We start from the raw sequence: 57,671 nt of genomic DNA on the forward strand, positions 1-57,671 counted from the left end.
AACAGCACCGGCTGGCACAACCAATTGGACACCATCCTTTGTTGTCAAGGTAATTGCCTTTGTATCCGCTGGAGCCACTGCAGGAACATCAGTCGGCAGTTGAGCATTCTGTACCTGTTCAGTCGTGGCTTTGGTTAAAGCTGCTAAAGCATCTTGGTTTTTTTTGAGATTAGATATTCCTTGACTAGTGTTGGGTTGTTGGAGTTGTTGGAGTTGTCGTTGTTCCTGTTGTTCCGGGCTGCGGCGCTGTGCCAAAGGTCAAGACCTTGCTTGCTACGTTAGTGCCGGAACCTGCTACTATGGTTAGAGGCCCGCTGGATTGAGGTACTTGAATATCCATAGTATAATTCCCGTTTGCGTTCGTTTTCACAGAGTCGAAAAAAACTATGCTTTGCTCTGAATCAAGAACTTTGATACTAATCCAAACGTTGGGATCATTGGTTCCTGAGGCGGTTATAGTATCTCCAGGGTTTGCTGTACTGCTGCTCAAGTGTAAACTTACATTGGTGGCCCAGGCCATGGAGGGTATCATTAAAGCAAGCAACAAAGTTACCATCATAGTCGCAATTTTCTTGACCATTATCAATTACCTCCCTAATCGTATATGCAATCAAAATTAATCAGCAGGAAATCTTAGATATTACCTGAGCAAAATATCTCTTACCAAATTATCCTGTTATTGTCGGCATCGCTATCAATATTATGGTCAGTCATGGTCTGTCCCCGAAACTATGGTTAGCCCAATTCAAGAGCCTAGGCTTTTGACGCTGAATTAGTAGAGTTGCAAGAACCCCTCCTATAGTCCTAAAAATAACATGTGATATGGCATTGAACCCCAGCTCGAGAGTTAGGAAGTCATTGGTAAAAAAATAAAGACTAATATTTAGTTTAAAGTAGATAATCATCTCTGTCAATATGTTTAGCCTGGTCTAAATTGATTTAGAATGGTTTATATCTATTTTAATTGGTTTGGATTAATACTGTTCTAAAGTTTAAGTTTATCAGGAAGATAATAGTATCTGGACCGGTGGCGAATTTGAATTTCATTTACAATTAATCACCACTAATCATTTAAGAATATTTACTTCAGGTCCAGGACATAAGACCTAAATATGTTATGTGCACGTATAAACATCTCTTTATAATGTCAATACTATCGTTGTAAGAAATTCTTAAATGGGGGTAGCATATATGCAACTATCGACAAGAAATCAGCTCAAGGGGAAGATTAAGGACATTAAGAAAGGCCCGGTATCAACTGAAGTAATCATAGAAGGAAGCGCTCAAACAGTTGTAGTAGCTTCGATTACTACCGGGTCGGCAGATTCAATGAATCTTAAAGTCGGAGACGATGTCAGTGCCCTTATTAAAGCAAGTTCCGTTATGATTATGAAGTAGTGAACTGGACAACTGGAATTAACAGAAATGACATTAGTTAGATCTCTAACGCTCCTACATAATTCCAAAGGAAAAGACGTCTGACCGGACGTCTTTTCCTTTGGCTATAAGCAGGATATAGAAGCATATTAGGTATTGGGAAATTGGAAAAGACAAGAGGCAAATTGCACAAAAAACAGAACCCTCCATCAACTAGACAAAACCATAAAAAATAAGACCGGAATCAATCCGGTCATTACAGAGTGCAAGTGATAAATCGTTTTGAATCGCATCGGGACTCGTCCACCTAATGCACCCCAATCTTCTCCGGTGGAAACATCCTCCGCACTTCCCGGAAAAGCAAATCATACTTTTCCGGGTCTTGCAGTGCTTTCTGGGCCATCTGGTAGGCTTTCTCAACCAGATGACCGTCCCGTGAGAGATCCGCAAGACGCAATTCAGCCAAACCGTGCTGCCGTGTCCCCAATAGTTCCCCGGTGCCGCGCAAACGCAGATCTTCTTCGGCAATCTTAAACCCATCCTCCGTTTGACAGAGAATGTCTAAACGTCGACTATTCATATTCCCTGACAATAAAAAACAGTAAGCCTGTTCTCCGCCCCGGCCAACCCTTCCTCTAAGTTGATGCAATTGAGCGAGACCGAACCGTTCAGCCGATTCGATCACCATTACCGAAGCATTCGGGACATTGACCCCGACTTCAACCACAGTCGTGGCAACCAAAATATCAATCTCACCCGCATGAAACGCTGTCATAATCGTTTCTTTTTCCGCTCCCTTCATTCTACCGTGCAGGAGGACGACGCGACGGTTCGGGAACCTGACTTGGAGGTCTGCAACCCGCTGCGTTGCCGAAATGAGGTCCAGTGTTTCCGATTCTTCCACCAAAGGGCAAACAACAAAAATCTGTCTTCCAAGCTTGATTTGCTCCTCCAGAAATTTTTCCATTTTAGGGCGGGCACGTTCAGCCAATTGACGGGTTATAATAGGCTTTCGTCCAACCGGCATCTCATCAAGCACCGAGAGTTGCAAATCTCCGTAGAGTGTCAAGGCTAAGGTCCGTGGAATCGGCGTCGCGCTGAGGACCAAGACGTGAGGACTTTCCCCTTTAAGTTGAAGAAGCGAGCGCTGTCGTACACCAAAGCGATGCTGTTCATCGGTAACCGCCAGGCCTAACGCTTTAAATACCACGCTTTCCTGAATAAGGGCATGTGTTCCTACAACAACTTGTGCCTCCCCATTAGCAATCCTCGCCAATGCTTCCTCCCGTACACTTTTGCTCTGACTACCCAGTAAACATACAACCGAAACTCCCAGGGGGGTGAACACTTTCTCAAGCGATTGAAAATGTTGTACTGCTAAAACTTCTGTCGGCGCCATCATTGCCCCCTGATACCCTGAGCCTACCACACGCAGGAGCGCCGCTATTGCAACCGCCGTTTTGCCGGAACCGACATCCCCTTGGACCAGGCGAGCCATTCCTTGCGGTCTAGTCAGATCTTGGAATATCTCCTGGATCACTCTGTGTTGAGCTGCGGTCAATTGAAAAGGCAACGAGTTGTAAAAAACCTGGATCAGTTCCTCTCCGCCCGTTAAAGGAGGACTTCCAAGCCGCTCCATGCCCCGGCGTAGTCCCGCGACCGCTAATTGCAAAAAGAGAATCTCTTCCCAAACCAGACGATCCCTTGCTTGGGCTAAGCTTGGATAATTCTCCGGAAAATGAATTTCCCGATAAGCGAGGGATCGCTCCATCCATTCCTGCCGATCTTCTCGGGGTAGTATCTCTCGAAAACCTGTATCAACTTGAGCCAGGACGCTTTGAATTAAACTCCGGATTACTTTGGAGGATAAGCGTGCCGTTTCTGAATAAACCGGCAAAATCGTTGGCGAACCCAGGTCAGGGGCATTCTCCGGAGCACTCGCCTCGACCTTTTCAATATCAGTCGCCAGTACTTCCGGCACCCGTTGTTTCCAGCGAACTTTTCCTGTTACAACAACTTGTGTTCCTGCAGGATATTGTTTGAGAATATGAATTTGGTTAAACCATGTGGCCTGGAACAAGCACCCTTCCTGGTCAATACTCAGCTTAACCACTTTCATCTTGCCGCTCGTTATAGTTCCTGCTACCACTTTCCCCGCAAGCGTTGCCATTTCATCTTCTTTCAACTCCGCAATCGTTTGCTTGCGACGATCTTCATAGCGGCGAGGAAAATATTGCAGTAAATCCAGTACATTATGGATCCCCAGTCTTTCAAGTTGCTTAGCTCTTTCTGGTCCGACCCCTTTTAAGTATTGAAGCGGCTTTGTATGCCCAGAAACCAAATTTGACCCCTTCAAAGCCCTTTTTTCCAGGAAAATTTCTTGACTGTTACTTGTACGAACAGGCTTATGTAATTCTTTGTTATCTTCTTGTGTTTTCTGTGTTCTATGTTCTTCCTGTACTTCCCCATTATCCGGCACTTGGTGTTTCCCAGCCACATATAATGTCTCATCTTCCGCCGGGTTCTCTTGAGCTTCCAGCGTAATTTCCTGCAGGAAGCGACGAAGTTTCGCAAAGGCTTCCCTGCGTCGCCGTGGGCTCCAGGTGGGATATTGCTGAGCCATATCCTTAAGCAAATCCATGTCATGGACCGGAAATAACTGTTCCAGTCGAGGGAGAATTCCTCTCAAAAAGGCATGAAATCCACCCAACACTCCAGTATTCGTAAACCCCTGTTTTTCTTCCGCCAAAAGTGCTCGTTGGAAATTATTCAAAACAAGTTGCGCTTGAGTACCTTTCATAGTAAATCAGCCTCAATAATCCAATCTTCGTAGGCCCGCATGATGTTTTCACTCCCATTCCAACGGTTCCATTAACCAGTTCATGCTATCGTAAAAAAGCCTCCGGAAAATTCTGGAGGGTAAGCTATTCCACACCAAAAATATAATAGTAGAGCGGTTGCCTACCAGGATGAACCTCCACTTCAACGTTTGGATTTTCTTCCTGAAGCCAATTTTCAAGACCTTTAACCTCTTCTGGTTTTGTTTCTTCGCCATAGAATATGGTAACCAAATCATGCGTTTTCCAATCCATTTTTTCCAACGTTGTCTGTGCTGCTTTAAATAACGTTTGGCCCGAAGTGACAATCGTATCTTCTACTAACCCGATAATATCTCCAGCCAAGATATTTATCGTCTCATACTGGGAATCACGAACTGCATAAGTCACTTCTCCGGAACGAACATTACCTAGCGCCGATTCCATATTTTGGGTATTAGTCCCTGCTTCTCCTTCAGGATCAAAATTCAGTAGAGCGGAAATCCCTTGGGGAATCGATTTGCTCGGAATTACATAAACTCTACGATCTGGGACAAGATCACTAACTTGACGAGCAGCCATAATGATATTCCCATTATTCGGTAGAATGTAGACGTGACGTGCCAAAATCTTACACACCGCCTCAACAAGGTCTTCCGTGCTCGGATTCATAGTTTGACCGCCATACACAACTTCATCGACACCCAAGCTTTTAAAGACATCCTCAATACCTTGCCCCATCACTACTGCAACCACCCCAAAATCTTTCCAAGATTGAGTTCCGCTGAGAGTGTTTGTTTCCGCAATTACTGTTTTGTTTGGTGCGTCCTTCATCGCATGGGCCATGCTTTCGTTTTGATCGAGCATGTTATGAATTTGAACTTGGTGGAGAGAACCCCACTGTATGGCATATTCTAAAATTCTTCCCGGATTTCTAACGTGTACATGAATCTTTACCACTTCGGGTGTTCCAACTACCAGTAAGCTATCCCCACGATCCTTCAAATCCTGTCGTATCCGTTCAACACGCAAATCAGTTCCCTTAACCAGAAATTCAGTGCAATAGGGATAATCGAGATTTTCAATCCGCATAAATTCCCGTTGTAAATCTTCCGCTTCTTGAACGCTCGAAGCTGTCTTTTTCACCGCTTCGGAAAGGTTATCTGAAGCGGTCGTTTCCCCCGCTAACACAGCAATCCAGCCGCTTAAAATAATGAGGAACCCCTGTCCTCCGGCATCAACCACCCCCGCATGTTTTAACACCGGCAATATATCCGGTGTTTTTGCTAAGCATTTCAAGCCCGTATCATGAGCTTCTTGAAGGGTATCGAGCAATGAGCCTCCCCCCTTTGCCATGATTAACGCGGCCTTCGCTGTTTCTTTCGAAACCGTCAAGATTGTACCCTCGACTGGTTTCATAACCGCTTTATATGCCGTTTCCACCCCTACTTGCAAAGCCTGAGCCACTTGCAGGGGATTTGCGGTTGGCAACCCTTCAAACCCTTTAGCAATCCCGCGTAGAAGCTGGGAGAGAATGACCCCGGAATTTCCGCGGGCACCCATTAAGGACCCCATCGAAGCAGCTTCCGCCACTTCACTGATCGCCTGGCCGGTTACTTTTTCGGAATCCCGCACTGCAGATTGAATCGTTAAAAACATGTTCGTGCCCGTATCACCATCCGGCACAGGAAAAACGTTCAAGGCATCAACCTCATGTTTCTTTAGTTCCAAGGCCTTCGCCCCTGCAACCATCATTTGTTTCCAAAGTTGTCCGCTTACCACACTTATTGTCTTAGCCGTTGGTCCCAAAACCGTATCCCCCTAATCTCATGCACTACTCTAAAACGCGAACTCCCTGAACGTTCACATTCACTTGGGACACGTTTAATCCCGTAAGCTTCTCGGTAGTATAACGGACGCGTTCCATAACACTGGCTGCAACTTCAGAAATCTTCACACCGTACCCGACAATGATAAAGAGATCGATAACCACTTCATTGTCTTTAATGGAAACAACCACGCCACGAGCTAAATTTTCTCGTCCTAGTAATTCAACAAATCCATCTGTAATTTTGCGTGAGGCCATGCCCACTAAACCGTAACACTCAACAGCGGTAGCACCGGCTATCGTGGATATGACTTCTTCAGAAATAACAATTTTACCTAAACTATTAATAATTTCTTTTCCCAAGTAGGATCCGCTCCTTCCATCATCGTCTGCATTGATACTATTCTACCAAGAAATTGAATAATGTTCAAAGAAACTCCCTCTTCAGCTAAATTTCCAATTGGTCTTTTCGGAGCTCTTTCGTAAATTTTTCTATATTATACACTTCGTATGGATATTGGCAGTCTGTTAAGATGTGTTTGCCCCGAAAAATCGCGTGGAACACCTTGCCAAACCATAAGACTTTTGATAATATAAGTAAGTGTCATTTCGGTTGCAAAGGAGGTTTTAGAGCATGGCTAATGTATGTGCAATATGCGCCAAAGGAGTAGTCTCTGGATTTCAAGTCAGCCACTCTCATATACGGACTAAACGAACTTGGAAACCAAACTTGCAAAGTGTTCGTGCAATTGTGAACGGTACTCCCACCCGAATCAAAGTTTGCACCAGATGCTTACGTTCCGGAAAAGTTCAGCGCGCTAGCTAATGAATCAAAAGCCCGATATTATGTCGGGCTTTTTTCATTTCCCGACATCCCATGCCGCCTCCGAGCTTCTTCAATCGTATCTGTCATCCTAACAGCAACCCAGTGGGGCTATCCTTCCAAGCATCATTCCACTCCCATTACAAGTAGCAAAGCCAATGCACAGTTGAAAACTATACTTATGCAAAAAACAGGGGCTGTAACAAAACTTGTTTTCCGTTTGTTACAACCCCATTTTATCCAATCGTAAGACTCCCACTTCTTACAAGTTCTGCTTCGGTGGGGGTAGACTCCCCACCGCGATGTTCAACTATAGTTGAACGAGTTCACTTGAGAATTTACAATAATTATTGAAATTACTCCCCACTTTAAGGTGCAATATTGTTCCTTTATTGAGTAGTTTTATTAAATAAAAACCTCTTAAATAGTATACCTTCTGTTATCCCGAAAATTACAGCGCCAAACAAATGAGTATAATAATCACTTATAGGTCTTATATCTATAAATATACCCTCAACAGTTTTAAGTATTATTTGTAAGAATATACATAATAATACACCGAACATAACGCTTTTAATAACTAAGTTATCTGAACCAAGTCTTTCAAATGCCAAATATAATAAAATAGCACTAGTCCCTCCAACTATCAAACAAACAATTAGGCCTAGAATCGTTGTAGGCCTATTAATAGTGAAAATTAAACTGTCAAGCTGATAAATAGTATACTTACCAATCCCAAAAATTAATAATATTCTTGTGACAATCTCAGCTGGTATAGTTGATAAAGCCCCTATTACTCCTGCAATTAAAAGTTTATCTTCTTTCAATAGTTCACTCCCTTATTCTGGATGCAGCAAGGTTCGTTAGTTTTTGGGTAAGGGACTAATAAACTTATTATGCCTGGTAATAACATAATTATACATGAGGGGAGCTTTGAATATTTGTGGGCGGTTCTTCTCATTAACCTCAATACATCAAAAAATGCCCGAAAAACCAGTAAAATTGAGGCCACTGAAAAAGTCAAAGAAGCCATTGCCTAAAAAGCAGTGGCTTCTTGTCACGAAAAATGGATAATTGGTAACCAAATTTTTAAATGAAACGCGATATTTGTCATAAAACCACAGGATATATACAATATAAAGGTAATGCTAGTAATTTATGGAAAATATATATTATAATAACCCATGGTAGAACAAATAGTTTTATATAATAAAATGAAAGTGGAGGTAGATTTAATGAAAAAAGACTATTGGCGTGTATTCTTGTTATTGCGATGGTATTAAGTGTCGGAACAACTGCAGTATTTGCAGAAGACGCTACACGTGTTTCCACCAGTTTGGTCGACGATATAAGCATTGATAAAAAAGACATCTTTGATTCACAGAATTCTTTCGAATTTTCGATGACTCCAAAATCAAAGGAATGGAAAAACTATTCATCTGTGCATCTGAAGGAAATGCTGAATATCCCGCTAAGTACAGCAGAAAAAATGGATACGGCGACGCTGTTAAAGATAGTACTTGACTATCCATTCATGATTGATATTTATGCTTATGACAATACAACACAAGGGTTTGAAAGCCTTTCTTTGGAGTTTAACGGCGCTGCGGTTCTTTTGCAGAGACCAGACTTGGCGGAAAAGCTTCAAACTATTTACAAGAATACCATAGAAAAAATGATGGCCGATGAAACAAAGAACAATATCAGTGATGCCGAAATCATTCAAAAGATGTTTATTGAGTCTCTGTTGACCTATCCGAAAGTATCCGATATGCTGAGTCTGGATGAAAAAGATGCCGTAGTGGCACTTTCACAACAAGTATCTGATAAGCTTCAGACGTCGTCCCTTGTAATGGAAAAAACAACGGTAATGGCGGCAGCTCCCGGAGATATCTTATACTATGGCTATGTGTATCCTCCACAGTCTATTCACCCGATTTTGGTCTGCAGGCGGCAAGATTTGACATCTTCTCAAAAAACGGCTATAAATAATTACTATGATGCGGCATATCCTACAGCAACAAGACTTGGCACTGCCACTTACAACTACAACTGTCATTCATATGCCTGGTATTTATCCTCGACTGGCAATACGTGGTGGATGGAGGATCCAGCTTATTATATGACTTATGGATATTATCACCAAGTAACAAACCCCGGGGCCGGTGACAAGGTATATTATACCGGAGCGCATTCCGGAAACGTTACATCTGTAAGCGGCTCCAATATTACAGTTACTTCTAAATGGGGCGCTGCTGGCTTATATCGTCACCCCATTAATGACTGTCCATACTATTTACGTACCAAAACCTTCTGGAGACATTGAAAAGGGGAGTGTAAGTGATTCAACCAGAAAGATACAGGGTTTTATGGGGTATTCTTTTATCAATTATACTTGTGATAATCTTATCAGCATGCGGGAGTCATAATTCATCAAACGAAGGGGGAAATATGCTTTCCAAGGATAAAGATAAAATTTCATTAAAGCTTGAAAATACAAAATGTATTGGTATTTGTGATCCAGTCAGCAGCGATAGCAACAGTACTATCAATATCAAAGACCCAGAAATCATAAAGCAAATTGAGAGCTTATTCACCAAAACCTCTTTTATCAAATGCACCTCACAAGCACCCACACAAGCACGTTGCCTTTTAGTTTCGTTTTACATTGACAGCAGCAGCTCAATCAGCCTTTTTGTTATTGTAAATGATATTGTGGACATTGACGGAATAAAATACAAATCGGAGGATATTACCTTCGATGCGATCAATACGTTATATCTCAAGTATAAGTAGTGGCCGCGCCCGAATCACGGACCACCCGTTTAACGGGTGGTCCGTGATTAACTATAATTTACTTCTAGTAGTATCCTTAGCGAGGGTTTTGTCGGAAATGTTGGCGACACCCCTAAAAGTTCCACCATCACAGCTAGGAAATGAAATATTACCTAACTATTGTTTTTCCTTTCACCGTTGTTTTTTCTGAGACCCTTGTAATAGCGGCAGTGCTGTGGGTTTGGCGTGCAAATAACACCACCATAACCCATCCTTCGTGCACTTCAATCACGGCCTCCTCGCCAAGAAACACATTACTGATGCCGCGCGGGGAATCCTGCCATAACTCTCCCTGTGTGAGAGGGTAATGCAGTCCTTCTGTTGTAACTACTGCTCTCTCGGACAAGGGGATCAAGGAAATTTTCTGTCCAAGTGACCGCCTGATACATTCGCGGCTTTGCAGGATCCAGATCTCATGTTCAGGATCGCCTAAGCGAATCCGGTATCCTTTCCGGGCGTAGGCGAGCATCAGGGCTATATTACCCATAAAATGATCGATTCGTTTTCCGGTCGCCCCATAGAGCCAAATATCCTGTTCACGAACAAGACGGGCTTGATCTTCAGCATATATAAGTGCCAATTCAAGATCCGTCTCATCCTTTGCGCGGGGAAATCGTTTCATGACGCAGCCTGCATTTTCACATTGCTTTAAATTCTCTGGGGTAATCGAATCCAAATCCCCGATTAGAAGATTAGGCAGACGTTTAGAAAGGACGGCATGGTTCGCGCCTCCATCCGCACATATCAAAAAATCGACCTCTTTGAGGACCTGACTCCCCCATTCTACATCCCAAGCTCCGTTTGCCAATACTGCAATTTTCATGACTCGTTTATCATGGAATGCGCCGCTTGACGAAGTTTTTCTACTGCTTGATGAGGATCAGGGTGGGAAAAAACAGCAGCCCCGGCCACCAGAATATCAGCTCCTGCGTTAACAGCCACAGGTACCGTTTCCAGATTAATTCCTCCGTCCACTTCAATTAGACAAGAGGACCCGGTTTGTTGAAGATGGCGATGGAGAACCTGAATCTTGGGGATAACGTTCGTTATAAATTTTTGTCCCCCAAATCCAGGGTTGACCGTCATCAAGAGCACCATATCCAAGTCTTGTAAAATGTACTTAAGACCATCCAACGGGGTGGCAGGATTGAGGGCAATTCCCGCCGTCATCCCCTGTTCTTTGATCAATTGAATCACACGGTGGGCATGGTCTGTGGCCTCTAAATGAAAGGTGACATGTTCTGCCCCAGCCGCAGCAAAATCTGCAATAAAAAGCTCCGGCGCTTCGATCATCAGGTGAACATCAAAGCGCATCCTGGAATGAGCCCTTAGGGATTTAACCAAAGCCGGTCCAAAGGTAAGATTCGGGACGAAGTGTCCGTCCATCACATCAATATGTAAAATTTCCGCGCCGGCATCCTCAACCAAACGCACCTGTTCTCCCAGTCGGGAGAAATCGGCGGATAGAATGGAAGGGGCAATTTGAATCATTTTAATATCTCCTCTCCGCTTCAATTACCTCTTGCAAGAATGTTAAGTAGTGTTCATATCGAAAAGGAGAAATTTCTCCGTTTTCCAGGGCTTCTTTAATCGCACAATTCGGTTCTTTATCATGGATGCAACTGTTAAAGCGACACTGGCGGCGACGCTCGGCAAATTCCGGAAAAAGCTCTGCTAACTCGACGCGTTTCAGATTCGGTAAAAAGAGGGAGGAAAATCCCGGGGTATCTGCGACAAGCCCCCCGGCACAGACCATCAGTTCAACATGCCGCGTGGTATGGCGGCCACGCTTGGATTTAAGGCTTAATTCCCTTGTCTTTAGTTTCTTTCCGTGAGATAAGGCATTGAAGAGACTGGATTTCCCAGCACCGGAAGGTCCGGCAAGTACACTGATTTTCTCCTTTAACCGGGCGCCTACCTTCTCAATTCCCTGACCCGTTTCATTGGAAACTTCAAACACGGTGTATCCTATTTTGCGGTAATCATCCGTGATTGAAGTTTCCTCAGAATCTTCGGTTAAAGCAGCTTCACTGAATTTATCTAATTTGGTAAAAACCAAGATGGGTTTAATATCCGCGTTTGTAACCTGTATCAACAAGCGATCCAAGAGGTTAAGATCCGGCTTTGGGGAAGTTAAGGCAAAGACCAAAAGGGCCTGGTCCACATTGGCAATCGTCGGACGGGTCAAAACGTTTCGCCGTGGCTCAACAGCCTCAATCGTCGCCTTACCATCCTCATCCGGTAAAATTTTTACCCGATCTCCCGGCAAAAAGTCTTGATCTTGAACACGAAAGCGACCGCGCAGGGAACATTCCCATACTCGATCCTCCGCATAGACATAATAAAATCCGCCGTAACCTTTGAGCAAGACTCCTTCGATCATATACTTCTCCACTTCCAAAACCAACTCTGGCTTCCGACCTCTGACCTCTGGCTTCTGACCTCTGTTATCGGCAGCCATCCATACCACTAATGATGGTGCCAAGCGCTGGTCATAACTCGAACAGGACGTTCGAGGTTAGTAGCACCGCCAAAGCCCCAATTAGTGCGTTCGACTACGACCTCTGACTTCTGTTTGACTTCAGGCCTCTGGCCTCTGATCTCTGGCCTCTGTCATGGCCAGTGGCCCAGGTCCAAACGAAACAAACATCGTAACTTCAGCCCCCTGCTGAACGGAGTCTCCGGGTTTGGGTGTCGTTCTCATAACCACATCTCTAGGAAAAGTAGTAGAATCCTCGTTTTCTATGTGCACAACCAGTTTATTATCTTCAAGCGCTTTTTTCGCCTCTGTGGATGTCTTGCCAATCACATTCGGCATATTAATCGTGACAAACTGAGGTCCCTCACTTATGGTCAATAGTATTTTTCCGCTTTTCGGCCAACTAGCAGTTGGCATAACACTCTGTGCAATTATATGACCTTTGGCGACAGTCGCACTGGGTTGGGGGACGTAGGTTATGTTTTTAATATCGAATCCCGCATTCTGAATTTGGATTTCGGCATTTTCTTTAGACATCTGTCCTGTCGTTACATCTGGAAACTTTGCCATCTCCGGGCCTTTGCTGACCGTGACTTTAATGGCCCTGTTAATTTTTACGGATGTTCCAGCTTTCGGTTCCTGATCGGTGATGAGATCTTTCTCGATTGTATCATTGAACTCTTTAATGACAATCGGGTCAAGAGTTAGTTTAGCCTGTTCCACTAATTGTCCTGCATCAGGCACCGTTTTCCCGATAACATCAGGCACCTTTGTTTCTCCTACAGTTAGAAAGTTCTTTAATGCCAGCCCTCCAACTAAGGAGAGTAAGAGTAAGAGAAGTACAAGTCCTCCCACTATCCGGCGTCTGCGTTTATTATTCTCCGCCTTCTCCGGGGAGGATTCCCCCTCAATCGAAGAACTTTTTATCTGGATTGGTGCTAAAATCCTGCCCATTCCCTGGTGAGTCTGGGTTGCTTCCGAGTCGACAGGAAGAGAGATTACCGCCCTATTAATCGGCTCACCGGCCTGAATGTGGTTCAGATCTGCTAAAAGATCTTTTGCCGATATGTAGCGTTGTTCAGGCGACTTAGCGATCGCCCGCATGATCACAGCTTCGAATTCCTGATTGATCAGAGGATTTATTTTACTCGGCAATACGGGTTGTTCCTGGAGATGCTTTAGCACAACGGTAATGGGGGTTTCTCCTTCATAAGGAACTTTACCGGTCACCAATTCGTAGAGAACGATCCCTAATGAATAAATGTCTGATTGCTCGTTGCTTTGCAGCCCTTTAGCCTGTTCGGGCGACAAGTAGTGAACCGAACCCACGATATCTCCAGTATGGGTTACTGTTGCCGAAGATACGGCCCGGGCAATCCCAAAGTCCGTGACCTTAGCATGTCCGTCCGCCGTTACCAGGATATTGTGCGGTTTAATATCCCTATGAATAATATGATGCTCGTGGGCATTTTGGATAGCCTCTGTAATTTGCCGCCCAAGGTTAATCGATTGATCTGTAGACAGTGGCGCATACTCGCGGATGATTTCTTTGAGATTACGACCTTCCACGTACTCCATGACAATATACTCAGTATCCCCTTCTTTACCCACATCATAAATTGACACAATGTTGGGATGGGACAAACTCGCTGCAGATTGGGCTTCCCTCCGAAAACGGCGAATAAAGTCTTCGTCTGTAGTAAACTGCTCCCTGAGCACCTTGATCGTCACTACACGGTTAAGCAGAAGATCCTTGGCCTTATAAACAATTGCCATTCCACCGTCACCGATTCGCTCCAAGACCTCATATCGTCCCCCAAAGATTTTACTCACTATTTGTCACCTACTTTCTGGCTCAAGGCTTCCTGTATGATTTGGCTTGCGATCGGAGCGGCTGCCCCTCCTCCGGTTCCGCCATTTTCCACAATCACAGCTACCGCGATCCGTGGGGCCTCAGCCGGCGCAAAAGCAATATACCAAGCATGCGTCTGGACATTTCCTCCGGGTTCTGCTGAACCCGTCTTGGCCGCAACTTGAACATTTGACAATGCCCCCGGAGCAGCCGTCCCATCAGTCACTGCAGTAACCATGCCGCTCGTGATCTTAGCCGCTTCCTCCTTAGTAAGCGCGGTCAACCAGGGCTGCGGTTTTTGTTCAAATTTAATATTTTGGGCGGGGTCAAGGACACGTTCCACAAGCTGTGGTGTCATGATAACCCCATGGTTGGCAATCCCGGCCGTAATTAACGCCATATGAAAGGGTGTGACCAGAACTTCTCCTTGCCCGAATGTACTGGCAGCTAAAAGATTTGTCGTTAACTTCGTGGGAATTACGGTCGCTTTAGTAATCGAGCTCGTTGGTATATTAAGTTCAAAAGGGATTTTCTGCCCAAACCCAAATCCTTTGGCAGCTGCCAAAAAGTTCTTTTCCCCTGCCTGTACCCCAAACGTCGCAAAGTACGTGTTGCAGGAATTTGCTAAAGCCATATTATAGTTAACCCAGCCATGTATCTTATCGTTTTGTTCTGAAATGATTTGTCCGTTAATGACTGCCGATCCTTTGCACTCATACAGATCAGTAATATTGATCCCACTCCGTAAGATTGCAGCCGATGTAACAACCTTCATGGTCGATCCCGGTGGGAAAAGGGAAAAATATCGTTGTTCAAGCGGGCGATCCTTTTCGCGGCTAATAATATCAGTCCAGTTCTCTTCAAGGTTTGTGGGATTAAAGCTGGGTTGGCTCACCAAGGCCAATACTTCTCCGGTCCGTGGATCGAGGGCTGCTACAGCCCCCATTTTTCCTTTGAGGGCATTATAGGCTATGCTCTGTAAACGTGAATCCAAGGTAAGTACCACATCATCCCCTTGGCGGGGAAGTGCAAAGAGCTTTTGAACCGCTTGCGTGGGCGATACCTTCTTAATTCCTAATAACCAATCAGCCAGATTCCCTTCGAGACCAGAGGAGGCAAGTTTTAGTGTCGAATATCCGAGCAGTGGCTCAAACATTTCCCCCTTCGGATACACCCGAACCTTCTTTCCATTGGAAGTCTGAGTTTGAGCTATTATTTCGCCGTTACGATCAAAAATTCCTCCCCTCGTCACACGGCTTTCCATCAGTATTAAGCGACGATTGGCTTTATCTTTTAGCAGCGTATCCGCCTGAATAACCTGCCAATAGGCTAACCCCAGACTTAAGACAAAAAAACTTAAGGCCATTCCAAGCGCTACCCGACGTACCCCTCGCATTATGTTGCGTACTCCCTTCCTTTATTCCTGGTGCTGTGGGTACCTACCGCTGTAGCGTTGGAGACATTCAGCAGCACCCCTAACAAGATAAAGTGAACTATAAGCGAACTTCCGCCATAACTTACCCAGGGAAGTGGTATGCCTGTCAAGGGAAGTAATTTCGTGACCCCAGCGAGGATAATTAACGTTTCTGTCCCAAGTAATATTCCTATCCCGGCTGCTAAAATCTGCCCAAACCGGTCTATTGCCCTAAGGCTTACCGCAAAGGCCCTCATGACAACAATCAGAAAGAGTACCAGTACGGCCATTGCTCCGGCAAACCCCAGTTCTTCCGCAATCACGGAAAAAATAAAATCACTAATGGCCACTGGTACGGTCGATGCCCCTATGCCATTGCCTAACCCAGTTCCTAATAATTTTCCGCCACTTATCGCAAACAAAGATTGGGCAATTTGGTACCCCCCTCCTGTGGGATCCAGCCAGGGATTCAGCCATACCTCCACTCTGACACGCACATGCCTAAAGAGCATATAAGCCAGACTGCCGGTCAGGAGGAGAATTGGCAGAGATATTCCTAAATAAAGAGCCCGCTCTGTCACAACATAAAGCATAAGTACAAAGAGCATATAAAACACCAAGGCTGTTCCTAAACTTTTTTGAGCGGCTAAGATCCCCAAGACGAAAGCACCCATAATCATAAATGGCCCCAGGGTCCGCCAATCCGGTAAAGAGAATTTTCCCCACTGCACCGTCCCAACACGCAACAATTCCTCATTCTCTTCCAAATATGAAGCCATGAATAAAAGCAAGGCCAGTTTGACAAATTCCTCCGGTTGAATCCCGATTCCCATAAGCTTGAATGAGCTTGTTGCACCGCCTTCCTCAGAACCAAACAGTAGGGTCACCAATAACGAGACCACCGCTAAAAGCCCCCAGAGATATCTAAACCTTCCTAACTTGCGATAATCGTGCATCGCCCATAAAACTACGTAGAAAAGTACCTGCCCGATGTTCGCCCACCAGAATTGGTGCAAGGCAACATTTGGGTTAATTCGCACTACAAACACAAGCCCTATAGCCATTATTGCCTGGACAACCGGTAAAATGAAGGGATCACCTTGATAATGGAGAATTTGTTCCATCAGGCACCCCAGAAGGACTATGGCCGTAAAAATTATACCTTGCCAAAGGATTTGGATACTCAAGTTTTCCCATTTCAGCAAGCTTAGTCCAAGCCACATCATTCCTAAAATAATCATGCGCGTGGTTAAACGTTGAATCATCAGCTTACTCCAATATACAGCACAAGGCTGTGAAATTATCCGGGGCACCCCGTTCTAAGGTAAGTTTTCGTAATTTTTCAAACCGTCCTTCCCAAGAGCCGGGTTCGAGGAACTCTTTCGCAAGTTCCCGATCACTGATCACATTGGAAAAACCGTCCGTGCATAAAAGAAATACATCTCCGGTCTGGAGACTTATACTCTTACAATCCACCTCGATCTTTTGTTCTGTGCCCAATGCACGCATTAGCACGTGCCGTTGGGGGTGTTTTTCCGCTTCCTCAGGGGTAATCTGCCCTAACCGTACAAGTTCCCCGACCAACGAATGGTCTACAGTCAAGGAAGTCAACGCCTCATCTCGCCATAAATACGCCCGGCTGTCGCCAACATGAGCAATAACAGCTGTCCTTCTGCACACCAGCAAAACTGTCAGAGTCGTTCCCATCCCCGCATTTTCCGGTTCCGTGGCTGAGGATTGATTGACGACTCGATTTGCCTGCATAAAGGCCTCAGTCAACCCCCTTTCCAGGATCCGCCCCTCAAGCTCATCCAAGCGGGGAACCAATTTCTCCAATTCCTGCAAGGCGATTGAAGAGGCTACTTCTCCTGCTCGGTGCCCCCCCATCCCATCGGCCACTGCATAAAGCCCTTGCGCGGGTAACACCAAAAAAGAATCCTCATTGTTTTTACGGATACACCCTTTTTCACTAAAGCTTAGAACTCTCATTTTGCCACCTCGAGTATTGGAAGGTAATACTTCCAATTTTCACATAGTCCCCAGGAACCATTTGGACTGGAGAATGAATTTGCTCTCCATTGACCCAGGTTCCATTCGTACTTCCCAGGTCTTCCACAATGGTCTGTCCTTTATGCAACCTAAAAACAGCATGGTCAATGGAAGCAAAATGATCCGGTAAAACGATATCATTGTGCTTGCCACGCCCCAAGCGTAATCCTTTGGCATCAACCCGAAAAATCCTCCCTTTGGAAAGTGCTTCTGCTCCTGTGAGGACTTCTAACCGTCCATATTCATTAATAGAACGTTGAAAAATCCCCTTAATTTGTAGATCTGCTAAAAGTGCTGTAAAAATTCTAAAGATAAAAAGATAGATCAGAACGACTAAAGCCAACCGTCCAAGGACTAGAAAAAATTGCATAAAACCCTCCTAATTCAGAAATCAGAGGTCAGAGGCCAGAAGTCGGAACCAGAGTCGGGGTCGGTCGGAGGTCGGGAGCCAGATGTCCGACCTCTAAACCCCTGGCCTCCTAATATCTGACCTCCGGCCTCTGACCTCTGATTTTAAAGAGACTTCTGGATAACCAGAACACTTTGTCCAATTTGAATACGGTCACCGGGAGCTGCCGTCTGATGCGTTATTCTTTGGCCGTTGACAAAAGAACCGTTTGTACTTCCCAAATCATCCAACCACCAACCGTTCTCCCCTGAAGCAAGCTTCATATGCCGCCTGGAAACTTCAGGGTCATGGAGTACCAGATCGCATTGTCCATGACGACCAATGACAACGTCTGCATCCTGCAGCGAAACTTTCTGACCTTTATCGGGTCCTTCTATTATTTCGAGAAAGTAGTCCGGATTCCTTCCTGGCCTGTCCTCAAGCGGTAAGTTTGTCTTGACACTTTCCCTGAAGAAAGTTGTACTTTCGCGCCAATTTGATGCATTAGATGCATAATTTCCATTTTCCTCCTCTCCCCAGTCCACGTCAATCGAGTCATCAAAATCAACTTCAACAACCATCTCCCGGGGTTCCACCGTCTCATCCGCATGCAACTCAATAGCCGGTTTCGTTAAAAACGTATAGCCGTTTCGTTCCGCCTCCGCAAATAAATACTTTGAGAGTTCAATGAGAAACACATCTCCGAAACTAGCTATCGGCCCCCAATCACTGGAATGAAGATAAACCCGGTAGATATTCGGTACGTAAACCTGGGAAATGCTGACCTGCTTATTTTTAAGCATCGCCTTCACAAGTTCTTTGGCGATTTCCACCGGTTGAAGCCGACCTGCACCTTTTTTAAAAGCTCCGGTAAAGAGAAATTCAGCCATCCCTTCAAATCGGGCCAAAATGCTCATTTTAACTCACCCTCCCACTGTTGGCGAAGTTGACCACAAGCTGCGTCAATCTCCGCCCCCCGTTCCTCACGTGAAGAAACAGAAATCCCGGCATCTTCTAACACCCGGGCAAACCTTCTCATGAGCTCCGGATCGGGACGCTCCATTCCAGTTCCTGCCACAGGGTTAACCGGAATCAAATTTACATGTCCAAACTGTCCTTTCAGCAATCTGGCAAGGGCCTCAGCTTCCTCCTGTTTCACGTTCCCAGCCGTCAAGGCCACCTCGAAAGTAATCCGGCGATGTGTGATTTGTGTATATTCCCGGCAGGCCGCCATAAGCCGGCCCAGCGGATAACGACGATTCATCGGGATCAAATCATTTCTCACTTCATCCCGTGCAGTATGCAGAGATACGGCAAGACCCACCTGGGGGTTATCTTTAGCCAGTTGAATAATCCGGGGCACGACCCCACAGGTTGAAATCGTCATCCGCCGCATACCAATATTTTGCCCCTGTCTATGATTCAACAGGAGGATTGCCTGGAGAACCTGGTCATAATTGAGCAGGGGTTCCCCCATACCCATAAAGACAATGTTGGTCACCAGAAAATCCGGATCTTCCCGACGAACATAATAGGTAATATCCAACACCTGACCCACTATTTCAGCGACACTGAGGTTTCTTCGAAACCCTTCCAACCCTGTAGCACAAAATGCGCACCCCACCGCGCATCCGACTTGAGTGGAGACACAAACTGTATGGCGATCCCGCGAACCGGTCCGCGCATAATCCATCAAAACACACTCAATCGTTTCACCGTCGTTCAGGCGGAATAGATACTTACGCGTGCCGTCCTTGGAACGTTGTTCCCGAACCTTCTCCAAAGGATAAAAACTCAGGCGAGAACACAAAGTTTGCCGATCACGCCCCCCAATGTTTTTCATTTCCTCCCAGGTGCGCACAGCTTTCTGTTGTACCCATTGGAACAATTGGCTTGCCCGAAACCGTTTTAAACTAATTTCCTTACAAATTTCTATTAATTCATCTTCTGAACACCCGCGCAGCTCTCTAATATCCATAGTATTTATTATTCACCCAATCCATGCCGGTTAAACTTACCTGCGACGAAATTTTGCTATGAAAAACCCGTCCATGTTATGGCGGTGGGGTAAAAGCTGAAGCATTCCTTTACGTGCTTGTTGAATATCTCGCGGATCCTCAAGGGTAAAGGGCAAATCATCCGCCAGGTTAACAGCCTCAAATTCCGGATGCGCTGAGCGAAACGTCTTTACCAGATCAAAATTCTCTTCCGGTTCGATTGTACAGGTCGAGTAGATTATATCTCCCCCCACTTCAACACAAGACGCAGCCCGTTCCAGGATGGTCAGTTGCAGGAGGGGTAAATCCTTAAGATCTTGCTCTTCTTTCCGCCAACGCAGATCTGCTCTCCGGCGCAGGACGCCCAATCCGGAACAAGGAGCATCAACTAAGACGCGCTGGTACGAACCGGGTTTTACGCCGGGTAAATCCCGGGCATCTCCAAATTGAGGTTTGATTATCGTTATTCCCAGTCTTTGGGCTGACTGATTGATCAGTTCAAGCTTTTGCTCATGGATATCAAAGGCCATGATTTCTCCCTCGTTCTGCATCAGCTGAGCCAAGTGCGTGGTTTTTCCGCCAGGGGCGCTACAGGTGTCCAAGACCCGTTGGCCTGGTTTGGGGTCTACCACATGGGCTACAAGTTGGGAGCTTTCATCCTGAACCATAAATAGTCCCTGCCGAAAACTCTCCAGCCGATCTACGGCGCCAAAATGTTGGATCCTTATGCTTTCCGGAATCCGGATTCCGGGGTCGACTGTAATTCCTTCCCGGATGAGACGAGCCCTTAAATCTTCACGTGAGATCTTGAGCGTATTCGTGCGGATCCAAGTTGGAGCCGACTCATTGTTGGCTTGGCATAAGGCCTCCGTTTCCTCCCTGCCCCAGCGTTTCAGCCAGTGCTGAATCATCCATTCGGGGTGAGAATAGCGCACTGAAAGATAGCGCGCCGTTTCACGTTTTGCATCCGGCCAAGGAAAATCCCACGCCTTATTCATAACCTTACGCAAGACGCCGTTTACCAAGCCCGTGAATTTGGGGAATGATTTGGCTAATTCCACACTTTCATTGACCGCAACAGCGGGGGGTACATTATCGACATAAAGCAATTGAAAAGCGCCGATACGCAGAATAGCTCGGACTTCATGGGGTAGTGACGACATGGGCTTACTTAAATGCATTCGCAGTGCGTAATCCAGGGTTAAACGATGTTTGAGCGTACCATTCACTAAGAATGTCACAAATCGGCGATCTCTGGAATCAGCCAACTTCGCAAGATTTTTCTGGAGTAAGAGATTCACGTAAGCCCCTTCGACCTCGGCACGCGTCAGAATTCGGACCGCCATCCCTCGTGCGGTTTCTTTAGTCATCACTCATGCTCCGCGAAATCAGGATCAGCCTGGCTAACTCAAGCACGGCAACTAAGGTCGCGGCTACATAAGTTAAAGCCGCAGCGTTCAGCACAGAGCGTGCCCCGCGGACTTCCTCACCGGCAAGCATATTTCCGTCCTGTAAAATAGCCAGGGCTCTATTGCTGGCATTAAATTCCACCGGCAGAGTGATAATCTGAAATAGCACAGCAAAGGCAAAAAATAAAATCCCTAAATCCAGAAGCCAGCTAAAACTCTGGAAGAAAAAACCGATCATGATCATTATCGGCCCGGCTCCGCTGCCGAAACTGGCAAGAGGAACAAAGGACGTCCTTAGTGTCAAAGGAACATACCCATAAGCATGTTGAAGGGCATGCCCCGTTTCATGGGCAGCTACAGCCACGGAAGACAAAGAGCTGCCCTGAAAAACGTCTTCACTTAATCTAATAACCCTTGAACGCGGATCGTAATGGTCGGAGAGCCGTCCTTGTATCGGCTCCACACGTACATCGTATAGTCCGTTACTGTTCAAAAGAGCTCGTGCTGTTTGTGCTCCCGTTAGTCCTGATTGCGAACGAATTCTGGAAAAACGTTTGTAAGTCGAGGAAACTTTGAATTGAGCGTATATTGAAAGCACTATCGCCGGAATTAAGAGAACCATTGTGGGGTCCCAAAAAAACATAATTTTACCCTCCTTTTATCGATGCACGATATCCGATGTCCGAGGTCCGATGTCCGAGGTCCGAGGTCCGAAGTCCGAGTTCGATTCTACGAATCGAAATACAAATTGAATGCCTCGCGCCTCGCGTTTACTCGAATTTTTCTCCTAACCGGCCATGTCGGCCGTTGAAGAAGTCCCTGGCTGACATGGCGCGCTTCCCTGCCGGTTGAACCTCCAGAATCTGAAGGACTCCATCCCCAGTCTGAACCAGCAGCCCCTCCCCAAGAACCCGGATAATTTGGCCCGGTTCAACTCGATGTTTGAGGTTCGAGGTTCGAGGCTCGAACCTCCGGCTTTCGACCTCTGAACACTTTTCTGTCGTTTGTAAAGTGCTTCGCCAAATCTTAAAATTTTCTCCCCGAAAGGTCGCAAACGCTCCCGGCCAAGGGTTCAACCCCCGAATCTGATGGTGTAGTTCAGCCGCCCTACGTGACCAATCTATACATTCATGTTCACGTTTCAGAAGGGGCGCATAATTTGTTTTACCAGTTTGTGGTGTTGCCATTAATCTCCCCATTTCCAACTCATATAAGGTTTCCAGGAGAAGTTCTCCTCCCAGAACGGCTAACTGATCATGAATCTCTCCCGTTGTTGCTTCATCTGAAATTGGTACTTCCCGTTTCAGGAACATGTCTCCTGTATCCAAGCCCTCATCCATCAACATGGTGGTCACTCCCGTACGGGTTTCCCCCCTCATGACAGCCCAATGAATTGGTGCTGCCCCACGGTAGGAGGGGAGCAACGAAGCGTGAACATTTATACACCCTTTGGCAGGCAACTGTAAAATTTCTCTGGATAAGATTTGTCCGTAAGCAACAACAATAATGCTATCCGGGGCCAAGGCCTGTAACTGATGGATTGCTTCAGGTGTTTTTATCTTTTCCGGTTGAAAAACCAATATGCCTAGTTCTTCCGCCGCAACTTTTACGGGACTTGGTTTTAATTTTTTCCCTCGACCGGTCGGCCGATCAGGTTGGGTAAAGACACCAACAACATCATATCCGCCCTTAACCAAGGCCCGTAGAGAAGGCACGGCAAAATCAGGTGTGCCCATAAAAACTAAACGCATAGTTATTCCCCCTACTCGAAATTCGATGTTCGAGGTTCGAAGCATTTGGAGCTGAGTAATTTAGGCGTAACTCGCAGACACGTGCAGATCAGCGCTCCTCCTAACTTCGATATGTTTTCTTGGCAACATCGATAAACAGTATCCCCTCCAGATGATCAATCTCATGTTGCAAGGCGCGAGCCAACAAATGCTCCGCTTGAATTTCCACCAATTTTCCTTGACGATTTAGCCCCTGTACACGTATTTTAGTGGCCCGCACTACATCTCCTGATATTTTTGGTATACTAAGGCATCCTTCCTCCGCACTGTTCTCTCCCTCTTTTTCCAAAATAACTGGATTGATGAGTTCCACCAACACCTCACCGACCTTAACAATAATAACCCGCTTGGAAACCCCAATTTGAGGGGCAGCTAAGCCCACCCCATCGGCGGCATGCAGTGTATCTATCATGTTATCAAGGAGTTTTATTATCGTCGGATTTACCTCTTTTACCTCTCTTGCCTTTTCCCGTAATATCTCTGCACCAATTTCTACAATCTTATATACAGACATTGCCTTTTTACTCCCTTCAGTATTCTATGCGAAGTTCGAAGCGCGATGCGCGATGCCCAAGGCTTGAACTTTACTCGATGTCCGAGGCGCGATGCCCGAACTTATATTCGACGTCCAAGGTTCCCGTTTCGCACCTCGCACCTCGCACCTCGCATATATTGTATCCTATGACTAGTCACTAAGTCGAGGACCTGGCGCGTTTCGAACTTGTTTAAACTTTCTTTTAAATTTAAATTGTCTTCTAGTTCGAAAGTGGATCAACTTCTATATTCAATATGACCCCCCTGCTGGCTGAACCTTGGCTAAATCGTTGAACCCCTTGATGTAAGAACGCCCTGAGTAGATCCAGACGCCTTCCTTTGACAGATATCTGCCATCGCCATTGATTCTTAAGTCTGGATAATACAGCCGGTGCCGGTCCCAGAATACCTAACTCATTATTTCCAAATTTAGGGTCTTGCATTCCTTGCTTCAGACAAGCCCACAAATCGTTGGCCCCTTTAATAACCCGTTCCTCTTTTTCATGAAGCAACAGAACTCGAACGATATGGGTATACGGCGGATATTTCCGTTCTTTGCGATAGCGTATTTCTTCCCGGAAAAACCCCTGGAAATCATGCCGGGCAGCTCGCACAATGGCCCCATCTGTCGGGGAATAGGTCTGAATTACAACCTCACCTGGTTTAGTGCTCCGACCCGCTCGACCGGCAACCTGAGTTAAAAGTTGAAATGTCCGTTCTCTGGCCCGAAAATCCGGCATATTGAGCGTTTGATCTGCGGTAATGACCCCCACCAAGGTGACATTTGAAAAATCCAGTCCTTTGGCCATCATTTGCGTTCCTACCAGGATAGACGCTTCTTGACGACGGAAACTTTCCAGGATAAGGCGGTGCGCTTCTCCGGAGCGTGTGGTATCAAAATCCAAGCGCAAGATGGAGGCCTCCGGAAGTAAGCCCTGCAACTCCTCTTCTACACGCTGCGTTCCCTGCCCAAAAAAACGAATATACCGGCTGGCACATTCCGGACACGTCAGAGGAGGAAGTTCTTTATGGTTACAATAATGACAGCGCATAGCCTGTCCCTGGCTATGATACGTCAGGGCTATATCGCAATTGGGACAACTGACCACATAACCACATTCCCGACAAGCCACAAAGGTTGAATACCCTCTGCGATTCAGAAAAAGCATGGATTGCTCGCCCCACTCAAGCCTTTCCCGCAGTTTTTTTTGCAGCAGCAGGGAAAATATACCCCGGTTTCCCGTTAGAAGTTCCTTCCGCATATCCACAATCTCAACCGGTGGCAAGATACTTTCCCCAATCCGCCTAGTCATCGTTAGCAAGCTGATTTTACCCGATTGTGCCGCGGCATAGGCTTCCAAAGATGGCGTTGCACTCCCGAGCAAAACGACACCCTTGAGCTGTTCCATCCGTTGGCGCGCGACATCCCGGGCATGGTATTTGGGGTTCTCATCCTGTTTATAGGCACCATCATGTTCCTCATCCAAAATAATGAGCCGCAAATTCGGGAGAGGTGCAAACACGGCGGAACGGGCCCCAATGACGATCCGCTTCTGGCCTGCCAAAATATGCTCCCAGGCTTTCATTTTTTCCCTCGGTCGTAAACCGGAGTGCAGGATAATTACTCGGTCGCCAAATTGGGTTTCAAAATAGCCGGCCACTTGAGAGGTCAGGGAAATTTCCGGTACAAGCAGAATTGCATCTCCGCCTTGAGCGAGAACATGCGCTATCAACTCAAGATAAACATCCGTTTTTCCACTACCCGTCACACCATGCAACAAAACAGTCTGGGACGAGCCTTCCGCTAAGGCAGTCAACACGTTTTTCACTGTTCTAACTTGCTCCCCGGTTAATTCGTAAGTTCGACCGGTGGAAGTATTATGTTCTTTAGCCCCGAGTTCCTCATAAAGATAGTCCGCTAATAACCCTGCGCTCCATGTTTGTGATGGCAGGGTATCTTCCTGATGTTCCTTAAGCTGGTTCTCTGAAAAGCTCCCAGCCGGGGGTTCTTTCTTCTGAGCTATTTTTATCTCAGATCCGCCCCCTCTAACTACAAAGCGTGTTTCCTTTTTTACCCACCCGTGTTGGAGCAGCTTCTCGAGCATCGCCCCGGAAATATCCGCTCGCTTAAGAAAGGTTTTAAGGGAAATTTCCTTACTCCGTGCCCGGGTAAGCACTTTAATCGCTCGAAAGGCATCCGGATCCAGCCACTGTAAGGTCTGAACATCCGAATCTTCGAGGGCTGCCAGGAGGATAACCCACTCTTCCGCTTTTCCCTTGAGGAGCGGCCAAACCGTATGTAGGCTTTGCGCAACTGAGCAGATAGTTGTTTGCGCTAACCAATGGGCGAGCTCGATCAGATCCGGAGGAATCAGACTGTCCTTATCAACAATCTCTAACACGGGCTTGAACTTCACAAGCGCAAGTTCATCAGGCAGATCATCCGTCATATTCACAACAAGCCCCTGGACCATACGATGCCGGAGGTTAACAAGAACCCGCATCCCTATCTTCAAGTCAAATGATTCAGGAATAAGATAATAATAACTTTGATCCAGGCGCCGATTAGCTACATCAACCAAAACTTCAGCATAACGAAACACTACGACGCCTCCTTAAACAGTATACATATCCGATCTGGGGAACACTGATTGAACCTTTCACCTACAATTTATCAAGAAATGAATATAACGTTGACAAAGCCCTCTCTCGCTATGCGGGGGAGGACTCTTTCTGTCTAAGGATGCATATAAATAGCATTTACCCCTTTTTATGGATCTCACTCTTTAATGGGTGGAAACTCCATTTATCCTTACAGTCCGGCGAGTTTTCGCAAGGCCTCCGCCTTATCGGTTCTTTCCCAAGACAGGTCGAGGTCGGTTCTTCCGAAATGACCATAGGCAGCCGTTTGGCGGTAGATCGGGCGACGAAGATCCAAAGTCTTGATGATGCCGGCCGGTCGGAGATCAAACGTTTGCAGGATAAGCTCCGTGATCTTATCATCGGCGATCTTTCCCGTGCCAAACGTCTCAACCGCAACAGATACTGGATGGGCTACTCCGATGGCATAAGCTATTTGAATTTCGCAACGGTCCGCTAACCCTGCGGCAACGAGATTTTTAGCCACATAACGCGCCGCATAAGCACCTGAACGGTCAACTTTTGTGGGGTCCTTGCCGGAGAAGGCACCGCCGCCATGGCGGGCCATACCGCCATAGGTGTCCACTATAATTTTGCGTCCCGTCAATCCGCAATCCCCCTGGGGTCCGCCGATGACAAAACGACCCGTCGGGTTGACTAAATACTTTGTATCCTCATCTAACAGTTCTTTGGGAATAGTTGGATACACAACATATTGCAGCAAATCACGGCGAATTTGTTCTTGTGTAACATCCGGATGATGCTGCGTAGAGACCACAACAGTATCCACCCGAACCGGCTTGTTATCCACATACTCCACGGTAACCTGGGTTTTCCCATCCGGACGCAGATAGCCTAAAAAACCCGATTTCCGTACCTCACTGAGTTTGCGTGCCAAGCGATGTGCTATATCAATAGGGAGCGGCATGTAGCTTTCGCTTTCATTCGTCGCATAACCGAACATCATACCTTGATCTCCGGCCCCGATTGCTTCTATATCATTATCGGTCATTTCACCGGTTTTTGCTTCTAAAGACTGGTTCACACCTAAGGCAATATCGGCGGATTGTTCTCCGATCGAGGTTAATACTGCACAGGTATCGGCATCAAAGCCATATTTGGCCCGGGTATAACCAACTGAACGGATAGTCTCCCTCACGACATGAGAAATGTCCACATAGCAAGTGGTCGTGATCTCCCCGCTGACCAGGACCAAGCCCGTTGTTACGATCGTTTCACAGGCCACTCGAGCATTTGGATCTAACTCGTAAATAGCATCCAAAATGGCATCTGAAATTTGATCACAGATCTTATCAGGATGACCCTCGGTCACAGACTCGGAGGTAAATAATTTTTTAGCCATTTAATTCACTCCTTTGTTTCCATTTCCATCCCAAGTAGCCTGGCAATCTCTCGAACGAGATGTCGGGCAACCTCAAGTTTATTCAGCTGAGGGAAATCCATTCTGCTTCCGTCAGGGAAGAGAAAACTGACAATGTTTGTTGGGCTGCCAAAGCCGGCACCCGGTTTAGTGATATCATTGGCTACCAGGAGATCCACGTTCTTCTTTTGCATTTTAAGTGTGGCGTTGACCAAGAGGTTCTCCGTCTCGGCTGCAAACCCAACAAGAACCTGGGACGTTTTCTTCCGCCCAAGTTCGGCTAAAATATCCGGGTTGGGAACCAACTCAAGTGTACAGCTAGTCCCTGTTTTTTTAATTTTTTGTTCCGCCTCAACCGAGGGGCGATAGTCCGCAACCGCTGCTGCCTTAATGACAACATCCATTTCGGGAAAAAGCCCCAAGACTGCATCGTACATCTCCAAGGCAGTCTGCACTCCTATCCGGGTCACTCCCTGAGGAGTTTGTAAATCCGTTGGCGCACTGACCAGGATGGTCTCCGCCCCGGCTTCCTGTAACGCTTGAGCAATAGCATATCCCATCCGCCCGGAACTCCTGTTCCCCAGATAGCGAACCGGATCAAGCGGTTCCTGGGTTCCGCCTGCCGTTACCAGGGCTTTCTTGCCTTTTAACCAGGCAGAGCCAGCAAAAAAACGCGTTAAGGATTCCACGATCTCCGCCGGTTCGCTCATGCGTCCGTCTCCATCTGTCCCACACGCTTGAAAACCTGTGCCGGGGCCAATGACGTGGACCCCACGCTGCTTGAGGAGTGCCAAATTAACTTGCGTCGCAGGATGATGATACATCGCATGATTCATGGCCGGCGCCACAAAAATCGGTGCGCGGACAGCTAAAAGTACCGTCGAAAGAAAATCATCCGCTATCCCTGTTGCCATCTTAGCCAATATATTAGCCGTTGCCGGAGCGACAATGACTGCATCAACGTGCTCTGCCAAGCCGATATGCTCAACATTCCATAGTTTCGGCTCGTTGAAAAGATCTACATACACCGGGTTCGATGAAAGACTCCGCAGTGTAAGGGGAGTAATAAATTCTGTTGCCGACTTCGTCATCGCAACGTGTATTTGGGCCTGCAGCTTACATAAGAGCCTGACAACCTCCGCAGTTTTATAAGCGGCAATTCCGCCGGTAATTCCAACAAGGATTTTTTTCTCTGTTAACATCATAAAATCTCTTCCGAGGTACATTCATAGGTGGATTCGGAACGGGAAATCTCCTCGAGTGAGATACTGACCGGCTTCACACCCTTAGCTAAATCATCATGCTTTGCCTCTTCCATTATTGTACGCGCCTGCTTGGCAACAACTACCACCAATGTGTACTTGCTATCCACCTTACGCATCAGCAGATCAAGTGAAGGTTGTTTCATTTATACTCCCCCTTAAAAACAAACGGTTTTCGTTTCACCCGGCATTTTTCCGCGACAAGGATACTTTTGAGTTTTTCGACAGCCGCAAGAACTTCATCGTTAATAACTACGTAATCATACTCATCTACATATTCAAGTTCCTGAATTGCCGTGGCTAAACGTTTCTGAATGACTTCCTCAGTCTCAGTCCCTCGTTTGTGAATACGTTCGGAGAGAACATCCAAAGAAGGCGGAATGATAAATGTGAAAACTCCCTGCGGAAATCGCTTCTTGATTTGCATCGCTCCTTGAATATCAATCTCTAAAATAACGTCCCGTCCATCCAGGATCGCTTGCTCAACGGCAAATAGTGGTGTTCCATAATAATTATCACAAAACTCGGCCCATTCCAATAATTCGTTACGCGCGAGCATAGCTTCAAATTCCTGCCGCGGACGAAAATAATAATGGATCCCTTCCACTTCACCCGGGCGGGGACTGCGCGTCGTCATCGAGACAGAATATCTCAAGTCGGGCATTTGGCGCAGAAGTTCTTGACAAATCGTCCCTTTGCCTGCCCCGGAAGGTCCCGATAATACAATTAATAAGCCATGGTTTTTTTCCACTTTACACCCCTAGTCAACCGGATCTTCTACGTGGGTATTGGACTCTTTGATCGAAAGACGATTTGCCACTGTTTCCGGTTGGACTGCGGACAGTATCACATGCTGGCTATCACAAATAATCACCGCGCGTGTACGCCGACCATAAGTTGCATCAATAAGCATACCCTCATCCCGTGCTTCTTGAATAATACGTTTGATCGGGGCGGATTCCGGACTCACAATCGATATAATTCTATTGGCCGATACAATATTGCCAAATCCAATGTTAATGAGCTTAATGTCCATAAAGAATCCTCCATTTACTCTAGATTCTGGATTTGCTCGCGCACTTTTTCCAATTCACTTTTCACACTAACAACCTGTTGGCCAATTGTTAAATCATTGGCTTTTGACCCAATGGTATTGATTTCCCGGTTCATTTCCTGCATTAAAAAATCAAGTCGGCGTCCCACCGAGTCGTTACTTCTCAGCGCGTCTCGCCCTTGAGCCAAATGACTGTTGAAGCGAACCAACTCTTCCGTAATGGAGGCGCGATCCGCAAAATAAGCCACTTCGTTCGCCAGTCGGGTCGCATCCACTTCAACCTCGCCTAAAAGCGTCTGAATGCGGTCCTGCAAGCGTTCTTGATAATCTGTCACGACAAATGGCGCGCGCTCAGCAATCTGTTGCAGATACCCGGTAATGAGATCAAGCCTAAGGAGTAGATCGGACGTTAATTTTTCTCCTTCAATACGGCGCATTTGCCCAAGACTATCAGAAGCTATCCTAAGTGCCTCAGCGCACGCTCCCCACAAAGTATCAAGATCGATCTCAGGTTCCTCAACTGAAAGAACTTCAGGTAATGTGACTAAACGATAAATATCCGTTTCATGCGCTGCATGCAGGGCTAAGGCCAGATCCTCCAATATCTTATCATACGACAGTGCTAAATCTTTGTCAACCTTCACCGATCTCTTTCGTTCTTCTGTTTCCACCACATTAACATGCACTTCAATCCGGCCGCGCTGGAACCTCCCTTGTAACGTCTTTCGTATCCGATCTTCAAAACTGCTAAAATTACGCGGCGTTCTCACCATTATTTCTAAAAACCGATGGTTAACCGATTTCAGCTCGATAGAAAACTGATAACCGCTTCCGCTTGCCTCACCCCGTCCGAATCCCGTCATGCTATTTGCCATACGCCACCCAGCGAATCAATCAGCCGGGTCATTCACCCCCTACTAATAAATCACACGGTCTTCAATATGCTCATTCTTTCAACTGCCCGCAGAGTATTCTCTCTTGAGCTAAATGCCGTCAACCTGAAGTGACCTTCTCCGTTTGCTCCAAAACCGGCTCCCGGTGTTCCAACAACATGAACTTCTTTCATCAGTTTATCAAAGAAATCCCAGGACGGCATTTTATTTGGTGTCTGGAGCCAAATATAGGGGGCGTTTACCCCACCGAAAACCTTGTAGCCCGCTTTCTGAAGTCCCTCGCGGATAATGCGGGCATTTTCCATATAATAATCAATAGTTCCCCGTACCTGTCTTTTACCTTCCTCGGAATATACTGCAGCCGCGGCTGCCTGCACCGGGTAGGATACTCCGTTGAATTTTGTGGTCTGTCTCCTTAACCACAACTTGTTCAGGCTGTGGGCTTCGCCTTTTGAGTCATAGGCCATTAGCTCCTTCGGTACGATAGTATACGCACATCTGGTTCCCGTAAAGCCGGCAGTTTTTGAGAAACTTCTGAATTCTACGGCCGTTTCCCGGGCACCTTCTATCTCAAAAATACTGTGTGGAACTCCATCTTGTCTTATAAAAGCCTCATAGGCTGCATCAAACAAAATAAGCGCTTTATTTTCCCGGGCATAATCAACCCACTTTTTTAGCTCATCGATACCTAAAGTCATTCCTGTTGGATTATTAGGATAGCATAAATAAACCATATCTACTCTAGAAGTGGGAAAAGACGGTTTCATTTCGTTAACTTCATTGCAGGGCAAATAGACTATTTTTTCAAATTGACCCTGACTGTCAGGAAAACCCGTACGTCCAGCCATAACATTGCTATCAACATAAACTGGATAAACCGGGTCCGTTACTGCAAATATGTTATCCGTCCCAAGAATCTCCTGAAAATTAGCTGTATCGGTTTTAGCGCCGTCACTGATAAAAACCTCTTCCATAGAAAGGTTAACCCCACGCGGTGTAAAGTCATTTTCAATAATCTTTTTGATTAAAAAATCATACCCCTGTTCAGGACCATAACCCCTGAAAGTATCAGAAGAACTCATTTCATCAACGGCCTTGTGCATAGCTTCAATAACAGCCGACGGCAGAGGCCTGGTTACATCACCGATTCCCATTCTAATAATCTCAGCAGACGGATTTTCTTTTTTGAATTGGTTAATTCTTCGTGCTATTTCCGAAAAAAGATAACTGCCAGGCAGTTTCAGATAATTTTCATTTACCTTGACCATTAAATATTGCTCCTCCCTAAGCCAACCATTCACCCTTAAACACATACGTCGCCGGGCCGGTCATATAGACGTGGTTATCTAATCCCCATTCAATCCACAAATCTCCGCCCGGCAGATGAACGGTCACTGTGCGTTCTGATTTATGATTGAGCACGGCTGCAACTACAGAGGCACAGGCGCCTGTCCCGCAGGCCAGCGTTGGTCCGGCGCCCCGCTCCCAAACTTTCATGGTAATGTCCTGCGGTGAATTAACCCGAATAAACTCAACATTGGTTTTACGCGGAAATAATGTATGTTTCTCAATCGCCGGTCCAAGACGTTCAAAATCGAGCGCCGCAAAATCCTCCACAAAGATAACGCAGTGCGGATTCCCCATGGAAACAGCAGTATATTGGAACGTTTCCCCTGACACTTCAAGTCTCTCTCCCACCACCGGTTCCCCTTGACCTAAAACCGGAATGAGGTCGGCACGCAAAATGGGCTCTCCCATATCTACTCGCACCCCTTGAACCTGAGCGTCTTTGATATTTAGATGAATCGTCAAGACACCGGCGAGAGTTTCCACCCGCATTGGGTTATGTATTGCAATCCCTTGATCGTAGACATATCTCGCGAAACACCGGATGCCATTACCGCACATTTCAGGTTCAGATCCGTCTGCATTAATGATCCTCATCCGGGCATCGGCGACTTTCGAAGGCAGAATTACAACTAATCCGTCCCCGCCTATACCAAATTGCCGGTGGCAGAGCTTCTTGGCTAACTGTGGGTAATCCTCGTCGGCTGAATCAGAAAAATGGTCCAGAAAAACAAAATCATTCCCCAGACCATGCATTTTAATGAATTTCATCGTACTCCCCCCCCAAAAAGAATACTACGCTTAATGAAGTGGGTCAACCATTTGAGCCGGAAATACACAAGGCGGGCAAGAGATATTCGTTATACGTATGCGAATTACTCAGCAAAGGCTGATCCGCTGACTTACCAATATAAAAGTTGAAGTTCGATATTCGCACATCGAACATCGAACTTCGAACCTCACATTTATCCCTTGACTATTGACGGTTTTCCTTGCCAGGAGCTTTTAAATAGTCGGGCAAATCCCATTAGGATGGACGGCCCCCCCGACACACACAGGATAAGAACCCATTGCCAACTTACTAAGGGCACGGTCTTAAAGATCACCTGTAACGGAGGAATATAAATGACGCTGAGCTGCATAAGCGTGGAAATCAGCACAGCTCCTACCAGGTAAGGATTACTGAACAGTCCCACTTCGAAGATACTTCGTTCTTCAGACCGGCAATCAAAGACTTGAAAGAACTGGAAAAACACTAGTGTAGTAAAGGCCATAGTTCGCGCCCCTAATATGTTTACCCCCATCAAGAGGCCGACTACAAACACAAAAAGTGTTCCCAATCCGATTAAGGTCCCTCCTATCGCTATTTTGCCGGCCAACCCCCGTGCAAAAACGCTCTCTCCCGGAGCCCTGGGCTGACGGTTCATAATGCCTGGTTCCGATCCGTCTACTCCTAAGGCCATTGCCGGTAAACCGTCTGTGACAAGATTTACCCAAAGGATTTGAATAGGCAGTAACGGAAGTGGCAGGCCCACAAGTGTCGCCACAAACATCGTTAGGACTTCTCCTAAATTACAAGAAAGTAAGTAATGAATAAACTTCCGAATATTGTCGTAAATCCCACGACCCTCTTCCACGGCGGCCACGATCGTTGCAAAATTATCATCGCCCAAAATCATATCGGAAGCTTCTTTTGTAACATCCGTTCCGGTTTGGCCCATAGCCACCCCGATATCAGCTTCTTTAACCGCAGGAGCATCGTTCACTCCGTCCCCTGTCATGGCAACTACTTGCCCACGTTTTTTTAAGGCACGCACGATTCTAAGCTTATCTTTTGGCGTTACGCGGGCATAGACGGAAATATCCATCACGCGCTCGCTTAAATCCTTTTCAGACATTTGCTCAAGGTCTTCACCTGTAATCACTCCGCTCCTTGAGCCTCGAAACATCCCCAACTCATGAGCAACGGCTTCTGCGGTTAAGCGATGATCTCCCGTAATCATAACAGGTTTAATACCGGCCTGCTGACAAACTCTGATTGCTTTGACAGCACTGGCGCGCGGCGGATCAATCATTCCCAGCAAGCCAACAAATGTCAAGCCCTCTTCGACGTGTTCATCCAGTGGTTTCGACTCTGACAACGGTTTCTCGGCAACTGCCAGGATGCGGAGAGCCTGCCGCGCCATTTCATCATTAGCCCGCATGATGCGTCGCCTGCTTTCAGCGGTCAACTCCACAACCCCTTGCGCGGTCAACTCTTGCCGACAAAGCTTCAAAACCTTATCCGGAGCCCCTTTGACATAGGCCATACGCCCCTGTTTTGTTTTATAGACAACACTCATTCGTTTCCGATCCGAGTCAAAGGGCAGCTCCCCGATCCGCTCTTGTTTGCGTTCCAGAACCTCCCGCCAGATCCCCGCCTTAGCGGCAGCCACCAAAATAGCACCTTCAGTCGGATCTCCCTCAATACCCCATGGCGCATCATTTCCTTTAGATCGAAAGAGACCGGCAACCTGAACCCCTTTCTTAGTCAACGTCGAATTGTTGCAAAGCGCTGCAATCTTTAATGCCGCATGAAGAGGATCCCGCACTTTTTCCGGATTAGCCCCGTCAAACTCCCCTTTGGGATCATACCCTTGTCCAGAAACGCTGATTCTTCGGCCATCCGAGTAAATCTGGCGGACCGTCATTTCATTCTGGGTCAGAGTCCCCGTCTTGTCGGAACAGATCACCGTCGCACACCCCAAGGTTTCAACGGCAGGAAGTTTCCTAATAATTGCCTGTTTCTTAACCATTCGTTGCACCCCTATCGCCAAAGCCACGGTGACAACCGCCGGTAAGCCTTCTGGAATAGACGCCACTGCCATTGATACACCTGTTAAGAACATCTTACCAAAGTCCTCTCCTCTTAAGACTCCTATGACCACTACTGCAGCACAGACAAGAAAGAAGAGCAGGACCAACCATTTTCCAAGTTCGGCTAAACGCTTTTGCAAAGGTGTCTCTTCATTTTCCACACTTTGGATCATTCCTGCAATGACTCCCATTTCCGTTTCCATCCCGGTCGCCACAACAACGCCGGCCCCCCGCCCGTGGACAACAGAGGTCCCCATATATCCCATATTCTTACGATCGGCCATTGGCGTAAGTTCTTCTTGGATCGGCAAGATACTTTTGCTCACGGGATGAGATTCCCCCGTCAGTGTGGACTCTTCCACTTGCATATTGACTGCCTGAATCCACCGTACATCAGCAGGAATTCGATCCCCTGTTTCGAGGAGTACAATATCCCCAGGCACAACGTCCATAGCCGGAATCCGTTGCTCTATGCCTTCTCGCAATACCCGCGCTTCAGGGGCGGTAAGGGAACGGAGGGATTCCATGGACCGCTCTGCGCGATACTCCTGAATAAAGCCAAGAATGGTATTAACAAGTGTGAACGCTAAAATCGTGACTGCATCCGCTATTTCACCTAGAAGTCCGGATACAACCATGGCTGCCAGTAAGATCAAAACCATAAAATCTTTAAATTGTCCCAGGAACATAAAGACTGGGTTGACTCTCTTTTTTATCGCCAAGACATTTTTTCCGACCTCAACCAACCGCCGATGAACTTCTTTAAGACTTAACCCTTTACCCGGATGTACATCCAAGACCTTGGCCACATCAAGCCAAGGCAACACATGCCATGCCTGTTGCCGCATGCCTTGATCCCTCCTTTTTTATGTATCGCGCCTCGTGCATCGCCTCGCGCATCGTGCCTCGTGTTTCGTGCATCGTGCATCGTGCCTCGTGTATCGTGCATCGTGTCTCGTGTATCACGCACCGTACCTCCTGCCTCGCGCCTCCTGCCTCGCGCCTCCTGCCTCGCACATCGCGCCTCGTGCCTCGCGCCCCGCTTTTCTAGTACATGCTTATTCCCAAAAACTTCGAAAAATGCCTCGCTGGAACAAGTGTGTTATACTAAAAAAGACTCCCATGCTGATGACGCAGCGCCATTGGAAGGATGAAAATTGGTTTCTATTTTCAGGATAGATTTATGACAATTGGCTTGGAAAGGAGTTTCTCTCATGGCATTAGACGGTGTGACCCTCGCCTATCTGGTTAACGAGCTGGGTCCACAACTTATTGGAGCACGTATCGATAAAATTTTTCAACCGGAAAAGGATGAAATCCATTTCTTTTTGAGGCAACAGGGATCCAGTCGTCTCCTGCTTAGTACCAGTGCAACCTCCCCCCGCTTCCACCTCACCCAGGAAAACAAAAAAAATCCGCCCTCCCCGCCCATGTTTTGTATGATTTTACGCAAACACCTCGAAGGCGGTAAACTTGTCCGTCTACATCAAAGTGAGCTGGAAAGAGTCGTGACCTTTGACATTCTAAATTACAACGACCGTGGCGATTTAGTCACCCTGCGGCTTCACTTGGAAATCATGGGAAAACACAGCAATCTCATCCTCGTCGACCCAGCGACAAATACCATTCTCGACGGTCTTAAACGATACTCGCACGCCCTAAGCCGCTACCGCGAAGTATTACCGGGACGACCTTATTTCGCGCCCCCCTCTCAGGGAAAACGACCTCCCATCGAGGACGAAGAGCTTTGGCGAAAGGCACTTTATGAGGAAGACCTTAATCACCCCCTAACTGACGTTTTACTCACCCTCTTTGCCGGGATCAGCCCGGAATTGGCCAGAGAAATTGTCATTCAAGCAGGATTAACGACTGACACTCGCCTCGATAAGTGCGGAGATATTGATTTTTCCCGACTTTTTCAGGCTTATCGAAGGCTTTGCAATCCCGAGGGCGTTCCTGTCATTCAACCGTGTCTTTATTATGATTTTGCAAACCAATCCCGTCCCGTCGCCTTCACTTTTACCCCCTTCCAACAATACCAGGAGTTGGAAATGGAAAAGGCGCCCTCATTAAATGACGCGATCCGGTGCTTTTATCAGTCAAGAACCATTACCAACACCCTTGAATCAAAACGGGGCTCTCTCCGAAAAGTCGTTCAAGAACAACACGCCCATTTCAGCAAGAAACTAAAGATATATCGGGAAGCTGAAACCGGCGCCCAGTCCAGTCTGGTGTATCAACAATGGGGAGAACTCCTTACCGCAAACCTCTATCTTATTCCTCAAGGATCGCTTGAAGCCTCTGTAGAAAATTATTATGACCCCGCACACTCTAATCTGGTCATTCCCCTCAATCCCCATATCAGTACCATCGACAACGCCCAGCACTATTACAAACTTTATAACAAAGCGAAAGCCACCCTACTCAAAACAAAGCCACTCAAGGAAGCCGCACTCGAGGAAGTGAAATACCTGGATTCCTTACTGGTCAGCTTGGACCAGGCGTCCACCCTGGCGGAGCTTAATGAAATCAACTTGGAAGTAGTGGGTCAAGGATATGTGGCTGGAAAACACTTAAAAAAAGATACCTTCAAAGCTAAAAAAGGCCGCCTCAATACAAAGTCAAAGGTGAAAGTGATAGTTCCCAAAGAGTCTATCCGCCCACGGGTCTATCGTTCAAGCCAAGGCCGAATCATCTATGTCGGAAAGAATAATGCTCAAAATGATTGGTTGACGATGCGTAAAGGAAGACCAAATGATCTTTGGCTCCATGTCAAAATCATTCCCGGTTCACACGTTCTGATTCCCCTCGAAGATGGAGAAGAATTCCCCGATGACACTACCCTGGAAGAAGCCGCTGCACTCGCTATCTATTACAGCCAAGCGCGCGGTTCCTCTCAAGTTCCCGTGGATTACACACATGTCAAGCAGATCAGGAAGCCTAATGCGGCTAAACCCGGAATGGTGATCTACGATCAAAACTGGACATTATATCTCACCCCTAAACCGGAAATCCTGGAACGATTGCTGGCCAGTGAAGAGATGTCAGAGTAAATAAATATGAGCAGAAATCCACAAATGATTTCTGCTCTTATTTTGATGCACATAACTAAAGGATACGGCTTACTGCTATCTCATCACAATTAGGGAACTTGATACAATTAATACACTCCGTCCAAACCTTCTGGGGCATTTGATCTTTACTGACCTCTTCGTAACCACAGTATTTAAAGAACTCCGGCTGATAAGTCAACGCAAAAAGTTTCGAACAACCCAGTTCCCTGGCTTCTTCTTCAAGTCCTTTAACTATCCGTGTTCCGATCCCTTTTCGTTTGTATTCATCAGAAACTGCCAATGCCCGTATTTCCGCCAAGTCACTCCAAAGGATATGTAATGACGCAACCCCCACCAATTGGGCATCTACTTCCGCTAGCAGGAACTCGCGTATATTTTCATATAGCATATTTCTTGACCGGGGAAGCATGAGTCCTTGTTCTGCATTACTATTAATCAAAAATATCATCTCTTCAACATCTGAAATACGAGCCTTACGCAATTTCATTAATTTTTCTCCTTTTTGTGCATAATTATACAGCATTTATATATTATTGCACCTTATTTAGCGATTTTATTTTAAATTAAAATAATCAATATAAATAACCCATATACTTTCATTTTTGGGGATTTTAAGTCAGCTTCAAGTATAATTCCGCTTTCTCCTTTTTCTTACAATATTCTGCATCATGTTATGGTACACTATGTTAGTTAGTAAGTAGCTTAATAAATTTTGGAAGGAGTCTATGTGATGATGGCCCTAAAATTGCGATTACGCTTTCTCCATCGAGATAGTGTCTTCCTGTTTTCTTCTCTCATCCTCATATTAATTATTGGTTTCATCCATATCATACCCCTTCCCCTATTCTTCCACATTGTTTTCGTATTTTTCCCATACATCTACATTACTCTTTATTTCGATCTTTATTTAAGCACCTGGGGCAAGGCCTGGATTCTAACCACCACTCTGCTTATATTTGCATCACTGGCATATCTTGATCATCCTTATGTCCCTTTTATTTTAGTTCATGTCCCCTTACTGCTATTTCTACTTGGAACAAAGTTTATATCTTACAAACATCAAATACAACAACGGCAACTTCATCAACGTCATATCAAAGCAATGCGTGTGATGATACGACAAAATCTTCCCTTAATCCAAACCGTCGACTATTCTCGCGAAGCAGTTATTCTATTGGACAAAACAGGTGTAATTATTGATTCAAATCCTCAATCGTGCCTCCTTCTATCTTTGTCAGAATCATTCTTAATTGGCCAACCTATATTCAATATTTTAGGTATTTTAGCTAATTTCGATCCGAGCAGCTCACCGGAGAACGGTGAATTTATCTGGGGAACACAGAAAAAGATAATAAAGTTCCGAACAAAGCCTTTGCTGAACCATGACATTCCATCGGGCATGCTTTTGACTCTTTTCGATATCAGCGAAGCAATAAATCGCATGGAAGCGAATGAACAAGTTGCGAAATTTTCCGCTATCAATAAGGTCTCAGCTGGCCTAGCGCATGAAATCCGTAACCCCTTGACAACGATTAAAGGATTTATGCAACTGATTGCACCTGAGCAATGGCCTGAGTCATTCCGTCCCTATCAACAACTTATTCTAAATGAGATCCAGTCCATCGATCAAGTCTTGAGTAAATTCGTCCTCTTAACAAATCCTTCTGCTCCTCAAATGCAACCCCTTAATATGACAGAATGCATTCAGACCATGGCGCAAACAATTCAACACATACGACTTATGCGGGATGTTACCCTCACTTTAGAACTCCCCTCTCCTCCGGTATATGTCATGGGTGACCATGACCAACTTCTCCAGGCTCTTTTATCCCTTCTAAATAACGCGATTGAAGCCTCACCCAAAGGAGGTAAGGTTATTATACGATTAACGGAATACGAATCTCACGTAAGAATAAGTGTAATCGATTACGGCCCCGGTATTCCTAAAGACCTGCGTCAGCGTGTCCTTGATCCGTTCTTCTCTACGCAAGCAGACAGTACCGGACTGGGTTTAACCATTGCGTACCAAATCATTCTCGCCCATCATGGCATGCTTCATTTTTCTGAATCTGTACCCCCTAGTGGAACAGAAGCGATGATTGATTTACCCCGTTTGCCAAAGTTCAAGAATAATCTTTCTGCATAAGTGATCGGTTCCGAAGAGTTCGACAATTAAGCTCGTAAATTCCTTTGTCCTGCCAGTTTTCCGGTAACGTCCAAATCGGAAACTTATCCGGATCATTTAACCAACAATACCAACGCCGAAGTTCTTCTTCCATACCAAGTGTCGTAAGCCAATGTACCCGGCCGTCCCAAACTAATGAATTCCCTTGTTCATCTTTTGCACCGACTAAAAGGCGGCTCTTTTCTAAAACACTTGCCAACAGAATACTTTGAGATGCTTTTAACAGCGGCTTCTCAAATATCGGACATATGACCCTTAATTGTCCATCGCCATGAAAGAAAAACCATTCCTCCAATTCAAGCACTGAATTTTCGCTGCGTTCTTTAGGAAGCCACGGCCAGGGCCAAGGACTCCCCCAGAGCGATTTCAAAACTCCGTCTCCCTGATGAAGCAACAAAGCCAGGAGATTTTGCGTGCGAAGTTTACCCTCTTTCTCAAGGGATTCAAGGTAGTCCAGAATCTTTTGAATGACCGTACAAAATTCCGTATTCAGTAAGCCTGAAGCATCTACCCAGCCCTGTTTTTGCCACTTTAAAATTTGTTCGTTATTCTTAAGCCACTTAACTTTGCTGTTTAATTCGAATTTCTTTCCCTTACGACGCACTTCGGCAATCTCATAATTTCCCCAAAGGAAAGCAATGTGCTGAGGTTTTATTTCTTTGCGAACGCGTCGACAGGACAAACCATCAAAGAACGTGTTCACAATCCCAAGTTGTTGCTGAGCAACCGGATTCAAACTTTGTCCCCAGCGTTTCAAATCCGGACGTTCTTCCCCCAGAGCGTAACGGGACAGGCTGCTTTGCTTTTTATCGGGAATAAGGTATAAACTCGGCGTAAGTTTTTCACGCCAATAAACTGCCCTGGCAGTGATATTTCCCCCTATTTTAGAAACCCCATTTAAAAAAGCTGCTGAAAAGTCAGGGGCCACATAATAAATTACGGTCTTAGCACCATTACTCAGCCGATTCCCCCATAATACACCGGCCAGAAGGAATTCCTCTTCGCGCATAAGAGCAGAACAGGCAATGATACCGACTCGCAAAGTCGTCTCGCCGCCCATAAAATAGGCAAACTGTGGGGGGAGGCGGGTTTCCTTTTTTTTATCCTCCGGGTATTCAAGCCAGTTCCTGGCAATAAATATGTCAGGATGAGCTTCCCAGACCATATTCCAGGTGATACTCACAATGAACCTCCCTTAGTTTTTCTTCATAAGCATGTTTACGCGCTAAGAGAAGATATCATGACACTTTTTTAGAGAACTCAAAGCTCTAGTTCAAAAATTGCTGACCCATCCATTATCCCTGATTTTCCTGGCATGCTTCTTTTTTACATCAAAAATCCCCCCGTTGTTACTCTATTGTGAACAACGGAGGAATATAAACGTTAGTTATATTTTTTGATTTTTTGATTAGTTTAGGTAAGCACTTTAATGTCCTGCTAAAGCAAAACCTATAACAATAACCCCAATAATAAAACGATATCCGACAAAAAGGCCAAAGTTGCTAGTTTTCAAATACCGTAATAAAAACGAGATACTTAAAATACCAACCACAAAGGATGTAATAACGCCTACGGAAAAAGGTAAATCAATGGAAGCCATCGTTAAATGCCGAAGTTTCATGACTCCGGCACCCAAAATAATTGGCGTAGACATGAGGAAAGAAAAGCGGGCGGCATCTTCCCTGGTTAGACCTAATAAACGGGCAGTTGTCATCGTACTGCCTGAACGGGATACCCCGGGGATAATTGCCAATGCCTGAGAAAGACCAATCCAAATCGCGTCTGCCATTGTCATCGTATCCATTTTGCGCAGTTGTCGTTTTTTGTCCGCTAAATAAAGAAGTATCCCCATAACAATCAACATAATTCCAATAAGCAAAGGGGCCCGAAAAACAGTCTCCGCCTTTTCCTCTAAAGCCAGGCCAAACAATCCGCCGGGAATAGTTGCCAAAACCAAGTACCAGAAAATACGCTTATCGTCTGATGCCTGACGCCGCAGGGCCGCTTTTATTAATCTGATCCAATCCTGCCAAAAATACAGGACCACTGCTAAAAGAGTACCCATGTGAAGTGCAACGTCAAATGTCAAGCCTGGATCATTCCAGCCAAAAAGCCAGGGGATGAGTACGAGATGTGCTGAACTGGAAATAGGTAAAAATTCCCCCAAGCCTTGGACTATCCCCAGGACCAATGCATGTAGAACTGTCATTTTCACCCTCCCTCAAAAAAGCTTCGACATTTGTTAGCTATAATTTGGCGCTTCCTTGGTAATCGTCACATCGTGAGGATGACTCTCGCGAAGTCCCGCGGCAGTCATGCGCATGAAACGGGTTTGTGTTCTTAATTCCTCGATATTTGCCGTTCCCGAATACCCCATCCCGGCGCGCAATCCGCCGATCATTTGATAGATGGTTTCTGAAACGAGTCCTTTAAACGGAACACGTCCTTCAACGCCCTCGGGAACAAGTTTTTGATCATATTCCTGGAAATAGCGGTCACGACTTCCTTCTTTCATAGCGCCAATTGAGCCCATCCCCCGGTACACTTTAAAACTCCGTCCCTGATAAATTTCCAATTCACCGGGACTCTCTTCCGTCCCAGCGAAAAGACTTCCGATCATCACGGTTTGAGCACCGGCGGCCAAAGCCTTGACGATGTCCCCAGAGAACTTAATTCCTCCATCAGCGACAATCGGAATGCCAGATTTATCCGCTTCTTCCGCACACATCAGTACGGCTGTAATTTGAGGAACTCCGATACCGGCGACCACACGCGTCGTACAAATGGATCCCGGTCCAATCCCGACTTTTATGGCATCCGCTCCCGCCTCGATCAGCTCACGAGTTGCTTCCGCAGTTGCCACGTTACCGGCAATAACCTGTGTTTCAGGAAAATGGTTCTTGATGATCCTTAGCATTTCGATAACTCCTCTGGAGTGTCCATGAGCCGTATCCAGGACAAGCGCATCAACCCGGGCCTTAACCAAGGCTTCAGCACGCAGCAAAGTATCAGGAGTAACACCGATGGCCGCACCTACCCGTAAACGACCGCTATCGTCTTTGGCGGAATTCGGAAATTGCCGGGTTTTTTCAATATCTTTAATTGTGATCAGTCCATAAAGCATCCCCTTTGCATCAACGAGGGGCAGCTTTTCGATCTTATAATGGCCTAATATTTTTTGAGCTTCTTCAAGAGTCGTACCAACTGGGGCTGTCACTAAATCGGTCTTGGTCATAACCTCATTGATCATACGATCATAATTATTCTCAAAGCGCAGATCCCGATTAGTTAATATCCCGACCAGTTTTCCTTCGACAGTAATGGGAACTCCGGAAATTCGATAGCGTTTCATAAGCTCCAAGGCGTGCTGGACACTGTCATCCGGATGTAAAAAAATAGGATCGGTGATAACACCATGTTCGGACCGTTTTACCTTATCCACTTCTAAAGCTTGCTGCTCAATGCTCATATTTTTATGAATAATCCCTATTCCGCCTTCTCTCGCGACAGAAATAGCCATCCGGGAATCCGTGACTGTATCCATGCCGGCACTCATTAGAGGAATATTGAGTTTAATCCTTTTCGTCAAATATGTACTGACATCAACATTGTGAGGCAGTACTTCGGATTTGGCAGGAACAATGAGCACATCATCAAAGGTAAGCGCTGTTTCTTTGATAATACGATTGGAATACATGATTAGCTCCCTTCCCAATAGTTTCTAATCAGTATAACAGATATATTCAATAATTAACAGAATTTGTTTTGTCTTGTGTATCACAAATACCCTGTAAAATCCCACTTGAAAAATAGAAATTGGTTCATTATGATGGGGTCAGGAGGAGGTAAGAGATGTTTTATCGTGTTCATCAATTCATTAAAGCGATTTCTTCCAAGATAGATTCATCAGAAATCACATGGGCCCTGAATAGCTTACCACCTGAGGCCGGTTCACTCTTTCTTAAGCAGTCACGGTCAGAACAGCGCCATGCTCTTGATGTAGCTCAAAGTATCATGAAAGAACAACCGGCTTTATCTGTCTCGAACTATCAAAACCTGCTCGCTGCCGCGCTCCTCCATGATTGTGGCAAATCCAAGATCGGTAACCGTCTCTGGCATAGAGTATTTGTTGTTCTAATGCAGAAAATGCCCCAACCCATCTGGTCCCGCCTCGAAAGAAGTCACACTGTTTTCGCGACACCCTTAAAGACCGCTTCCCAGCACGCCATTTTGGGCTGTAATTTAGCCCGGGAAGCGGGATTAAATCCCGTGATCTGTCTTCTGATCTACGAACATCATTATCCTAAAACAGAGTTAGGTCGAATTTTAGAAAGTTCAGATAATACGCATTAATTTATAAAGCATAAATCAACGTTGGTAGACGCATGCATGCTTTTATGGGAATGATTCCATCTTTTCCTGGAGTTCCACTATTTCCCTGTTTTTCGAAAAAATCCATTTGGCAAATCGCTTATTATCTCGTTGTAAGCGCACGTTTTCCTTTTCAAGGTGGCGGACTAAGGCCACCTTTTCACGTTCCACTTTTTCTAACAAGTTCATAAGTACTCGCCTGCTTACTCTTAGATGTTCAATACGCTGCTCCAGTTCACCAACACGCGCCCTGAGTAATTCTAATTCTCCTATAGGATCCATTGTGTATACGCCCCCCGACTCAATCTGCCCTAGTATTCTATGCCGGAAGAGCGAATTATAAACTAATTGCGCCGAGCTAAATCGAGAATTTGCCGGAGTACATCGAGAGACACGCCCCAACCCCCAAGATTCACGCCAGGTTTACATGCTTCCCCGTGAAAATCAGATCCTCCCGTCGTGAGTAAACGATACTCCTGCGCGATCTGAAGATATTTCTTTTCATCGTCCGGGCTGTGTTGAGAGTGTCTGACTTCAATCCCTTGCAAACCTGCTTTTACCCAGTCCGGAATTCCTTCTTCTAAACGAAGCACTCCTGGGTGGGCAAGAACCGCAACACCTTGCGCTTCCCGTATTAAGTGAATCCCCTCTTCCGGAGTCAGTTTATAGCTCGGAATATAAGCCGGAGCCCCTATCCCAATGTAGCGGTCAAACCCTTCTTTTACGTCCCTTACATACCCCCGTTCGATGAGTGCCTGGGCAATATGCGGGCGTCCGATGGATTCTCCTTGAGCAAACTGCTGAACTTCATCAAATGCTATTTTAATCCCCAGGTCCTTGAAACGGCCTAAAATTTTCAGAATGCGTTCTTCACGCGCATTGCGCAAATCTCTCAGCTTATCGGTTAAGTAATCAGATGAACTATCCAACTCATAGCCCAGGATGTGAACCTCTTTACCATCCCAATTTGTGTTCAACTCTATCCCTTTGAGAATCTGTATATGATAGTTTGCGCCGGCTTCCTCAGCCTCTTGCCACCCCTGTATCGTATCATGATCTGTAATGCCTATTCCTTTTAAGCCTACCTGCGCCGCTAATTGAACAAGTTCGGCTGGTGATAATAATCCATCAGACGCTGTCGTATGGCAATGCAAATCTGCTTCATATAGGTCAAATGCCGAATCCACACTTTAACCCCTTTTCCACGGTAGTTTACTTACTTTTTACTTTAATACATCGGACAACAGGCGCATAAAATTGCGACCCATAATCTGCTCAACTTCCCGGGTGGAAAAACCTGTTTTTATCAAATCGTCCGGCAGATAGGAATAATCCCCAACATGCCCAAGTCCTTCCGGCGTTTCATCGATGCCGTCAAAATCCGAGCCTAAGCCGACCGTTTCAACCCCAGCAACCTCTGCAATATGGCAAATATGGCGCACTACATCGTCTCGAGTCGCTACGCCCGTCTCTTTTAAAAAATGGGGATAAAAGTTCACCCCAACTACGCCTTTATGTCTTCCCAAAGCACGGAGTTGTTGATCTGTTAGATTTCGAGGATGAGCACAAAGAGCTTTTGCACAGGAGTGTGTTGCTGCAATGGGATCCTGGGAAACCTCTAAGACATGCCAAAATCCCGCTTCATTAAGATGAGAAACATCGACAATCATCCCAAGTTTATTCATACGCTGCACAACTTCCTGACCAAAATTCGATAATTTGAGCTGAGTATCCGCTTCGCCAACACCGGCAGCCAAAGCATTACGTTGATTCCAGGTTAAGCCTAAAGCTCTAACCCCAAGCTTGAAGATAACATCCAGCATAAAGAGATCTTCTCCCAGAATTTCTCCGCCCTCTACGCTCAGCAGGATGCCCAGACAAGTTGGGTCAGGTATCTGCTCCAAGTCAAGTTTTCCCTGAACGAGGTAAACTTGGTCCAAATTATCCGCAATAAATCGATGTGCTCCTTCTATTAGTTGTAACCCGCGCTGCAAAGACCTATCCGGTTTATACTTCATCTCGATAAAGGCTGCTAAAAATTGCAGAGCTACGCCAGTACGCCTGGCCCTTTGGATATCCCAATGCCCTCCTGCTGATGAATCCTTAAGGGTCCTATCGTTATTTACATAATTAATTAAACTATCACAATGTCCGTCCACTATATAGGAATTTTTCATACTTCTTCTCTCCTCGTACAATATATTTTCTACTAGTCAGAAAATATACATAATAAACACCTGTCCGCTATTGAATAAAGCAAACAGGTGCTCCTATGACGACGCTTAACGTGGCTGGACAATTAACTTAATAGCAGTTCTCTCTTCTCCGTCAATTATGACGTCTGTAAAGGCTGGAATACAGACTAGATCGACTCCGCTCGGCGCCACAAAACCACGCGCAATTGCTACTGCTTTTATTGCTTGATTGAGAGCCCCCGCTCCAATGGCTTGTAATTCTGCGCCGCCTCTCTCGCGAAGAACTCCTGCAAGAGCTCCTGCAACTGCATTCGGACTAGATTTAGCTGAGACTTTTAATACATCCATAGATACATCCTCCTGCTCGAATTTCGTTTACAAGTATTACCACAACTTTGAGTATATGTATTCGAGAGCGCACAGACAAAATCCTCTATTGCTGCAAATAGTTTTCACATTTCTTTCCAAGGGAGACAGGGAGATGGTTCTCTTGTCTCCTATTCGCGCATCGTACATCGTGCCTCGATTTAAACCTCTGCAAACTTTTGAACCGTTTCAATCCGACGGGTTTTTCCGGATTTTTCATCGATGTCTAGGACCACAGCATTAATCTGTATGGGACCACTCGCCACTTCGAATTTTGCCGGAAGTTGGGTCAAAAAACGATTAATAATAATTTCTTTTTTAACTCCCAAGACTGAGTCCCGTGGTCCTGTCATACCGACATCGGTAATATATGCTGTCCCCTGATTAAGCAGGCGAGCATCGGCTGTTTGAATGTGGGTATGGGTACCCACTACGGCGCTTACCAAACCGTCGAGAAACCAGCCCAAAGCGACTTTTTCTGAAGTTGCCTCAGCATGGAAATCAACAATAATTATCGGGGTCTCTTGTTTGATCTGGCTAATACAGCGTATAGCGCCACTGAAGGGATCCTCGAGCGGCGGTAAGAAAACTCGTCCCGAGAGATTAAGGATCCCTATCTTGATACCCATTGCTCGTAAAAATCCATATCCTTGTCCCGGTGCCCCCACCGGATAGTTCGCGGGACGAACAAGTCTTGGTTCATGATCGATAAAATTCATGATCTCCCTTTGATCCCAAACATGATTACCCATCGTCAGAAATTGAATCCCGTTATCAAAAAGTTCCCCGGCAACTTCTTTGGTCAATCCTTTTCCTGCCGCGGCGTTCTCGGCATTGGCAATCGTCACATCAATTTTATATTCCAATTGAATGGTTTTCAGTAATCGTTTAACCGCTTCTCTGCCGGGTTTCCCCATAATATCTCCAATAAAAAGAACGTGCAACGAACGTCCCTCCCTTTAAAACTAGCTCTTGAATACCAATACCCGACCTTCTTCACGCAAGGCAACCAGGTTCTTATTCAGATCTGCGCTATGGATTGAATACAACATATGGGTTATCATCTCCTCCTGGAAAATCTGCTCAGCTTCAGGCAGATACAGTTCATCATAAAGCAACTGATTTCTATATTTCCCCTTAATCAGTTCAACTATAAGGCCCACTTCACGTTGAGTTATACTCTCTACATCCCTGGTTACCGTAATCACACAAACGTTTTCCTCACTTTGGCAAGCAAGCTCGAAAACTCGCATGGTCTGTCCTTCAAGATAGTGAAAGAATTCCAACGCAGGTTTTAGAATTTCTTGCAGAGCTGAGACCTCCTGGTGTTGCCGGATCATAAACGTGAATTTAAGAGCATGCTGTTCACGCCAATAGTAAACCGACCCCACCTCTACGTATCTCAATAGGATTGAGCTCAATAGCTCTACTCCATCTTGAACCTGTCCAGCATATTTATGTGATAAGTTACTTAACACCCCGGTTTCGGCCCCCTCTTTTACGCTGTCCTAATCATACTAATTATTCGTCATCAAGCTGTAATCTCCTGCTCAAAAATCTTCGCATAAAGCTGGGCATATTTAGGAGAGGCACTCTAAAATAAGAAACAGGCGATCCGCAGGATCGCCTGTTTCTTATTTCACTATTTTGCAAAATCAACCGCTCGAGTCTCACGGATCACCACAACCTTAATTTGTCCTGGATATTCAAGTTCTTCTTCAATCCTCTTACTAATCTCCCGTGCAACGCGGGGAGCAAGCACATCGTCAATCTTGTCCGGTTTAACGATTATGCGAACTTCCCGTCCGGCTTGAATAGCAAAGCACTTTTCAACCCCTTCAAAACTCTCGGCGATCTCTTCGAGTTTTTGAAGACGTTTAATATACGTCTCCAGGGTTTCCCTGCGTGCTCCCGGGCGAGCTGCCGAAACCGCATCTGCGGCAGCCACAAGGACTGCGACTATAGTTTTGGGTTCAACATCGTTATGGTGAGCTTCAATAGCATGAATAACATCACTGGATTCCTTGTGCTTTCTGGCAAGGTCAACTCCGATTTGAACGTGTGTTCCTTCCAGATCGTGATCAACAGCCTTCCCAAGATCATGTAACAACCCCGCTCGCTTGGCAAGCGGAATATCTATACCTAATTCCGCAGCCATCAAGCCTGCTAAATGAGATACTTCAGTAGAGTGCTTCAGGACATTTTGTCCGTAACTTGTCCGGAATTTAAGCCGTCCCAACATACGAATTAATTCCGGATGCAGCCCATGCACACCTGTCTCAAACGTTGCCTGTTCCCCTTCTTCGCGGATCTTTTGGTCCACTTCTTTCTGAGCCTTTTCCACCATTTCTTCAATCCGCGCCGGGTGAATGCGGCCATCGGCGATAAGTTTTTCCAAAGCAATGCGCGCCACTTCACGGCGTATGGGGTCAAATCCCGATAAAATCACGGCCTCAGGGGTATCATCAATGATCAGATCAATCCCTGTCAGGGTTTCCAAGGTACGGATATTACGTCCCTCACGGCCGATAATTCTCCCTTTCATTTCGTCACTGGGCAACACCACAACGGATACGGTCGTCTCGGCCACATGATCCGCTGCGCAACGCTGAATTGCTAAGGCGATAATATTTTTAGCCCGTTTTTCCGCTTCTTCCTTGGCACGAGTCTCAATTTCCTTAATCAGGATCGCCGACTCATAACGAACTTCTTCCTCAACCCTTTTCAGCAGTAACTGTTTGGCTTCTTCTGAGGTCAGGCCGGATAAACGCTCCAGCTCAGCTTGCTCTTTGCCCACAAGCTGGTTTAACTCTTCTCTTTGATCTTCTACTTCGCTTTCTTTGCGATGCAGATTTTCTTCTTTGCGTTCCAGCGACTCAATTTTACGGTCCAAACTCTCCTCTTTTTGGAGCAAGCGCCGTTCAAGCCGTTGAAGTTCGTTTCGCCGTTCGCGAGTTTCCTTCTCCACTTCGTTGTGAATATGCATGGCTTCTTCTTTAGCAGCTACGATAGATTCCCTTTTCTTGCTTTCAGATGCCGAATGGGCATTTTCAATAATCCGTTTTGCCTCTTCTTCTGCGGATCCAATGCTTTTTTCTGCAGTATTTTTCCGAAACAGCCAACCGACAAAGACACCCAAACCTAACCCTACTAAAATCGCAACTAAACCAGTAAAAAATAACTGCAGCACACGTGCACACCTCCTTTTTTTTCTATTATCCCATTAAAAAAACTGGTTTTCAAAACCAGTCACATTAAGCATAACCTTAAAGACGGGAGTCCTCCCCCGTTTCCTACAACTCTCGTAAGTCAAAAAACCGTATATTTTAGCTGACTACTACGAAATCTATAAGAAAACCTTTTAAGGTTAAAATCTTAACAAAGACAGACCTCTACTCCGATTTTAATATCATTTGCAAATAATGTCAAGCTTGTCTTGTCCTAAACGGGTGCATTTTATACACTTGGGTCTACTGTACCATCGCCCCCATTATTAATGGTTTGAATCTGAAAGAGTGCGTTCTTCACCATATCAGAGGGATACCCACGTTGAACAAGCTTCCGGGCAACTTTTTGCTGAAGCAATAATTCACGTGGCAGTGACTTCTTAGTTCTATCCTGATGAATTTTTTGATCCCAACGCTTACCCTCTTCTACCCACCATCGTTTGGCAAGAGTTAAACACTGCTGAAACTCAGCATCGCTGGAATACGTTAGTCTCAACGCTTGCTCAACCACTTGGGGTACTAACCCTCGATTTTGCAAATCCCGGAGAACCCTTCGTCGTGAATAACGTTTAAGTCGGTTTTTCGAAACCGTCAAAGCCAGTTCCTGGTCGTTGAGGTAACCCAATTCCTCCATTTTTTCCAGCACTTCATGAACTTCCAAGCTTTCATAGCCCTTTTCCATGAGACGGGTTTCTAATTCATAATGGGTCAGAGCCCGGCGTGATAAATAATTCAGTGCCACTTCCCGGGCGCTTTTATGGGTTTTAGAGCTCAAGCGAACCATCATCTTCCACTGCTTCGGTTGTGTCTGCTAATGTGTTGATACTCGCCCGGATCAATAGTTCCAGTTTGTCGGCCATCTCCGGATGCAGCTTGAGGTATTCTTTGACGTTCTCCCGGCCCTGCCCTAACCGTTCTCCGTTAAAAGAGTACCAAGCCCCTGCCTTGGTAACAACTTCCATTTCAGTGCCAATATCCACGATACTTCCTTCACGGGAAATTCCTTCCCCGTACATAATGTCGAAGTCTGCCAATTTAAAGGGAGGCGCAACTTTATTCTTAACTACTTTGACCCGGGTTTTGTTTCCGATTATATCCTGCCCTTGTTTTATGGCTTCCTGCCGACGTATATCCATCCTGACCGTGGCATAGAACTTAAGCGCTCGTCCACCGGTGGTTGTCTCCGGACTACCAAACATAACGCCTATTTTTTCACGAATTTGATTAGTAAAAATTACACAAGTATTGCTCTTGCTAATAGAGCCTGTTAACTTTCGCAAGGCCTGAGACATGAGACGAGCATGCAAGCCGACATGATTGTCTCCCATTTCCCCCTCAATCTCGGCACGGGGAACCAAAGCAGCGACAGAGTCGATCACAATGACATCCACAGCGGCACTGCGCACAAGAGCCTCACAGATTTCCAACCCTTGTTCTCCCGTATCCGGCTGCGCAACAAGCAAATCTTCGATATTAACCCCCAGGGCCTTTGCATAGACAGGATCGAGAGCATGCTCGGCATCAATAAAAGCAGCCACTCCGCCCATTTTTTGGGCTTCTGCTATAATATGGAGCGCCACGGTTGTCTTACCCGATGACTCCGGTCCGAAAATTTCAATAACCCGCCCGCGCGGCACCCCTCCAACTCCTAGGGCCAGGTCTATCGCCAAGGAACCTGTCGGGATAACCTCAACAAACATTCCCGCTGTAGATTCCCCAAGTTTCATAATCGAACCTTTGCCAAACTGCTTCTCAATCTGAGCAAGGGCAATATCAAGTGCTTTCAGCTTATTCGTTTCAGCCATTCCGTTTCCTCCTCATATTGGTAAATAACGCATTTTCGCGTTTTGGCAAAACATCTGTTCGGTTTATTATAAATGTACCTCTCGATACTTGTCAATTTGTTTATGTTTCAACCGACAGTATAACCTGTTATGTGACAAACTTATTTGAGGTAAAGAGCTAACCCACCGGTTAGCTCTTTACCTCATCATGATATTATCAGGGTAAATGATTCTAAAGAAGCGTCTATTCAAATTCCTTTCTTAACTGGAAAAATCAGTGTTAACGGGCTTTGGCCGGTTCAATATTTACCCTGCGCCCTTTGATCATTGCCTTATGCATACAACTCAAAACTCTGGAAGCATATTCAGTTGGAACCTCGACAAACGTAAATTTATCATAAATATTTATCATGCCAATAATGTTGCCTGGTATGCCACTTTCATCTGCAATCCATCGAATGATATCCTGAGGGCGAATTTGTTGCACCCTGCCGATGTTCATAAAAAACCGTACCATTCCCTCTGCGGCTCCGGTGTTTTGAAAATGAATACCCTCTTGTTCTTTGTCTTCAAGGCGTTCTTCGGCATTCACTCCCTCGACCGCGAACTTTAAGGCAGCTGCTGCCACATCAGTGGAATCGTATTCCTCGAGCAACTCACCGACAATCGCCCGATAATTTCCCAAACGGTTACTTTGGATTAGTTTCAGGAGTTGATTCTTCAGATTTTCCGCCTGACGTTCACTGATGTCAGCCAGTGACGGAAGTTCCTGGCGACGGATTCTAGTCTTAATAAGATTTTCAATCAATCGAAGCTGCCGGTATTCCTTCGGTGAAATCAGAGTTATGGCCACCCCTTTACGTCCAACCCGCCCGGTTCGTCCAATCCGGTGCACATAAGAAACCGGATCCTGCGGAATATCAAAGTTAAGGACATGGGTTACATTATTTATATCCAAGCCCCGGGCCGCAACATCGGTTGCTATCAATAATTCCGTCTTCCCGTCTCTGAATCGTTTCATGACCCGATCCCGTTGTTGTTGGCTCAAATCCCCATGTAACGCACCCGCAAAATATCCCCTGGCTTCCAGAGCTCCGACCAGTTCATCCACGCCACGTTTTGTGCGACAAAAAATAATTCCTTGCCCAATATCCTCCAGATCAATAATCCGGCACAAAGCATCGACTTTAATACTTTCCCTGGTCTCATAAAAAACCTGCTCAATTTGAGGCACGGTTAGTTCATCCCGGCTTACGGATACGGAACGAGGATTTGTCATATAAGTTTGAGCCAATTTACGAATTCCCGGCGGCATTGTTGCTGAGAAAAGCATAACTTGCCGACCTTCAGCGGGGACTTCCTTTAAAAGACTCTCAATATCATCAATAAAGCCCATATCCAGCATTTCATCCGCTTCGTCCAGTACCACTGTTTTCACACGTTGAAGACGAAGTGTACCCCGATTTAAATGATCTAATAACCGTCCCGGAGTTCCAACGACCACCTGATATCCCATACGCAAGGCACGAATCTGACGATCAATAGGCTGTCCGCCATAAATTGGCAGTAGTTTGACATGCCGATACTTTCCGATTTTGGCTATTTCCTCGGCAACCTGGATCGCCAGTTCACGCGTAGGGGTTACGATCAGCGCCTGGACCGCTTGGAATTTAGGATTTGCCTTTTCGATAATTGGAATTCCAAAGGCGGCTGTTTTCCCGGTCCCTGTCTGGGCTTGTCCAATAATGTCAAGGCCTTCCAGAGCCAGCGGGATAGCTTCTTCTTGAATTGGGGAAGGCTCTTCAAATCCCATTTCTGACAGAGCCTGTAAAACCTGCTTACATAATTGATTATCTCCAAAGGTTTGTAACCGTTCAACCATCACCTGATTGTATTCTCCTTTCGCTGTTTAACATATGCACTCGCACCCTATTAAGTGCCGCTTGAACGGTCAGCTGACGAACAGACTCCCGTTCTCCGTAAAGCTGAATTTTTTCTGCTTGAATACCTTCAGGCGCAGCTAAGCCAACGTAAACCAGACCTACCGGTTTCTGGGCACTGCCTCCGTCCGGACCCGCGATACCCGTAGTTGAAATAGCCAGATCCGATCCCGCTTTTGAGCGGATTCCTGCGGCCATTTCCTTAGCAACCTCTTCACTCACAGCACCATATTTATTAAGGCTTTCTGCACTTACCCCCAGTAAGCCTTGCTTTAGTGAATTAGCATAACTAACGACCCCACCCAGATAAAATTCGGAACTGCCCGGTTCTTGAGTAAGGGCAGCACCCAGTAACCCTCCGGTACACGACTCTGCCGTTGCAATAGTTAACTGTTCGTTTTTCAACAGTTGTCCTACTATGCCAATCATGGTTTCCTGATCCCGGCCAAATACTTTGTTTCCTAACCGCCGTCGAATTTCTTCTTCTGTCCGATTTAAGACTTCTTCAGCCTCCTCGCTTATTTTCGAGCTTCTCACCACCAAGCGAATGTGCATTTCAGCCCGTTTGGCAAGTAAGGCCATAGACAAGTTTGGCAGGCCCATCAAATCAGCCAGTACTTCCTCAATTGCCGATTCTCCCATACCAAACACCTTCAGGACGCGTTCGTTCATCCTTTCGACATCCGGTTCGATTTTTTGCTGCAGCACCGGCCAAACATAATTATCGAACATCGGGGTCATTTCGAACGGAGGACCCGGCAATATAATAACGGTTTTACCGTTTTTTTCAATGATGGCGCCAGGAGCTGTTCCTATGTGATTTGGCAAGATTTTTGAACCCTTGGGAAAATAGGCTTGTTTCTCATTGTTCAAAGGCATAGGAGCTTTGCGGCGACCAAAGAACTGTTTAATATGTTCTAAACTGGAGGGGTCCAACTCCATCTTAAGATCCAGGACTTTGGCGACAAGTTCCTTCGTCAAATCATCAACCGTCGGACCTAATCCTCCGGTTGTCACGAGGAGATCTGTTCGCCCAATCGCCTGACGCAAAACCTGCTCCAAACGTTCGGGGTTGTCCCCGATCGTCGTATGATAATCTACTTCAATGCCCAAAGCGGACAGTTTTCCTGTCAAGAAGTGAGCACTCGTATTGAGAGTTTCGCCCAGTAATAGTTCAGTCCCGGTAGAGACAATTTCAGCCTTCATACAGTTTATCACCCTCCTAATATCAACGCAAATCTTCAACTATTATACACCAGTATACACCTGATTAGTTATTTCTCGCTAAACCCATTACTAATCTTTCCCTCAGGGCAAAAAAAATAAACCCCTAAGAGAGGTTCAGACCGCAAGAGCTTCATTTTGTAAAAATATTCGCAAAGTATCTCCACTCAAGGTTTCCTCATCCGCCAAAATCTCGGCAATCCTCAGCAAGACATCTTTATCGTTCTTAATGGTCTTCTTCGTTCGTTGTTCGAGATCAGCCAAGATAGCGCGCGTCACAGGTTGGCGCTGTTCGGCGCTCAAGAGGGAAACATCTGTAACCCCTAAAGAAGACATCCCGGCAAGAAGCAGCTTTTCCACAAGATTCAGAGCTAGTTCATAATCCCCCATAGCGCCTGTACTCCTCATGCCCAGAATCTCCTCCTCCGCCAGTGCCCCTGCCAAAGCCACCATAATCTGCTCTTCCAACATCACCTGGGTATACAGATATAAATCGTCCTCCGGGTAATGACGTACATATCCCAAAGCGTTTCCCCGTGAACGGATGGAAATCTGAGCAACCGAGTTAGGTCGGACCTTTTCCGCAAGCAAGGCATGTCCACTCTCATGGATGGCTATACGCTTTAATTCCTCTGCAGATGGTTTTCGATCAAGTTTCTCTCCCAACATCACTTTCTGAACTGCTTCATGAAAATGATGTTCATTAATTTCCCTCGCCCCTTCACGCAGGGCAAAAATCGCCGCCTCATTTGTTACACTCTCTAAATGAGCTCCTGAAAAACCGAAGGTTTCGTGGGCGATTTCTTCCAGATTAACCTCTTTGGCTAACGGTTTATTTTTCGTGTGGATTTTTAAAATTGCCACTCGACCTTCTTTATCCGGTAGATCAACTTTAACCTGCCGGTCAAAACGTCCCGGTCGAAGTAAAGCTGTATCCAAGGCTTCCGGGCGGTTCGTTGCTGCCATTACTAAGATAGGGAACCCCGGCTCCGCCTTTAAACCGTCCATTTCAACTAATAGTTGATTAAGGGTTTGGTCATACTCATGATGGGAAACGTTACTGCCCCGCTTAGCCCCTAAAATATCCATCTCATCAATGAAAATTATCGCACTCTTTTTCTTTTCCTTCCGGACCATTTCCCGTGCTCTGCGAAACAGGCCGCGTACCCGTTCCGCTCCTACTCCCGCATACATCTCGACAAATTCACTGCCGGATACCGATAGGAAAGCCGAATTGGTGTACCTGGCTGCAGCTTTGGCTAATAACGTTTTCCCTGTGCCCGTCGGACCAGACAACAATATTCCTTTCAACGGACGAATCCCTAAGGCCTTCATCCGATCAGAGTAAAGTAAAAAATCCAACGCTTCCTGAAGTTCCTTTTTCGCGACGCTCTGTCCCCCGATGTCCTCAAAATTGATTGCCGTGGTGGCTATGGACACCCCATTGCCATTTTTTAAAACTTGACGTGAGAGAACAAATGTCCAAACTAAATAAGCCCCCACAAGGAGCAACCCAATGGGAAGCACGTTGTATCCCATGACCTGTAGAAAGGCGAAGACCCCTACCCCCAAGCCGATCAAGATATCCAGTTTCACGCTCTCCGCTCCTTTCTATTGTTTTTCAGTCGCTAAATATTTCACTTGCCCACGCCGTTCAATCACTTCCAGCAGTTGCGCATCACCTTGATTCAAGACCACGTAAATGGCATCATTGTCTATTTCCAATTCAAGCTGTATGCCTGCTTTTTCAGCTTGGTCTCTAGCCTTTTGTTCCATTTCCGTAAAATTACCCTGGGCAATTCCTTCTTGCAAGGCAAACTGCATTTGACCAAATACTTTCTTTAGAGCATCATTATTTTGGTCCAGGAAGCGAATCGGTACATTACCGGCCAATTTTTGGAGTGCAAGGCTAGCTTGACGAAGGTTCGTAAGCTTGTTTGTAACCACATCCAGCTCTTTCACGCCATTATTATTCACAACTTTTGCGGAAACGACGCCAGGGATTTGTTGACTTTGCCGCAAGACAGAAACATCCTGCCACTTTTTCTGATAGACAACTTTACCCCCCAGTAACAAGCCAAATATCAGGAAACCAACCAGGCTGATCAGCAGTATCCGTTGTTTCCCCATCTTCTTCCTCCATTATGACGCAATTATTCATTTAATATCGACATTATATCACGGAGCATGTCAGTTGGAGAAAAGATGTTGTACCCAAATAAGCCAAAAAAAGACAATAAATTTATCCCTCAATAAAAATAAGACGATAAAGAGCACGATT

The 57,671-nt window shown here is 46.0% G+C and carries 53 protein-coding genes; 7 read left to right on the forward strand and 46 right to left on the reverse strand.

The annotated features are described in order from the left end of the window. Nucleotides 1-184 precede the first annotated feature (184 nt). Nucleotides 185-580 (reverse strand): hypothetical protein, encoded by a 396-nt coding sequence (locus AC6I5A_RS02060; protein WP_034611181.1) that lies wholly within the window; start codon nt 578-580, stop codon nt 185-187. A gap of 611 nt (nt 581-1,191) precedes the next feature. Here AC6I5A_RS02060 and AC6I5A_RS02065 point away from each other — a divergent pair. Beyond that, nucleotides 1,192-1,398: a TOBE domain-containing protein gene (locus tag AC6I5A_RS02065; protein ID WP_034611182.1), complete on the forward strand. Its 207-nt coding sequence runs from the start codon at nt 1,192-1,194 to the stop codon at nt 1,396-1,398. 286 nt (nt 1,399-1,684) lie between these two features. Here the strand turns inward: AC6I5A_RS02065 and recG are convergent, their stop codons facing one another. The 3 genes from recG to AC6I5A_RS02080 all read right to left on the reverse strand — a co-directional run bounded on the left by recG (nt 1,685) and on the right by AC6I5A_RS02080 (nt 6,384). Continuing rightward, on the reverse strand, nt 1,685-4,177 hold the full coding sequence (gene recG, locus AC6I5A_RS02070) for an ATP-dependent DNA helicase RecG (RefSeq protein ID WP_034611185.1): 2,493 nt from the start codon (nt 4,175-4,177) through the stop codon (nt 1,685-1,687). A 124-nt stretch (nt 4,178-4,301) separates the two neighbouring features. Further along, nucleotides 4,302-5,948, reverse strand: a complete 1,647-nt coding sequence (locus AC6I5A_RS02075) for a DAK2 domain-containing protein (protein WP_052167836.1) — start codon at nt 5,946-5,948, stop codon at nt 4,302-4,304. Between the two features lie 79 nt (nt 5,949-6,027). Further along, nucleotides 6,028-6,384, reverse strand: a complete 357-nt coding sequence (locus AC6I5A_RS02080; RefSeq protein ID WP_034611190.1) for an Asp23/Gls24 family envelope stress response protein — start codon at nt 6,382-6,384, stop codon at nt 6,028-6,030. 271 nt (nt 6,385-6,655) lie between these two features. Between AC6I5A_RS02080 and rpmB the strand changes: the two genes are divergently transcribed. Next, a complete protein-coding gene (gene rpmB, locus AC6I5A_RS02085) occupies nt 6,656-6,847 on the forward strand; it encodes a 50S ribosomal protein L28 (RefSeq protein ID WP_497900431.1) in 192 nt (63 codons plus the stop codon). Between the two features lie 386 nt (nt 6,848-7,233). On the opposite strand, the gene AC6I5A_RS02090 is transcribed toward rpmB, so the two are convergent. After that, complete coding sequence (locus tag AC6I5A_RS02090) at nt 7,234-7,671, reverse strand: hypothetical protein (RefSeq protein ID WP_034611192.1); 438 nt, start codon at nt 7,669-7,671, stop codon at nt 7,234-7,236. Nucleotides 7,672-8,093: 422 nt separating this feature from the next. Between AC6I5A_RS02090 and AC6I5A_RS02095 the strand changes: the two genes are divergently transcribed. After that, complete coding sequence (locus AC6I5A_RS02095) at nt 8,094-9,170, forward strand: hypothetical protein (protein WP_034611194.1); 1,077 nt, start codon at nt 8,094-8,096, stop codon at nt 9,168-9,170. A gap of 14 nt (nt 9,171-9,184) precedes the next feature. Continuing rightward, nucleotides 9,185-9,640, forward strand: coding sequence for a hypothetical protein (locus tag AC6I5A_RS02100; RefSeq protein WP_034611196.1), 456 nt, complete (start codon nt 9,185-9,187; stop codon nt 9,638-9,640). Between the two features lie 148 nt (nt 9,641-9,788). Here the strand turns inward: AC6I5A_RS02100 and AC6I5A_RS02105 are convergent, their stop codons facing one another. From AC6I5A_RS02105 to AC6I5A_RS02220, 24 genes are all read right to left on the reverse strand, one after another. After that, nucleotides 9,789-10,502 carry a thiamine diphosphokinase gene (locus tag AC6I5A_RS02105; protein WP_497900432.1) on the reverse strand — a complete coding sequence of 238 codons (714 nt, stop codon included), beginning with the start codon at nt 10,500-10,502 and terminating at the stop codon, nt 9,789-9,791. Next, nucleotides 10,499-11,170 (reverse strand): ribulose-phosphate 3-epimerase, encoded by a 672-nt coding sequence (gene rpe / locus AC6I5A_RS02110; protein ID WP_034611200.1) that lies wholly within the window; start codon nt 11,168-11,170, stop codon nt 10,499-10,501. The genes AC6I5A_RS02105 and rpe overlap by 4 nt, the downstream gene beginning before the upstream one ends. Before the next feature lies 1 nt (nt 11,171). Then, a complete protein-coding gene (gene rsgA / locus AC6I5A_RS02115; RefSeq protein WP_034611296.1) occupies nt 11,172-12,062 on the reverse strand; it encodes a ribosome small subunit-dependent GTPase A in 891 nt (296 codons plus the stop codon). A 198-nt stretch (nt 12,063-12,260) separates the two neighbouring features. Beyond that, nucleotides 12,261-13,991 carry a Stk1 family PASTA domain-containing Ser/Thr kinase gene (gene pknB, locus AC6I5A_RS02120; protein WP_034611203.1) on the reverse strand — a complete coding sequence of 577 codons (1,731 nt, stop codon included), beginning with the start codon at nt 13,989-13,991 and terminating at the stop codon, nt 12,261-12,263. Continuing rightward, nucleotides 13,991-15,406 carry a peptidoglycan D,D-transpeptidase FtsI family protein gene (locus AC6I5A_RS02125; RefSeq protein WP_034611206.1) on the reverse strand — a complete coding sequence of 472 codons (1,416 nt, stop codon included), beginning with the start codon at nt 15,404-15,406 and terminating at the stop codon, nt 13,991-13,993. The genes pknB and AC6I5A_RS02125 overlap by 1 nt, the downstream gene beginning before the upstream one ends. After that, a complete protein-coding gene (locus AC6I5A_RS02130; protein ID WP_034611208.1) occupies nt 15,406-16,689 on the reverse strand; it encodes an FtsW/RodA/SpoVE family cell cycle protein in 1,284 nt (427 codons plus the stop codon). Before AC6I5A_RS02130 ends, AC6I5A_RS02125 begins: the two co-directional genes overlap by 1 nt. Nucleotides 16,690-16,693: 4 nt before the next feature. Next, nucleotides 16,694-17,413 carry a Stp1/IreP family PP2C-type Ser/Thr phosphatase gene (locus tag AC6I5A_RS02135; RefSeq protein WP_034611210.1) on the reverse strand — a complete coding sequence of 240 codons (720 nt, stop codon included), beginning with the start codon at nt 17,411-17,413 and terminating at the stop codon, nt 16,694-16,696. Beyond that, entirely contained in the window at nt 17,394-17,843 is a 450-nt protein-coding gene (locus AC6I5A_RS02140) for an FHA domain-containing protein (protein ID WP_034611212.1), read from the reverse strand. The genes AC6I5A_RS02135 and AC6I5A_RS02140 overlap by 20 nt, the downstream gene beginning before the upstream one ends. A gap of 143 nt (nt 17,844-17,986) precedes the next feature. Beyond that, nucleotides 17,987-18,778, reverse strand: coding sequence for an FhaA domain-containing protein (locus AC6I5A_RS02145; RefSeq protein ID WP_034611215.1), 792 nt, complete (start codon nt 18,776-18,778; stop codon nt 17,987-17,989). Beyond that, nucleotides 18,775-19,848 carry a dual-specificity RNA methyltransferase RlmN gene (gene rlmN, locus AC6I5A_RS02150; RefSeq protein ID WP_034611218.1) on the reverse strand — a complete coding sequence of 358 codons (1,074 nt, stop codon included), beginning with the start codon at nt 19,846-19,848 and terminating at the stop codon, nt 18,775-18,777. Before rlmN ends, AC6I5A_RS02145 begins: the two co-directional genes overlap by 4 nt. 27 nt (nt 19,849-19,875) lie before the next feature. Beyond that, entirely contained in the window at nt 19,876-21,228 is a 1,353-nt protein-coding gene (gene rsmB, locus AC6I5A_RS02155) for a 16S rRNA (cytosine(967)-C(5))-methyltransferase RsmB (protein ID WP_034611220.1), read from the reverse strand. Next, nucleotides 21,221-21,910 carry a zinc metallopeptidase gene (locus tag AC6I5A_RS02160; RefSeq protein WP_034611222.1) on the reverse strand — a complete coding sequence of 230 codons (690 nt, stop codon included), beginning with the start codon at nt 21,908-21,910 and terminating at the stop codon, nt 21,221-21,223. Before AC6I5A_RS02160 ends, rsmB begins: the two co-directional genes overlap by 8 nt. A 127-nt stretch (nt 21,911-22,037) precedes the next feature. Then, nucleotides 22,038-23,018, reverse strand: a complete 981-nt coding sequence (gene fmt / locus AC6I5A_RS02165; RefSeq protein WP_034611225.1) for a methionyl-tRNA formyltransferase — start codon at nt 23,016-23,018, stop codon at nt 22,038-22,040. A gap of 100 nt (nt 23,019-23,118) precedes the next feature. Further along, the gene (def, locus tag AC6I5A_RS02170; RefSeq protein ID WP_034611228.1) at nt 23,119-23,571 is read right to left on the reverse strand and encodes a peptide deformylase; all 453 of its coding nucleotides are present in this window, start codon (nt 23,569-23,571) and stop codon (nt 23,119-23,121) included. Between the two features lie 241 nt (nt 23,572-23,812). Next, nucleotides 23,813-26,194 (reverse strand): primosomal protein N', encoded by a 2,382-nt coding sequence (gene priA / locus AC6I5A_RS02175; protein WP_034611231.1) that lies wholly within the window; start codon nt 26,192-26,194, stop codon nt 23,813-23,815. Between the two features lie 209 nt (nt 26,195-26,403). Continuing rightward, a complete protein-coding gene (gene metK, locus AC6I5A_RS02180) occupies nt 26,404-27,594 on the reverse strand; it encodes a methionine adenosyltransferase (RefSeq protein ID WP_034611234.1) in 1,191 nt (396 codons plus the stop codon). Between the two features lie 5 nt (nt 27,595-27,599). Next, nucleotides 27,600-28,814 carry a bifunctional phosphopantothenoylcysteine decarboxylase/phosphopantothenate--cysteine ligase CoaBC gene (coaBC, locus tag AC6I5A_RS02185; RefSeq protein WP_034611298.1) on the reverse strand — a complete coding sequence of 405 codons (1,215 nt, stop codon included), beginning with the start codon at nt 28,812-28,814 and terminating at the stop codon, nt 27,600-27,602. Further along, a complete protein-coding gene (rpoZ, locus tag AC6I5A_RS02190; RefSeq protein WP_034611237.1) occupies nt 28,814-29,020 on the reverse strand; it encodes a DNA-directed RNA polymerase subunit omega in 207 nt (68 codons plus the stop codon). The genes coaBC and rpoZ overlap by 1 nt, the downstream gene beginning before the upstream one ends. Then, nucleotides 29,017-29,625, reverse strand: a complete 609-nt coding sequence (gmk, locus tag AC6I5A_RS02195) for a guanylate kinase (RefSeq protein ID WP_034611243.1) — start codon at nt 29,623-29,625, stop codon at nt 29,017-29,019. Before gmk ends, rpoZ begins: the two co-directional genes overlap by 4 nt. A 9-nt stretch (nt 29,626-29,634) precedes the next feature. Further along, nucleotides 29,635-29,910: an extracellular matrix/biofilm regulator RemA gene (remA, locus tag AC6I5A_RS02200; protein WP_034611248.1), complete on the reverse strand. Its 276-nt coding sequence runs from the start codon at nt 29,908-29,910 to the stop codon at nt 29,635-29,637. Between the two features lie 14 nt (nt 29,911-29,924). After that, nucleotides 29,925-30,803 carry a YicC/YloC family endoribonuclease gene (locus AC6I5A_RS02205; protein ID WP_034611250.1) on the reverse strand — a complete coding sequence of 293 codons (879 nt, stop codon included), beginning with the start codon at nt 30,801-30,803 and terminating at the stop codon, nt 29,925-29,927. Nucleotides 30,804-30,853: 50 nt separating this feature from the next. After that, entirely contained in the window at nt 30,854-32,089 is a 1,236-nt protein-coding gene (locus AC6I5A_RS02210; protein ID WP_034611253.1) for an LL-diaminopimelate aminotransferase, read from the reverse strand. A 16-nt stretch (nt 32,090-32,105) separates the two neighbouring features. Beyond that, nucleotides 32,106-32,939, reverse strand: a complete 834-nt coding sequence (gene dapF, locus AC6I5A_RS02215) for a diaminopimelate epimerase (protein WP_034611256.1) — start codon at nt 32,937-32,939, stop codon at nt 32,106-32,108. 194 nt (nt 32,940-33,133) lie between these two features. After that, nucleotides 33,134-35,872, reverse strand: coding sequence for a calcium-transporting P-type ATPase, PMR1-type (locus AC6I5A_RS02220; RefSeq protein WP_034611258.1), 2,739 nt, complete (start codon nt 35,870-35,872; stop codon nt 33,134-33,136). Between the two features lie 366 nt (nt 35,873-36,238). Here AC6I5A_RS02220 and AC6I5A_RS02225 point away from each other — a divergent pair, with 366 nt between their 5' ends. Then, nucleotides 36,239-38,077, forward strand: coding sequence for an Rqc2 family fibronectin-binding protein (locus AC6I5A_RS02225; RefSeq protein WP_034611260.1), 1,839 nt, complete (start codon nt 36,239-36,241; stop codon nt 38,075-38,077). A 55-nt stretch (nt 38,078-38,132) separates the two neighbouring features. Here the strand turns inward: AC6I5A_RS02225 and AC6I5A_RS02230 are convergent, their stop codons facing one another. Continuing rightward, nucleotides 38,133-38,585 (reverse strand): N-acetyltransferase, encoded by a 453-nt coding sequence (locus AC6I5A_RS02230; protein WP_034611262.1) that lies wholly within the window; start codon nt 38,583-38,585, stop codon nt 38,133-38,135. A 225-nt stretch (nt 38,586-38,810) separates the two neighbouring features. Between AC6I5A_RS02230 and AC6I5A_RS02235 the strand changes: the two genes are divergently transcribed. Continuing rightward, the gene (locus AC6I5A_RS02235) at nt 38,811-40,244 is read left to right on the forward strand and encodes a two-component system sensor histidine kinase NtrB (protein ID WP_497900433.1); all 1,434 of its coding nucleotides are present in this window, start codon (nt 38,811-38,813) and stop codon (nt 40,242-40,244) included. Here the strand turns inward: AC6I5A_RS02235 and AC6I5A_RS02240 are convergent. The 3 genes from AC6I5A_RS02240 to guaB form a co-directional block, all read right to left on the reverse strand. Further along, a complete protein-coding gene (locus AC6I5A_RS02240; RefSeq protein ID WP_497900434.1) occupies nt 40,222-41,466 on the reverse strand; it encodes a hypothetical protein in 1,245 nt (414 codons plus the stop codon). The two genes, AC6I5A_RS02235 and AC6I5A_RS02240, sit on opposite strands and share 23 nt — an antisense overlap. 243 nt (nt 41,467-41,709) lie before the next feature. Further along, nucleotides 41,710-42,492: an undecaprenyl-diphosphatase UppP gene (gene uppP, locus AC6I5A_RS02245; RefSeq protein ID WP_034611267.1), complete on the reverse strand. Its 783-nt coding sequence runs from the start codon at nt 42,490-42,492 to the stop codon at nt 41,710-41,712. Between the two features lie 33 nt (nt 42,493-42,525). After that, on the reverse strand, nt 42,526-43,980 hold the full coding sequence (gene guaB, locus AC6I5A_RS02250) for an IMP dehydrogenase (protein WP_034611269.1): 1,455 nt from the start codon (nt 43,978-43,980) through the stop codon (nt 42,526-42,528). 155 nt (nt 43,981-44,135) lie between these two features. Between guaB and AC6I5A_RS02255 the strand changes: the two genes are divergently transcribed. Then, complete coding sequence (locus AC6I5A_RS02255; RefSeq protein ID WP_034611271.1) at nt 44,136-44,636, forward strand: HD domain-containing protein; 501 nt, start codon at nt 44,136-44,138, stop codon at nt 44,634-44,636. Between the two features lie 42 nt (nt 44,637-44,678). Here the strand turns inward: AC6I5A_RS02255 and AC6I5A_RS02260 are convergent, their stop codons facing one another. The 13 genes from AC6I5A_RS02260 to AC6I5A_RS02320 form a co-directional block, all read right to left on the reverse strand. Continuing rightward, the gene (locus tag AC6I5A_RS02260) at nt 44,679-44,936 is read right to left on the reverse strand and encodes a hypothetical protein (protein WP_034611274.1); all 258 of its coding nucleotides are present in this window, start codon (nt 44,934-44,936) and stop codon (nt 44,679-44,681) included. 62 nt (nt 44,937-44,998) lie between these two features. After that, complete coding sequence (locus AC6I5A_RS02265) at nt 44,999-45,841, reverse strand: PHP domain-containing protein (RefSeq protein ID WP_034611275.1); 843 nt, start codon at nt 45,839-45,841, stop codon at nt 44,999-45,001. Nucleotides 45,842-45,877: 36 nt separating this feature from the next. Continuing rightward, nucleotides 45,878-46,831, reverse strand: a complete 954-nt coding sequence (locus AC6I5A_RS02270) for a dipeptidase (RefSeq protein ID WP_034611276.1) — start codon at nt 46,829-46,831, stop codon at nt 45,878-45,880. Between the two features lie 105 nt (nt 46,832-46,936). Beyond that, on the reverse strand, nt 46,937-47,197 hold the full coding sequence (locus AC6I5A_RS02275; RefSeq protein ID WP_034611278.1) for a stage V sporulation protein S: 261 nt from the start codon (nt 47,195-47,197) through the stop codon (nt 46,937-46,939). 179 nt (nt 47,198-47,376) lie between these two features. Further along, complete coding sequence (locus AC6I5A_RS02280; RefSeq protein WP_034611279.1) at nt 47,377-48,159, reverse strand: TIGR00282 family metallophosphoesterase; 783 nt, start codon at nt 48,157-48,159, stop codon at nt 47,377-47,379. A 21-nt stretch (nt 48,160-48,180) separates the two neighbouring features. Next, the gene (locus AC6I5A_RS02285) at nt 48,181-48,693 is read right to left on the reverse strand and encodes a hypothetical protein (protein WP_034611281.1); all 513 of its coding nucleotides are present in this window, start codon (nt 48,691-48,693) and stop codon (nt 48,181-48,183) included. 164 nt (nt 48,694-48,857) lie between these two features. Further along, complete coding sequence (gene rny, locus AC6I5A_RS02290) at nt 48,858-50,405, reverse strand: ribonuclease Y (protein ID WP_034611282.1); 1,548 nt, start codon at nt 50,403-50,405, stop codon at nt 48,858-48,860. Between the two features lie 266 nt (nt 50,406-50,671). Further along, nucleotides 50,672-51,226: a regulatory protein RecX gene (locus tag AC6I5A_RS02295; RefSeq protein WP_497900436.1), complete on the reverse strand. Its 555-nt coding sequence runs from the start codon at nt 51,224-51,226 to the stop codon at nt 50,672-50,674. Continuing rightward, a complete protein-coding gene (gene recA, locus AC6I5A_RS02300) occupies nt 51,207-52,247 on the reverse strand; it encodes a recombinase RecA (RefSeq protein WP_034611285.1) in 1,041 nt (346 codons plus the stop codon). Before recA ends, AC6I5A_RS02295 begins: the two co-directional genes overlap by 20 nt. Nucleotides 52,248-52,506: 259 nt before the next feature. Further along, entirely contained in the window at nt 52,507-54,111 is a 1,605-nt protein-coding gene (locus AC6I5A_RS02305) for a DEAD/DEAH box helicase (protein ID WP_497900435.1), read from the reverse strand. Then, on the reverse strand, nt 54,101-55,372 hold the full coding sequence (locus AC6I5A_RS02310) for a competence/damage-inducible protein A (RefSeq protein ID WP_034611288.1): 1,272 nt from the start codon (nt 55,370-55,372) through the stop codon (nt 54,101-54,103). The genes AC6I5A_RS02305 and AC6I5A_RS02310 overlap by 11 nt, the downstream gene beginning before the upstream one ends. A gap of 135 nt (nt 55,373-55,507) precedes the next feature. Next, nucleotides 55,508-56,986 (reverse strand): AAA family ATPase, encoded by a 1,479-nt coding sequence (locus AC6I5A_RS02315; RefSeq protein ID WP_034611290.1) that lies wholly within the window; start codon nt 56,984-56,986, stop codon nt 55,508-55,510. Between the two features lie 15 nt (nt 56,987-57,001). Next, nucleotides 57,002-57,520 carry a hypothetical protein gene (locus AC6I5A_RS02320; protein WP_034611291.1) on the reverse strand — a complete coding sequence of 173 codons (519 nt, stop codon included), beginning with the start codon at nt 57,518-57,520 and terminating at the stop codon, nt 57,002-57,004. Nucleotides 57,521-57,671: the final 151 nt, after the last annotated feature.

This window comes from Desulfosporosinus sp. Tol-M2, assembly GCF_059735615.1.

Coding starts and splice junctions, on each gene's coding strand:
- AC6I5A_RS02160 (WP_034611222.1), bottom strand. CDS start 21,910: ATGTTTTTTTGGGACCCCACAATGGTTCTCTTAATTCCGGCGATAGTG.
- dapF (WP_034611256.1), bottom strand. CDS start 32,939: ATGAAATTCATTAAAATGCATGGTCTGGGGAATGATTTTGTTTTTCTG.
- AC6I5A_RS02320 (WP_034611291.1), bottom strand. CDS start 57,520: ATGGGGAAACAACGGATACTGCTGATCAGCCTGGTTGGTTTCCTGATA.
- AC6I5A_RS02220 (WP_034611258.1), bottom strand. CDS start 35,872: ATGCGGCAACAGGCATGGCATGTGTTGCCTTGGCTTGATGTGGCCAAG.
- rpmB (WP_497900431.1), top strand. CDS start 6,656: ATGGCTAATGTATGTGCAATATGCGCCAAAGGAGTAGTCTCTGGATTT.
- coaBC (WP_034611298.1), bottom strand. CDS start 28,814: ATGTTAACAGAGAAAAAAATCCTTGTTGGAATTACCGGCGGAATTGCC.
- fmt (WP_034611225.1), bottom strand. CDS start 23,018: ATGCGTTTAGTTTTTATGGGCACACCTGATTTTGCCGTGCCTTCTCTA.
- remA (WP_034611248.1), bottom strand. CDS start 29,910: ATGGACATTAAGCTCATTAACATTGGATTTGGCAATATTGTATCGGCC.
- AC6I5A_RS02135 (WP_034611210.1), bottom strand. CDS start 17,413: ATGAGAGTTCTAAGCTTTAGTGAAAAAGGGTGTATCCGTAAAAACAAT.
- AC6I5A_RS02255 (WP_034611271.1), top strand. CDS start 44,136: ATGTTTTATCGTGTTCATCAATTCATTAAAGCGATTTCTTCCAAGATA.
- AC6I5A_RS02210 (WP_034611253.1), bottom strand. CDS start 32,089: ATGGTCAAGGTAAATGAAAATTATCTGAAACTGCCTGGCAGTTATCTT.
- AC6I5A_RS02105 (WP_497900432.1), bottom strand. CDS start 10,502: ATGAAAATTGCAGTATTGGCAAACGGAGCTTGGGATGTAGAATGGGGG.
- AC6I5A_RS02130 (WP_034611208.1), bottom strand. CDS start 16,689: ATGATTCAACGTTTAACCACGCGCATGATTATTTTAGGAATGATGTGG.
- AC6I5A_RS02065 (WP_034611182.1), top strand. CDS start 1,192: ATGCAACTATCGACAAGAAATCAGCTCAAGGGGAAGATTAAGGACATT.
- AC6I5A_RS02125 (WP_034611206.1), bottom strand. CDS start 15,406: ATGCGAGGGGTACGTCGGGTAGCGCTTGGAATGGCCTTAAGTTTTTTT.
- def (WP_034611228.1), bottom strand. CDS start 23,571: ATGTCTGTATATAAGATTGTAGAAATTGGTGCAGAGATATTACGGGAA.
- AC6I5A_RS02295 (WP_497900436.1), bottom strand. CDS start 51,226: ATGGTTCGCTTGAGCTCTAAAACCCATAAAAGCGCCCGGGAAGTGGCA.
- rsgA (WP_034611296.1), bottom strand. CDS start 12,062: ATGATCGAAGGAGTCTTGCTCAAAGGTTACGGCGGATTTTATTATGTC.
- AC6I5A_RS02230 (WP_034611262.1), bottom strand. CDS start 38,585: ATGAAATTGCGTAAGGCTCGTATTTCAGATGTTGAAGAGATGATATTT.
- AC6I5A_RS02275 (WP_034611278.1), bottom strand. CDS start 47,197: ATGGATGTATTAAAAGTCTCAGCTAAATCTAGTCCGAATGCAGTTGCA.
- uppP (WP_034611267.1), bottom strand. CDS start 42,492: ATGACAGTTCTACATGCATTGGTCCTGGGGATAGTCCAAGGCTTGGGG.
- AC6I5A_RS02060 (WP_034611181.1), bottom strand. CDS start 580: ATGGTCAAGAAAATTGCGACTATGATGGTAACTTTGTTGCTTGCTTTA.
- AC6I5A_RS02260 (WP_034611274.1), bottom strand. CDS start 44,936: ATGGATCCTATAGGAGAATTAGAATTACTCAGGGCGCGTGTTGGTGAA.
- guaB (WP_034611269.1), bottom strand. CDS start 43,980: ATGTATTCCAATCGTATTATCAAAGAAACAGCGCTTACCTTTGATGAT.
- AC6I5A_RS02310 (WP_034611288.1), bottom strand. CDS start 55,372: ATGAAGGCTGAAATTGTCTCTACCGGGACTGAACTATTACTGGGCGAA.
- rsmB (WP_034611220.1), bottom strand. CDS start 21,228: ATGACTAAAGAAACCGCACGAGGGATGGCGGTCCGAATTCTGACGCGT.
- AC6I5A_RS02270 (WP_034611276.1), bottom strand. CDS start 46,831: ATGAAAAATTCCTATATAGTGGACGGACATTGTGATAGTTTAATTAAT.
- AC6I5A_RS02140 (WP_034611212.1), bottom strand. CDS start 17,843: ATGCAATTTTTTCTAGTCCTTGGACGGTTGGCTTTAGTCGTTCTGATC.
- rpoZ (WP_034611237.1), bottom strand. CDS start 29,020: ATGAAACAACCTTCACTTGATCTGCTGATGCGTAAGGTGGATAGCAAG.
- recA (WP_034611285.1), bottom strand. CDS start 52,247: ATGGCTGAAACGAATAAGCTGAAAGCACTTGATATTGCCCTTGCTCAG.
- AC6I5A_RS02225 (WP_034611260.1), top strand. CDS start 36,239: ATGGCATTAGACGGTGTGACCCTCGCCTATCTGGTTAACGAGCTGGGT.
- AC6I5A_RS02205 (WP_034611250.1), bottom strand. CDS start 30,803: ATGGCAAATAGCATGACGGGATTCGGACGGGGTGAGGCAAGCGGAAGC.
- AC6I5A_RS02075 (WP_052167836.1), bottom strand. CDS start 5,948: ATGATGGTTGCAGGGGCGAAGGCCTTGGAACTAAAGAAACATGAGGTT.
- metK (WP_034611234.1), bottom strand. CDS start 27,594: ATGGCTAAAAAATTATTTACCTCCGAGTCTGTGACCGAGGGTCATCCT.
- rpe (WP_034611200.1), bottom strand. CDS start 11,170: ATGATTCAAATTGCCCCTTCCATTCTATCCGCCGATTTCTCCCGACTG.
- AC6I5A_RS02145 (WP_034611215.1), bottom strand. CDS start 18,778: ATGAGCATTTTGGCCCGATTTGAAGGGATGGCTGAATTTCTCTTTACC.
- recG (WP_034611185.1), bottom strand. CDS start 4,177: ATGAAAGGTACTCAAGCGCAACTTGTTTTGAATAATTTCCAACGAGCA.